The organism is Nocardia sp. NPDC046473 (assembly GCF_040645995.1).
In the GTDB taxonomy this organism is placed as follows: Bacteria; Actinomycetota; Actinomycetes; order Mycobacteriales; family Mycobacteriaceae; genus Nocardia.
This window is the reverse complement of sequence record NZ_JBEYZJ010000002.1, coordinates 861375-917927: the sequence shown is the minus strand read 5'-3', so window position 1 is coordinate 917927 and position 56553 is coordinate 861375. Positions and strand designations below refer to the sequence as shown.

Below are 56553 nucleotides of genomic sequence, written 5' to 3'. Positions count from 1 at the left end.
TTCCAACAGCTATTCCGCCTCCAAGGCCGCGGCCTGGGCGCTGACCAACGGCGTCCGCCTCGAGCTCGCGGATCAAGGCACCCAGGTCACCGGACTGGCCATGGCCAGCGTCGATACCGACATGATGGCCAGTATCGACGTCGACAAGACCGACCCGGCCCTGATCGCGCGCCGCGCACTCGACGGTGTGCAAGCGGGCGCCCTCGAGGTGCTGGCCGATGCGCAGACCGTGGCGTGGAAGGCGCGCCTCGGTGCGGATCCGGCGCTGCTCTATCCACAACTCGTCCGCCGAGAAAGCGCTGTCTAGTCGACGGAACCTAGCTGCGGCGGGTGCACCTGGGAGTTGAGCTCCTCGGGCGACGGCACGCCGAGGCGGTCCATTTCGGCCACGCACACCCGGGCCGCCTCAGCGGCGTCGTACGCGATGTCGGGTTCCACCCGCCGATCCGGAACGACCGTGAACCGTCCGTCGCCAGCGGACCGCACCCACGGTCCGGGTACGCGGTACTCGTCCGCGGTCGGTCGAAACGACATCCAGTACAACGACCTGAACGGGAACATCCGCCGCAACCGCGGCTCCAGCATCGCTGCTTCGATGAACTCGGCCAGGTCGTCCTTCTTGTATGTCTGTGCGCGGTACAACTGCCACTGGAACTCGATCCGGTCGCCACTGTCGTACGCGTCGGCAACGTCGACGAAATCGGCGAACGGCCACGCGGCGGCCAGCTCCCGCGCGGTGGCGCCGCCGAGCCAGGCCGCCGCAGATCCGGTGACTTCTGCCAGGTCGGTCGTAGCGAGCGCGCTGAGATACGCCGCGCGCACCTTGTGCCGCACGCGGAACAGGCGTTTGCCCACAAGCGGTATGACGTACACGGCGCGGTCGTGCAAGCTGGCCGTGGCCACAAAGCCACCGAAGGCGCCCTGAGCGTCGTTCATATTGATATCGCAGTCGGGACACGCGGCCTGAAGTACGGCCCCGAGGCCACCTGCGTCGACGAGGTCCTGGTATAGCGATTCCCCCATGCCATCCAAGTTACCCGTGGCGCCGCCATCGATGTCGGAATATCAACCCCTACAGGAGATTCCGAGCTGCGGTCAGCACAAGGCGCTGGCCGCTCGCACTTCGGTGAGGGTGCGCCGCGCGAGGTCACCGAAGTTGTCGCTGTTGGTCGGGTCGCTCCAGCGCTCGTAGGCGAGCTTCCACGCGAGCGCGCCGAGTTCGGCTGCCACGCGCGCGGTCAGCGCGGGAACGCCGCGGCGCTCGAGCGCTTCGACCATCGCCGCGGTGAGGGCTAGCCCCTTCAAAGCCTCGCGTTCTCGCAGTTCAGGATGGGCGGCCAGCACGGCCCGCCGCCGAGCGCTGAACTCGCGGCGGTCGGGGGTGAAGGCTTCGTGCCCGATCACCGTCAGGGCATGCGCCACCGCGTCGACCGGTCCGGCCTCGGCCGGCGCGGCGGCGATCCCGTCGACCACTAGTCCGGTCATCGTGCCCCCGCCGAAGAGGACCTCCCGCTTGTCCGGGAAGTGCCGAAAGAAGGTGCTTTTCGTGAGCCCGGCGCGTTCGGCGATCCCGATCACCGTCGTGTTCTCGTAGCCCTGCTCCTCGAACAGCTCGAGGGCAGCGACGACGAGCCGCTGCGAGGCGTTGGGTTGCCAGCGAGCCATGACAAACATATTACGGGACTTGGTCCCGTTACTGGGCGTACAGTGATGGGACCAAGTCCCGTCATCCTGTTGGAGGTAGTCATGAGCCGAGCCGTCATCTACGAAACATTCGGCGGTCCCGAGGTTCTGGAGCTGCGGGAGGTTCCGCAACCGCATGCCGGGCCGCGCGCGGTCCGCGTCCGCGTCACCGCCGCCGGCCTGAATCCGATGGACTGGGGTATCGCCGCGCGCCCCGAGGCCGCAGCACAGTTCGGCATCACCGTGCCGTCCGGCTTCGGCTACGACTTCGCCGGTGTCATCGACGAAATCGGCGACGATGCCACGGGTTTCGCGGTGGGCGACCGCGTTTACGGTGGCGCATTGGGTAGAGCCGTCGCCGATTTCGTGGTGGTCGAGACACCCGCGACGGCCGCCGAAATGCTCTGGCACACACCGGCAGGCATCAGCGACGAGGTGGCGGCCACCCTCCCGGTGGCAGGCATGACCGCCGCCGCCGCGTTGGCCGCGATCGAGCTGCGGTCCGGCGACACCGTCCTGATCGGCGGAGCCGCGGGTGGCGTGGGCGTGTTCGCCATGCAACTCGCAAAACTGTTCGGCGCCAAGGTAATCGGGACGGCCTCGGCGAGCACATTCGAGTTCCTGCGCCGGTTCGGCACCGAGCCCGTGGCCTACGGTCCAGGATTGGCGGACCGAGTACGGACACTGGCCCCGGAGGGCGTGACCGCAGCAACCGATCTGTTCGGCACCGAAACAGCCGAGACCGCACTCGATCTCGGTGTCTCGCCCGAGCGCATCTCCACCGTCGCCGCGGGCCCCAACCCGCCCGGCGGCGTGCGCGCGACCGGCGGCTTCGACGCGAACCCAGATGCCATGGCGCATATCACCGACGCGATCCTCGCCGGCACAATCACCGTCCCGATAGCCGCAACCTTCCCGATCGAGAAGATCCGCGATGCCGTGACACAGCAAGCCGAACGCCACGTCCACGGCAAAATCGTGATCACGCTATAACCACGCCGCCACCGTTCGATCGGGGCCAACCCGCTATCGGGGGCGCTCGGCGATTACGTCGATGGTGTCTGCGTCGATCAGCAGCAGGCTCGGGACGAGCTCGGTGCCGGTGTCCGGGGAGGTGAGGACGGCTTGTCTGATCTCGTCGACTCGGCCTGAGCTGGCGCCTGCGATGAGGATGTGGTCTGGGCTGATCAGGCCCACGATCAGTCGGTCGTCATTGACCTGCTCGGCGCATTTCTCGTGAAAATCGTCGAGCAGGATCGCCGATGCTACGCAGGGACCGTCGCGTTCCATGGTGGCCAGGGTCCCGAGTTCTTCATCCGGAGCCACCTTGAAGGTGAGGCCGGATTTCACGTTGCCGAGGGCTTCGATTGCCAGCTCCTCGAACTCCTCCTCGGTCATGGACGCGAACTTGGTCCGGGTCAGATGGGACATGCCGATCTGGCCGTCGGGCGTGGTCATGACCTTGGCAAACCCGAAGTACAGCTTGCCTTCGACCAGCGGCAAGGAGGCAGAGAACGGCAGTGGATCGGCGGTACTGTGCAGGATCGGCAGCCATTCACCAATCCGCTCGGCCTGCACGAACATCTCCTCGCTCCGCTCCCGCGACTTGATATTCTCGACCTCGGCCATCACCTGCTGCGCGTGTTCGAGGGCAGCGGTCCAATCCGGGCCGTCGGGGCGCTCGAAGATATGGGTGTACTCGGCCTCGGGGAACGTTTCGATCAGGAAGTCCCGGTCGGTATGGGAGGGCTGCCAAGTGCTGTGCACCCTGGTCACGTCGGACGACTGGAGCCGACGCTCCCGCTGGGCTTGCTGCCACGCCTGCCGGACGGAGTCCTGGTCCTGCGCGGGCGCAGCCGCGCTGATGAGGTCGTCGTCGTTCGCATTCAGTTGGAAGACAACGACATTGAAGGTCATATCCGGCGCCACGGGCGGTGACTCTACCCAGCGCCGGGCCGGTTCCAGCACCGCAAAAGTAGGGGCTGGGGGGATTGCTCGAACATCGCTACCGTGGTTTGGCTTCCTAGACAAGGAGATTGGTGTGCGTATCAGAAACAGTGTGGCTGTATCGGTATCGGCTGCCGCTTTCGTCCTGACGGCGCTGGTGGCCGCACCCGCCGCGAGCGCAGATCCGGCGCCCGCGCCGAGTTCGGGCAGCTCCAACCTGCAGTGCTTCATTCAAGTCCTCATCCACGGCGAAGTACCGGGGATCTGCTAACTCGCCCCAGCAGACCGCGCACGGGTCAGGCACCGGCTCCGCCCCAAGACGCCAGCGCCTAAGCCGAGCTGACCCCGTGTCGCGGGGCCAGCTCGGCGACTGTGCACCACCGCTGCCACGATTCCCGAGGCACTACATTGTGGCTGAGGAAATCAAGCGTCCGGTGCGACAGCCGGACACTGAAGCCTTTGTCGGACAACGTGCGGCGCGGGGCTGAGGCCGCACACAGGGGGAGTTGGGTATGGGGCGGTCCCAGAAGTTGATCGGCGCCATGACACTGGCGTGGATGCTGGGTTCCGCGGTCGCGGCGGTGGCCTTCGCGGCAGGCGTACTGAACCTGGTTCTCGCGATAATCCAGTGGACCGATTCGGAAGTCGCCATGGCATTGTCTATTCCGATAAGCGTAGTGGTGGGCATCGGTGGATGGATGCTGGTACTGGCCGCCGCATGGCGGGTGCGCCGGAATTACCTGCGGCAGATCGGAATCGCGCTATCTGCGGTGGTGGTCGAATCGGATCTGCGACGTAAACACGGTCGGGTCATGTTCAACTTCGATTTGTGGCAGGTGCAGGTCGAAGCGCAGTTCCCGCACCCGGACTCGGGTACGGAGGCGCGCGCCCGGAAGCGGTACTTCTATCCGCAATTCCGCGAGGTCAAAGCGCGCGCACTGGCCGAGCGACTGAGCGTCGGCAGCTCGGTTCCCCTTGTGGTGCACAAGAACTACGCAGTGTTCGACATTCCCAAACGGCCGATCTGGGCCGATATCTGGTGAACGTTCTCACCTACTTGCGGCGCGCGGCCCATACGGTGCGTTCGGTGCGTACCGCGAGGTCGTTGCGGCGCAGGATGCTGTGCGGGCTGTCGGTGTCGAGGAGTCGGTCGAGTGCGGCGAGGTCTTCGGCCGCAAGCGTGTCGGCGATGCTGCTGCGGAGGCGTTGCAGGCTGCTGCGGGCGTAGGTGCCGACCGCCGAGTTTCCGGAGCCTGCGATATCGACGGTGAAGGTGCGTTCGCCTTCGAGGGCGAAGCCCGCGTCGATCAGCTTCGGTCCCCAGTCGGCACCGCGGTGCGGGACGTGTTCGGCGTGGTAGCGCTCGCTCGCGGTGTGGCAGCGTTCTTCCAGGCCGGGCCGCTCTTCCGGGACGTTCTCGGATAGGAAACGGGGGAATCCGGCCAGTTCGACGACCGCGAACAGTCCGCCCGGTGCGAGGGCGTCGTGCACCTTGCGCAGTGCGCGGTCGGGGTGGGCCAGGTGATGCATCGAGGCCGAAGCCCACACCAGGTCCGGCGTGCCGAGGTCGGGCCAGTCGTCGGAGTCGAGGTCGGCCGCTACGGTGCGCACGCGTTCCGGTACGCCTCGCGCACAAGCCTTTTCGCGCAGCCGAAGCAGGTGACCGGCCGAGGTGTCGACCGCGGTGACAAGTGCCTCCGGGAAACGGTCGAGCAGGGCGAAGGTGCCCGCTCCCGTCCCGCAGCCGAGATCCACGATCTGGCGCGGGGGTGTCGCGATGGGCAGCCACCTGGCGATGGCGGCGATGCGCTCGGCGAGGACTTCCGCGTCCAGGTCGAGAATCTCCGCCTGACCGTCGGTGTCGTGCTGGTGGCCGTGCTGCGCCGTATGCGCGTGGTCATGAGGCATATCAACACGCTATGACGACCATGCGCCTACAGCACGATCTCTTTCCGTATTGGCAAAAAGTTGGTCACGTACGGTGTCGAACGCGCAATGCGATCACGTGTCGGAGCCACTCTCGGCGCGTTGGTGGCCACGACGGGCTTCGCGATCGAAGATCCCGAGTATCTCGCACGGCCCGCCCGCGGTTCCGATGGCGTGCGGCAGCATCGTGGGGAACTCGGCGGCCTGATTGGTCTCGATGCGGAAGCGGCGCTGGCCGAGCATGAGGATCGCGGTGCCGGACAGGACGACGAGCCATTCCCGGCCGGGATGCGCGCGCATGCGTGCGGGGTTGTCGGGCGGCGGTTCGGTCATCCGTTGGCGCACCACGCTCATGCCCGGATCCCCCTTGATCGACCAGCGCATCAACCCGTGCGCCCCGTCGATCATCGGGCTGGTGACGACGTCGTCGGAGGCGGTCTCGACGAGCTGATCCAGGGTGGTGTCCAGGGCTCGGGCGAGCGTGACGAGGCTGTCCAGTGCCAGTCGGCGCTGGCCGTTCTCGATGCGACTGAGCGTGGACTGACTGAGCCGGGCGCGGCCTGCCAGTTCCTCCAACGACCAGCCCTGCGCCACCCGCAAAGCGCGGATGCGTTTGCGCACCAGGCTGTCCAGGTCGTCATCATTTTGCGCCATAGGCAAGAGCCTATGCCTTTCATGCAAATCGCAGTTAGCTTCGTCGACAGCGGGCCCGCTCCCCTGCCCGGCGCCGAGCCCCTTGCCTGCAGTTTCGAAAGGAATCCATGAGTACGAACCAGCCAGCACCGGTTGCCGCCGCCGAGGCGACCCGCACGCCGGACGCGCGTCAGCGGCGGATGATCCTGATCGCCGTCTGTGTCGCGTTGATGGCCGTCATCGCCTCGGTGTCCGGATTGAATGTCGCCCAGCCGGACCTCGCGCTCGAGTTCGGCGCCTCGCAGAGCACGATCCTGTGGATCATCAACATCTACACCCTCGCGCTGGCCGCGCTACTGCTGCCGCTCGGCGCCCTCGGCGACCGGCTCGGTCGCAAGCCGATGCTGCTCGCCGGGCTGAGCGTGTTCGGTGTGGCCAGCGCACTCGCCGGGCTTGCGCCCTCGACCGAGGTCATGCTCGCCGCACGCGTGCTCAGCGGCGTCGGCGCGGCGATGATCATGCCCATCACCCTTGCCGTCATCACCGCGACCTTCCCCGAAGCGGAACGCAGCCGGGCGATCGGCGTCTGGACCGGCGTCGCGGGCGGCGGCGGCATCCTCGGCATGTTCCTCTCCGCCGCCCTGGTCGACGTGGCGAGCTGGCGGTGGTTGTTCGTCCTGCCGGTGGCGCTGGTCGGCGTGGCGCTCGCGATGGCGCTGCGCTCGGTCCCCAACTCCCGCGAAACCTCGGGACACGCCTTCGATATCGGTGGCGCGCTGACCTCGGTAGTCGCCGTGGTCGCCCTCATCTTCGTCCTGCAGGAGGGACCGGAACGCGGCTGGACCGCCCCCGCCACCCTGATCGGCCTCGTCGTCGGGATCGTCGCCACGGTCTGCTTCGTGACCTGGGAGCAGCATCGCCAGGAGACCGCCCTGCTGGACGTCCGGCTCTTCCGCCGGCGCGACCTGGCCGGCGGCTCGCTCACACTGCTTGCGGTTTTCGGCGTGCAGGCGGGCATCTTCGTGGTCCTGTTCCCGTTCTTCCAGGCCGTGCTCGGGTGGTCGGGACTGCTGTCCACGCTCGCGTTCATGCCCATGGCCGTGCTGATGATGATGGCCTCCGGTCTCGCCCCAAAGCTCGCCACGCGCCTCGGTTCTCGTTCGACCATGGCCGTGGGCATCGCCGTGTCCGGCGCCGGTCTGGCACTCATGGCCGTCCTCGTCTCGGTCGACGGCGGCTACCTGTCCATCCTGCCCGGCATGCTCATCATGGGCATCGGCATGGGCCTGTCGATGACACCCGCCACCGAGGCCATCACCAGCTCGCTGCCGCGGGAACGCCAGGGTGTCGCGTCCGCACTCAACGACGTCACCCGCGAATTCGGCACCGCACTCGGCGTAGCCCTACTCGGCGCCCTCCTGTCCGCCGGCTACCGCAACGCCATCGATGACAAGCTCGGCGGTCTCCCCGCCGATGCCGCCGACACCGCACGCGAAGGCGTCGCCAATGCCGTTGCCGCAGCGAACAACACAGGCTCGCAGGCCCCGACGCTGATCCAAGCCGCCCAGCAGTCCTTCGTCGACGGCTGGCAGCAAGCCATGTGGGCAGGGGTCGCCGTCATGTCGGCCCTGCTCCTCTATCTGCTCGCGCGTAGTCCGAAGAGCAGTACCCACCCAACTGCTCCCTGAGTGCGCTGGCCGCCGAAGCCACCGGTCCGCATGACACGGACCGGTGGCAACCGCCGAAACCGTTGAGACCTACAGTTGCTGCAATCAAGTCCGCAGGTAAGGATCGAGGTATGCCGGGTGGGGAACGGGCGCACGCTGATCGGACCCGCGAACACAGTGTGGGTATCGATCCGGTGAATCGACAGTCTCACAGCCTGTTTCGATCGGTGCCGATGGCGATGGCGGCACTGGCGGCACTTGCCGCATGCGGCGCACCCGATTCCGAGCCGCCGCCGACCTCGACCTCCTCGAAACCCGCGTCGGCAGTGCACTACTCGTGCGACGCCAACGCAGCGACCGGCCTGGCATTCACCAGCGACCGCAGACCCGGGCAGCCGTTCAGCGTGCTGGTTCCCGAACTGCCGGGATGGCAGCGCACCGACGGCCCCGGGACCGATACCAGCGGACTGGCCATCCAGCGCAGAGATCAGCTCCCTGGCGACTTCCGCAGTCCCACCGCGACGATCACCGTCAACCGGCTCGAGCCCACCGATACCGTGGCAGCGGCCGTGGACATGATGCGCCGGACAGCGCAGACAACGCCCGGCTGGCACACACGGGACGATCACCCGATCACCGTTTGTGGCCAGAACGGCGGACAAGTCACCGGAACTTTCACACTTGCCCAAGCCGAATGGTGGGAAGACCACCGCCTCGTCGTCTGTGCCTGCGACGGCGCGATCCGTCCAGTCTTGTTGGTGGCCCGGGCAAAGCAGGCCGACCTGGACCGGCTCGGCGCCGACCTCACCACCATCCTCGACGGCGTCCAGATCGTGCCGTGAGACCGTTCCACGCCCGAGGGTGCCGGCTAGTTCCGGAATCGAGGCTCAGCCCCACAGCCTGCCGGTGCCGACCGCACCGTCGGCCGCAGTGAAGTCGATCCGCAGTTCGTCCGGTGTTGCCGTGTAGGGCACCAGCACGTCGACGGCGGGCCCATCCCGGTGCTCGAGAACAGCTTTTATGGCGCTACCGGCGAACGGCGCGGACACAGTGACGTCGAACACAGTAGCCCGAGCACGCAGGGTGCTCCGGTCCGTGCCGGTTTCCATTGCGCTGGTAGCTGTTTGCTCGCCACCGTGCACACGCGGCTGGGCGAGCCTGCGCAGAGTCTTCCGACCGGTCTGGTCGATGACCAGCATGAACGGCGCGAAAGAGTCGGATTCCGCGAGGATTTGAGCCGCCGCGTCGACCCCGTCGCGCAGGAGCATGTCGTAGTCGTCCTGCACCTGTGGCGGGGCTTGGGCACGCCAATCCATTCGGACACACCTTGCTCGAGCGAACTACACGTCGTTAGGCTTTTCCCGGTTGTACGGGGGTTGGGCGTGAGTTTACAAGTCGATCCAGCGGTGCTCAGGCAGGGCGCAGTCGATCTGCGGGTTCAGCGTGGCCTGCTCGATGATGTGCTGACCGGCATCCGCTCCGAGCACTCCCGGCTGCGGGAACTGTGGTCCGGCCGATCCGCGGAATACGTGACGTCGCTCTGGGACGAGTTGGCTCCGCGCATCGGTACCCATATCGATGAGCTGAACCGACTGGCCACGAGCCTGACCACAGCCGCGGATACCTTTCTCGCCCAGGATGAACGGTTCGCCGGCCAGGTCACGGCGACCACCTCGAGTCTGGACCTGCCGTGACCGCTCGTCGCTATGACCTGGACGCCATGCAGGCCTTCATCGATGTGCTCGACAAGGCGATTGCCGCCGTAGGCGATCACAGTACGAAGACGAAGAACATCGCCGACGGCGTACTCGCCCAGTTCAGCGGCACCACCGCCCAAGCCTTCTCCGACAGTCAGCGCGAATGGCTCTCCGGCACAACGACACTCGTCGATGAGCTGCGCGCGATACGCGAAAAGATCGCGCTCGCACACAGTAACTATCTACAGGCCGAGCAGGCCAACAAGGAGATGCGCTCGTGAACACCGGGGCTCTCGATGACAACCGTTGACGCCGACACGTACTTCCGAGTCGGCGAGGGGTTGATCAAGATCAGCACGCTCCTGGAAGGTCTGCTGCGCGCGCTCGACAAAGGCCTCACCATCTCGCAATCGGCCGGGCTGTATCCGTACGGCGGCCCGAGTTGGGGGCGCAGTTTCGACCAGTCGGCGGCCGACATCTTCGAGGCCGGGTCGACCGCCGCCATGGCGTGCAACGCGCTCGGCATCCAGATCTGCACCGCGGGACAGAACCTCATCCGAAGCGAAAACAGCTCGCACCCTGGCACACCCGACCCGGTTCCGGATATCCAGCAGGGAACAACGCTGACGATGAACCTGCACCCCACACAGCTGTCGATCGGCGGCACCGAGGGCAATCCAGATCACTGGTCGCTGGTCGAGACCGAGGTGACCCGCATATGGGCGGACTGCGACGAGAAACGGATCGGCGACGCTGGCTCGCTGATGTCGTGGTACAGCACCACGACCAAGGATTACGCCACCCAGCTGTACACCAGCGTGACCACCCTCTTCCCCGCTGATGCCCAGCGCGACGACCCGATCCTGGCCGAATACGTCGATGACACCGGTGCCGTCTGCCGGGCCATCCAGGCGCACTCCGACGGGGCCTCCTACCTGGGCCTCGCCTGCACACAGGTCGCGGCGACCGCCAAATCGGCCAAGGACGATTGCCGCACGTCGTTGAACCTCCTCTCGGTCATTCTCGCCTCGTATGCGGCCGACAAACTTGCCGCGGAACGGCTGCCCGCCAGCGACGGAGCCGAGGCCGCGATCGACGCGTTGATCACCTCGAACAAGACCGAGTACGCGAAGGCCATCTCCGACCGGCTCGGCGATATCGAGACCAAGGTTGCTGAGGCGGTGAAGTCGAACACCGGGATCTACGACCTGGTGAGCACCGACACCGCCGACCTCGAGTCGATCCTCGGCCGAACTCCGCGCAGCACGAAATACATCGGTGGCCGGGACATCCAGCAGAACAGCGCGGCAGGCGAAGAAGGGGAAAAGCGCGCGGGGATCGACCCGAACGCACCGAAACGCAAGATCACCATCTTGGACCGCGACGATGAAGATCATTCGGCGATTCCCGACCGCATCGACGACGAGAACCGGCAGCTCACCGAGGTCAAGAACACCAATAGCATCGTCGATGCGAAGAAGCAGCTGCTCATCGAGGAGCAATGGGCCAGGGACAACGGCTACACCATGACGCTGATCGTCGATCACCGGACAGTTATCAACGATCCCGATATCCAGGGCATGATCGATACCGGACAGATCGAATTGATTCGGATGGAACTGGACGACGGACCACCCAAATGACCATCAATTATGCGCGAATGCCGTACGGGAGCGAAAACGGCGGCACCGAATGGATGAACGACCTGCCTGCCCGCTACACGGACGGGGAGCGGGGGTTCGATCGGCGGATCATGACTGACCTCGCCGCGGTCGGGGTGCCCTGTTACACGCTGGGCGATCTATCCAACGGTCCACGGACGATCCCGCCCGGCATTCCAGTCTTCGTCGACTGGCTGGCGAATCTCGAGACGCGGATTCCGGGGCCGGAGACCGAGCATCGGTCGGCGATCCGGTCCGGGCTCATCCGCAACCTCATCGACCCGGCCGCCCGCGGTAATCAAGAGGCCATCGAGCTGTTGATCGCGCAGGTCCGCCACGTGCCGCCGATTCCGGAGCGGATGCAGACTTGGGCTTGCGAGGCCTTGCGGCTGATCGCAGGGCCGAAGAACTTCACCGAGATCGCCGGTCTGCTCGCGGAATTGCCGAAGGGGACCGCGATGCTGCCGTTGGTCGAGTACCTCGGCAAGGTGAAGACAGCCGAATCACGGGATACCGCAGTGCGTTATCTCGACGGGCCCGCGCGTGGATACGCGATCAAGGCACTCGTTCAGATGAAGGCCACCGGTGTGCGGCAGCTGATCGAACCGTTTGTTCATGACCGGTCTGCCTCGGTGCGTAAGCAGGCCGAGCGGGCCATGCAGAAGCTTCCTTCATAACCTGATTCACCGGGGTGGCGGTAGGTAGGCGATCTGGATCAGTTGGGGCTCTTGGGATCTGGTGACGAGGGTGCCTCGGCCGGGCGGAAGAGTGGTGGCGCGGAGGTCGCCGCCGAAGAGTTTTCCTTCCTCGGCGGGGGCGCTCATGAGTAGGGCGGCTGCGGATACTTCGCGGAGTCGGGCGAGCAGGGTGCCGTGTAGTGCTCTGGCCAGGTTGGTTGCCTGGCGGGCGATGATCAAATGCAACCCTACGGCGTAGGCGGTCGGCAGAAATTCCAGGAATGGCTCCAGGGGATCGTCGCCTTCGGTGACGATCAGGTCGTGGTCGTCGACGACGACGTAATACTCGGGGCCGGTCCACCAGGTGCGGTCGCGGAGTTGGTTCGGGCCGACCTCGGGGCCAGGGAGGCGAGTGGTGAGGAGGTGGCATAGCTGGTCGACGGCGTCCGGAACCGTTGTCGCCGAAGCGCAATAGGCCGTCAGGTGGTTCGGGTCGACCGCGTGCAGCAGGGTGCGGCGGTAGTCGATCAGGAGGATCTGGGCTTGCTCGGGGGTGGAGTTCTCGGTGATGCCGAGCAGGATGTTGTGCAGCAGTGTGGTTTTGCCGCAGCCCGGGTCGGCGAAGGCCATGAGATGCGGGTGGGCGTCGAAATCCAATAGCAATGGAGATAATTCGTTTTCGCCGAGGCCGATGGCCAGGTGGGTCGCATCCTGCGCGACACCGGCGTGCAGAGCCGACCGCAGCACCTGCGCGCGGGGAATCTCCAAGGGCAGCAGGCGTACCTCGGGAGCCTGTCGCGAACCATAGATCGTGCGCAACTGCCTGGCGGCTGCGGCGATACCGCTCGGCAGCTGCCTCGGGTCGGTGATCGAGTCCAGCCGTGGCAGGGCGATGAGCAGGTGCAGTTTGTCCGGGGAAAGACCGCGGCCCGGCCGATCGGGCGGTACTGTTCCCGCTGCCTGACGGTCCAGTTGGGAGTCCGCGGGGTCGCCGAGCCGCAGCTCGATCAGGGTGCCGACCATGTCGGGCAGCGCGAGCCGGCTCCTGGTCCACGGCGGCAGCGTGACCACGACATGGACGCCGTAACGGGATCCCCGCGTCGCGATGGTGACGATGGTCTGCTCGAGTGCCGGATAGTCCTGCTGGACGACATCGAGTCCATCGACCATCAGGAAGACGTCACCGTACCGGTCCGCCGAGATCGGTTCGGCGGCTTGCTTTTCCAGTGATACCTCGGACAATCTCGCCTTACGAGAACGGAATTCGTGCATCGAGGTGATGCCGAGTTCGCGGAACCGTTGTTCCCGGCGACCGACGAGCGCGGCCACCTCGGCGACGGTGCGGCGCACGCGATCCGAGTCACGCCGACCGGCAACCGATCCCACGTGGGGGAACTCGGCCAGTCCGGCCAGGGCGCCACCGAGATCCAGGCAGTAGAACTGCACCTGCTCGGGTGTATGCGTGGCCGCGGCAGCCACCATCAGTGTCCGCAGCGCGGTCGACTTCCCCGAACGCGGACCACCGACGATCGCCATGTGGCCGGAACTATCCGACAGGTCGGCGCACAGCACCTCGCGGTAATGCTTACGCGGCACATCGACGACCCCGATCGGCAGCCGCAGCAGTCCCGGCCCCGCTGTCGGCGAATTCCGCTGCCGCAAAAGCATTCCCACCGTCGGCGAGTCGCTCAACGGGTCGGTCCACACCAGATGTGCCGCAGATCCGTGCCTGCCGAGAGCGACGGCGAGCGATTCCGACACCGGGCGATCGACCGGACCGGTATCGCCGTCACCCGGAACGGACGGTCGTGGACCGGACGCGTACGCGGCCCGGAAGCGCGTCGCGGCGCCGGTACCGATCCGCAGATACCCATAGCCGGGCACCCGTGGCAGGTGATAGGCGTCGGTGGTGCCGAGCACCAATCGCGACTCGGCGGGCGAAAAGGTGCGCAGCGCAATGCGATACGAGAGATAGCTGTCCAGCGCGCGCAACCGCCATTCATCGGGACGCTGGGTGCCGAGCAGCAGGTGCATGCCCAGCGACCGGCCGAGCCGCCCGATCCGGACCAGCACATCGACGAATGTCGAAGTCCCGGACAGCAATTCCACGAATTCCTCGATCACGATCACCAGCACGGGCAGCGGCGGCAGTGCCGCGCCCCCCGCGCGGGCTTGCTCGTATTCGCCGATGGTGGTGTACGGACCGCTGTCCTCGAGCTGCCTGCGCCGTCGGTCGATCTCCCCGTCGAGCACATCCTGCAGCCGTTCCCGCAGGTAAAGATCCTGTTCCACATTCCGGACATGTCCGGCCAGATGCCGCAGGCTGGTCAGCGGCTGGAACGTCGCACCGTTCTTGAAGTCGACGAGCAGGAAGTTCACCTGATCCGGGCTGTGCCGCAACGCCAGCCCGAGCACGATGGTCCGCAGCAACTCCGATTTGCCGGAGCCGATCGCACCGACCACCAACCCGTGCGGGCCCATGCCGCCCTCGGCACCCTGTTTGAGGTCGAGCAGTACCGGGTCACCGGGTCGCGTCGCACCGATGGGAATGCGCAGCAACTCCCGCGCGGGACGTTCGCGCCACCACTGGCCGAGGTCGAATACCGAGACATCGTCGAGGCCGTGCAGGGTGGCGAAGTCGGCCTCGACCTCGGGCCCGGCCGATCCCGGGCCGAGCCCCTCGGCGGTGTGCCGTACCCGCAGACGGGCGACAAGATCCGCGGCGCCGTCGGTCACATCGTCCACCATCGCGGGGTCCGCGGGTGGCTCCCGAATGTCGGGTACCGCGATCCGGAACGGTTGCTGCTGGTGCAGCGCCCACCCCGGCCCCTCCGGCAGCCGCACCGCAAGCTCCGGATCGATGTGCGAATCGCGCGGCTGATGCATGCGCAGCTCGATCTGGACGGCCAAGAGCCTGGCCATCCAGTCCGGCACCTCGTTCCAGTCCCGCACGGTCACGACCACGTGCACGGCGTATTCCGGCCCGGCATCGGCGATGCGACGCACCGTGTCCGCCGCCTTGGGCAGCAGCTCCGCGAAGTCGTCCCACCGGTCGAGCACCAGGAACAGATCCGGCACCGGCCCCTCGGGCAGTGCGTCGCGGGCCGCCCGCAGGCTGGCCGGTGAGTCGATATTGTGCTTGCGGTACAGCCGCTTTCGGTTGCTGATCTCCTCGAGCATGCGCTGCAGCAGGGCGGCGACCTGCTCGGGCTCGTCGTCGCAGACCACGTCGGCGACGTGCGGCAGTTCGCGCATCGAGCCCAACCGATTGCTGGATTCCAGGACGTGCACGCGCGCTTCGTCCGGGGAATGGGTCAGGACCAGCGACGCCACCAGGGTGCGCAGCAGGGTGCTCTTGCCGGAACCCGCGCGACCGACGATCAGCAGGCCGTTGTCCGGACCGGCGAACTCGAGCTGCACGATATCGCCGACGGTGCCGTCCGGCCGGCGCTGCCTGCCGATCGGCACGGCCAATTTGCCGGTGCCCCACCAGCTTTCCGCCCGCAGTCCGGCGTCTTCCACCTGCTCCAGACGCCCGAGCAGACTGCCGAGCAGCACCCGATCGCCGCCATCGCTCGCGCCCCCGGTTCGGCGTCGCGTGCGTGCGATGTAGACCTCGTCGTTCAAAAAGCCGTAGTGGCTCGGTGTTTGACGATCGGTGCGGCGGCGCACCTCGTCGCTGACATAGGTCCACAGGTCGTGCGTGCTGATCTCCCCGGTACCGTTGCCCGCCAGCCCGGTGGTGGTGATGCCGTTGACGATCGCCGAGGTGAACATCGACAGCGGTACGGAATCGGCTGCGGCCGAACGTATCCCGTCTTCGGCGATCTGCACGCCGGTGCAGGCGGTCATCACGCAGATGCCGTCCCCGGTGACCAGGTGCTCGCCCACACCGTCGTCGATGCCGCCGACCGCCTTGATCACGTCATTGCCGAGAAACGCGCCGCTGTAACAGCAATCGAGCAGGATGATCTTCGCCGCGGCGCTCGACTCGCGGATCAGCTCCTTGATGAACGCGGACGACACCGCGGAACTGCTCGGCAGATGCGGATCGGTGTTGCAGGCGGCCAGGTACAGGTTGCGGCTCGTGCGGAAGCCGTGGCCCGAGTAGTAGAACAGCACGAGATCTTCCGGGCCCGCATTGCGGAACAGCCGCTCGATGCTGCGCTCGATCTCCGTCTTCGACTCGTTGACGAGTATTTCGGCGGGCTGAAACGCACCAATGCTCGGGTCGTGCAACAGATTTCGCAGCTCTCTGGCGTCCGAGACCGGCGCGTAGAGCTGTGAGATCGACGTCGAGTAGAAGGTGTCGTTGGCGACGAACAGCGCGATCCGGCGACCCCGCGGGCTAGTCATCGGCGAATAGACTCCGCAACTGATCGACGACACCGTCGACCTGTCCATCGGTCGGCCCGACGATGGTGACGTCGCGGTCGCCGTTGCGCACGGTGACGGATTCCGCGCGGCCGCGGGCCAGGAGGCGGAGCACGATATCGCGGATTGCCCAGGCGGTAGTGCTGAGCGCGCCCCCGGATACCAGCAGCTGGCCGATCTCCACTGCGGTACCGGATTTGGTGCCGGGGCTGCCGGTCGTCGTCACAGCACCGACCGTTAATCCGGAGATTTCCCGTAGCTCGTCGGCCAGGTCTTCGGCCAGGCGATCCAACTGCTGCGCGTCCCCCGAACCGGCCGTGACGATGAACAACACGTCGGCCATGGCTTGCCTCCCCGTCTCACCCCGCCGCATGTGGCGGCACAACAACATTCTAGCTACGCACCTGCCCGCGAACACGGCAAACGATGTGTGGGCTTGCACCTCGGAGCGAACATCGGCTCAATTGTCGTATCGCGTTATCGTGACGGTGCGCCGAAAAACGACGTCGATGGTGGGGCCGTAGTGAATGAGCAACAACAGGATTCGCATTTCGCCCGCTCGATGTTCACCCGGGTTGACCGGCATGCCAAGGCTTATGCCGATCTGGACCTGTATCCGTTCTTGACGAAGAACTGGGTCGACCGCAGACGGGAGGGCGAACAGGACCTGCTGGATTCGTTCAACCGCCACGTCGAGGCTGTCATCGCCGGGTACGACCCGCCCGGCATTCGTCGGCGCAGTGACAGCCTGCTGTTCGCCCGCGCTTACGCGGACCTCGGCAAGGCGTCCGACTCGGCGGCGCGGGTAGCTCCGGAAATCCTGGTCGCCTTGTTCGCCGCCGAGGTCGAATACCGGGGCCCACTGAAGCTGAGCCGCACGCAAAGCCGACGACTGGCCGAGGTCTACGAACAGATCGGCGACCTGCTGGCGCTCGTGCTGCCCGGTCATGCGGCGCTGTCGTTCCGGCGGGCCTGGAGCCTGTACCGCCAGGATGGCGATACCGATGCGGAGGACCGCTGCGGCTTGAGTCTGGCGCGGGCCAAGCGGTGGGCGCAGCCGGTCCGGTGGCGTCGCTTCGTCGGCTATTTCTCGGACCTGGTGTGCGGCTACGGTTATCGGCCGTATCGGATGCTGCTGTGGATCATTCTCCAGGTCGCGTTGTCCATTGTGATTGTGCGTTCACTGTCCACCGAGTCGACCCTGTCGATCGTCTACGACTGCGCGATGAACTATCTGAATCCGCTCGGCCCGGCGGATACCGCGGGGCTCGAGGGGACCGATCAGCTGGTGTTCGTGGTGGAGGCTTATGCGGGGGTGTTATCGACATCGGTGTTCTTCGCGCTGCTGGTGCGACGCTGGTTTCGGCTGTGAGAACTCACCAGTCGTGGCTGATGATCTTGGAATGCCGCAACGCCTCGAGGGTCGCGGTCGTCACCCGGTCGCGCAATTGCCCGACCCGCGCGGTCCATTGCCGGGTGAAGCCCGGATCCATCTCCAGGTCCGCCCACAGCTGCCGCAGCTGCGGGGCGGTGTGCGCGCCCGGCATCCACAGCGGCACCAGCTGATCCAGCAACGGCACCAGCTGATCCAGCAGCGCGTCGGTCTCCTGATCGTTGCGCCCCGCGCGATCGGCCACCTGATCGATGGTGGTCAGCAGCCAATCGTGGATCGCGAGATCCTCGCAAAAGCGTTGCGCCACAGCAATATCCGGTGCGGCCAAGGTGAGTCGCACCGTCCGCAGCGTTTTATCCGCCAGATGAAAAGCGAAGCGGGGCAGTTGATTCGACTCAGCACCCACCTCGACGGCCCAGCGCAGTCGCGTGGCGCCCGCACGGAACGGCATTTTCTGGTCCAGCCGGGGATCCACCCGGGCGAACGTCGACATCCGCTGGCTGATCGAGGTCAGATCGAGCTTGTCGTCGTGCTGTAACCGCAGATGTCCGTCCACCAGCCGACCGGCCGGCGCGGAACCGAGGTTGCGCACCGCATCCACGGTTCCCGGCCTGCTCAAGTAATACGACCACGGCTGTCGCTCCGGCGAGCGCATCACCCGGGTCTGGGACGAGCCCTGCAGGACTCGACCGCCGATCACCACCGTGCGCGACGCGACGGTGCCGATCACATGAACGTGCTTGCCCGACTTCGGAATCAGGACACAGTCGACCCCCTCGAACCGATTCGGCGAGATCACCAGCGGCATCGGCCGTTCCCTGGACGTCACCGTGAGGCCACGCTGCACCGCCCGCAACAGCTCGATGCTCGCCGCCGTATCCAGGGCGTGTTGCGACGGCAGCAGACAGGTGTGTATCTCGCCGAGCACGACCAGCGGCGGCTCATCCGAATTCGCGCGGGCGTCGGCCATGTCATGCCTCATCGGCGCGCGGACGTTTGGCGACCTCGTCGACGAACATGTGCGACAGGCGGCCGGTGACCTCTCGCGGAATCGTAATCCCTTCGCCGTCAGCGCGTTCGACGGCCTTCTGCAAGACCTCCGGATCGATCACGATGTGGTCGAGGATGGTCTGCACCGCGTGTTCGATCTTCACATATTCGCGCGGCAGAATGGACAGCGCTCGATACGCCTGGAACGGCGCGGCGTGCGGGTTCAATGCGATGACCGACGGCATTTCCCACCAGCTGGCCGGCCAGTGCTCGGGACGAGGTTGCGGCACGACCACCGCCTTGCCCTCATAGCGCAGCATGCCCAAGCGCAGCAATTGCCAGATCGAGGCCAAGAAGGGGCACGACCAGCGGGTGTGTTCCTCGCCGTCCTTGTTGGTCCGGGTATTCCACAGCTCGATGTCGAGGAAGATCGTGTGTTCCCGGCTCGCGAACTCCTCCGGGCGGCGATACTCCACCACCTGCATCGCCTGCTCCGAGTCGTGCTCGGAGGATCGGCGCCCGTTGCACAACCAGCCGGACTCGACATCGGGTGGCCGCCGTCCCGTTGTCTGCTTCAACGGCTCGGCGACGACCCAGGACGCGACCATCTCGGCCAGCGGGATCTGCTGCCCGGTCAGGCGTTTGTCGACATACTGGGGCGTCTCCCAGCACCCGGCCTCACGCGCGAGATAGTCGATGCGCAGTCCGCATTTCTCGGCAATGCCGAGGACCTTGTCCAGCACCTCGGTGGGGTTGGTGTTCGAGCCGAAGTAGTCGTCGATCAGGAAGCAGGTGCTCACCCGCGCCGATGGGCCGTATTCCAGTTCGGCCTCCTTGGTGTGCAGCTCGACCAGCCTGGTCACCCGCTCGAAATGCGCACGGATCTTGTCCTCCCCGTCGAGCAGGCTTTTCATGTAGAAGTGCCCGGTCTCGATGGACAGATGCGCGAATTTCACCCCGGCGACCTGGACCTGCTCGTCCGCCTCGCTGTACATAGTGGCACCGTTCATCGTCAGAAGAGCCTCTCCCACGTCGCGTCATCCATGAGTTCAACTGCCAACTCTTTGAAGGCGGTCACCGTCTCCTCGTTGGCGATCTTCGCGTCGATGTCGGCGTCGAGGATCAACTGTTCCCGCCACTGCAGCACCGGCTCCATCGGTGTCGTACCGAGCTTGACGCTGGAACCCAATTGGTTGGCCAGCGCGAGCTGCTCCAACGCCTCGTTCTGTTTGCGCAGCCAAGCCCATTGCGGCCCACGGTCTTTGTCGCCGGAACCCTCGTTCGTCGACGGCACGGCGGTGCGAATGTAGCGCACCGATTCGAGCAGGTCACCGACGTTGTGACCGCATTTCTGACCGGCCTCCAGCAATCCGTTCGGACCGTGCACCAGTCCGTTCGCGGCGAGAATATGCTGGCGGGTCCACCGGTGGAAGACAAGCCACCGCGCCGACACCGCACGCAGTGATTCGGCGGCCGTGGCGCGCAGCACTATCTCCAAGGCCGCCGATCGGCCCGCGCTGAGATCCACGAAGGTGACATCGAATTCCTGCTGGCAGATCATCAGCAGCTCGACGCATTGCTTCACCACCTGGGCGGACGCGGGGAATTCTCCACCACCGCGATCCCCGGGAAACAGGGTGAGCTGATAGGGATGCCGAAGTGCGTGCAGGTCTTTGCGATTGGTCTCCGACCGGATGTCACATCGGGCCGGAATGGTGATCCGGCCGTTCAGGTATTCGTGCAGTCCCTGCTTGCCGGATACACCGCGATCCATCTTTTCGATCTCGAACAGTGCGCCCGAAGTCGGTGAGCCGAAATCGAAGTCGAGATAGGCAACGCTTTTGCCGTCCACGCTCAGCCGGTAGGCGATATTGCAACTGGTCACCGAACGACCGGTGCCGCCCTTGTCCGAGGTGGAGAAGACAAGTATGCCCTCACTCAATCTACTCACCCCTCATCGCGTCGAGGCCGGCGACTTCGAGCCCGTCCAATTCGCGCAGCGCGTCGACGCAGAGACTGAATGCCGTGGCCGGTCGCTCGTCGATCAATTTGCTCGCGCGCACCAGATTCTTTTCTATATTCTCCAAGGCCCGGCGATTCGGCGTGTTGTCCCGCTCGCTGAGCTCCAGGAATTTTTGATTGAGCAGATGGTCCGCCTCGTCGAGCAGTTCCAGCGCACGGGTCAGTGACGTCGGGGAGCGGAACGGCGGATTCTGGTAGCTCGATTCGGCCACGACCAGACATTCGATGATGCGCTCGGTGAAATACCAGGACGGTTCCTGGGGTCCCTCCGGCACCGGCTGGACCGGCTGGCCGGTCGGGGATGGGTTCACGAAAACCCGGGCCGCGTCGTCCCACAGCCCCTTGCCCGGAGCACGCTGGAAGGCTCGCTGTTCCAGATGATCCATGGTCGATTGGGCCAGTTCCAGCAACTGCCTGCGGGTGGACAGTGTGCGCGACAACTGCGCCGCCTGCAGCGTCCGTTTCAGCAGCATCGGTGCGTAGTCGGACACCGCCCAGTACAGCAGCGGGCCGTCGTCGATGGCCTCGGTACCGTTCAACCGCAGCAGCACCCCCGGGATGTGCAGGGCGCGCGCCGGGTCGTCCTCGGTCAGCCTGCGGGTGATCCGTCCCCGGCGGGCCAGCTCGTCGAAAATACGGGTGGCCCTGGTGAGGTCGTCGTCATCGGCTTCGCGGGCGATGAGGTCCTGGATCAGCAGACCGGACACGCAGAGGCTGAAGTAGTCCGACTCCTCGCCGTCGGAGGTGCGCCAGGGAATGTCCTCGAGCGGCCAATCCCCTTCGCCATAGCGGGCCATCGCCGACCAGTAGCGTTGCGCCAGGTCCCAGCGCAGTTGCAGCGCGTCGGCAAGTCGGCGCTGGTCGGCGTCGAGCAGATCGAGCTCGCGGGTGCGCGGCTGGGTCAAGTCGTTGATGCCGTCCAAGGCGGTGATAGTGAAGTACAGGTAGGGCCGCCCGACCGCGAAACCCTCCGACTTGGCGATCGGCACATCGATGAAGTCGATGACCTCGGCGCCTTCGACCACGCCCCAGCTCCAGCCGCACTCGAACATCAGGGCCGGGCTCGCCAGGTCGGCCTGGGGCGTCTTGTTGAGCGTGACATCTCGGAGCAGCCGCCCACGGACTCGTTCGAGCCGTCGGGCCACGCCGCCGACCACCGCGTCGTTTTCGGCCCCGGTTTGATTGAACATGCTGAGCATCGCCGCGCCCGTGTCGGTCTCCGGATCCACCGACTGCACAACGAAGCTGCGCACCAGTCCGATCATGGCCGCAGTGAGTCGCTTGTTGAGCCGGACCTGCACCGGCTCGATCAGCCGCTCCAGCCGCTGCTGGTCGCCGGGACCGATCGAATCCTGCAGTGCGCGCAGGTATTGCAGCCCGGCCAGACAGACCGTGAGCGACATCGAGTAGGAATCGACCACATCGACATTCCGCTGCCGATCGGTCGCCTCGGCGCCCTCGATGGCTCGCAGGTAGCTGCCGCCCGAAAAGATCGGCTGATCGTCGCGTTCGTAGCGCCGCAGATACTCGTCCATCACCTCGACGATCTTCAGGCCGATGCGGCGTTCGCGGCCAAGAGGTTTCAGCGTCGTCCGGACATCGTCGGCGATCCGGTCGGGATTGTGCAGCGCGAAGCTACTGATCTGAGTGGCCGGGTACAGCAGACACAAGAGTTGCTCGGCGTCGCTGATGGAGTTCGACCCATCCCGCCCGCCCCAGATCCAGGTGTCGTCTTGATAGCAGGCCGCCAGCAGTGAACTCCAGACATTCAAGATCTGGCGCCGTGGCTGGATTCTCATTGATCGCAGCCTTTCTGTTGTCTCAGAGGACTCGCATGAGAACAGAGCGCCCGGCAATAAAGCCGACCGCCCAGTTTCTTTATCCGGTTAGTCTCTACGCGGACAACATCGTTCGCGGTCATCTACTGACCAGAGCAACACCTATTGCCTGCAACAGCAGCGTATCGCGGTAACCGGTGACACGTGCAATAACCCGTGTTCCCCGCTGCCGCGGACGGACAAGCGGGACAGGTCGCGTTCTTTGCTAAGGATTTGCGCCCAAGAATGGTGCGGTTGCTGGAAACGTTGCGTGACAGACTTTCCCGCTAGCGACCCTTCGTCGCCAATTCGATGACGTCCGCGGCGTCGACAAGCAGCGCATCGGGTGCCTGCTGTCCGGTGCGCGCGAGATAGGCGTCCACGAGCCGGTTTCCGACGGCATAACCCGCACCGGTCGGCAGCCCGACGGGCGTGCCGCCGTATCGCGCCGCGATCGCGTCACCATGGACGTAGGCGGCGAAGTTCTGCATGCCGCGCACGCCGAGGCCGCCGATCACCTTGTCGTACACCGCATCATCGGACAACGACGGCACGCCGATGCGGGTGTAGCCGAGGTCGCCGTACAGGTGCCTGGCGAACGCGTCGGCGAGACCCTCGCTGATCACGTGCTCACCGACCGTCACGGTTTCCGGATCCCATCGCACGTTGCTGTAACGCAGGTTGTGGTTCAGCTCGTGCACGGCCGTCGACTCCAGCCGCGCCAGATTCTCCGGACTCGGCCAGAACGCGAGCCAGATGTAGCCGGAGATGCCGCCGTTGCCGCTCACCCCCAGGCCGACGTCGAGGAAGTGCGCGTCGGTGTGGTCGCCGAGCACGATCATCACCGTGATGTCGGGGACCCGGATATCCGGTGTCGCGTTCAGCTGAACCGACAGCGCCGCGTTCATGGCGGCTTCGATCCGATCCCAGGCCTGCGCATCGTGTAGGGCCTCGAGCCCCGCCAGGGCTCCGTCGACTTCGCGGTCGGCGCGGAAACCGCCGCTCATGTGGTGCAGCTGCACCAGGTCCGGGGTGCCGGGGAAGTAGCGGTACATGTCCGCGGTCGGTTCGAGCATCCGGCGCAGCAACTCGGGTCGTTCGGCGAGCGGCGCGGTCAGGATGGCACGCGTCGCGGTGTAGCTGTCCAGCACGGTGATCGTCACGGTCGATGACGATAGTGATCGACGCACCGTCAAGGTCAACGGATTTTTCGGCGAGACCGCGGCCACACCCCGTCGGCAATGTCACTTTTCAGCCATATGAGCGGTTTTCGACACGGTCATGATCAGAATTCGCCGATTCCATTACCCCGGTATTCACCAGGTGTAGCCGACCTCAACCAGGAATGGACGATGCCCCTATTGATGGGGGCAAATGCCGTTGCCACAGCGTGACTCGACCGTGTCCGGCGTCGCCTTATGGACTCGACACCGTAACGCTCACCTCCACTTTCCCGACGTCCTTGGTGACGCACGGCCTCGGGGGGCCTGCCCGTCCAACATGCCGGTAATTGGAATGGGGAAACAGGACATGGATTTTCGCGGGTTCTTCGCCCGACATCGTATTGCCTCGGCTGTCGCCGCGCCCGCGGTGCTCGGCGTCGCGGCGATCGTCGCGACGACGTTCGCGCTGACGTCGTCGCCGCAAACCAGGGATACCCAGCTCACCTCGTCGGTCACCGAGTGTCACGACATGGTCAGCATCTCGGTGGCAGGCCGTAACGACACACCGAAGCAGGGCACGACGAAGCTGCTGGTCGACGCCAACGGCAACGAGCTGCCCGCCGCGCTGGCGGGTGACTACAACAGCGAATGGGTCGATCCGGTGGTCAACCCGGCCGCCGGCGCCGTCGATCCCGGCTCTTACGCCGCCGTCTACATCGCGTACCCGGCGAACTTGTCGACCTATGAGGACGCCGTCAACACCGGTGCCGCGAATACCGAGCAGGTGATGCGGGAGATCTCGCAGGCGTGCCCGAACACCAAGTTCTCCATCGTCGGCTACAGCGAGGGCGCCGACGTCGTGCGCCGCGTCGCGATGAAGGTCGGCCATCAGGAGGCAGGCAAGGACGGCGCATACGGGATCGTCGATCCGGCCAAGGTCGTCGGTGTGGTCATCATCGCCGACGCCGGTCGCTCGGCGGGCGACGGGCCGTTCCCCGGCGCGAAGGACCCGAGCCATCCCGACGGCTTCGACCAGAACTACCAGAACGGTAAGAACCCGACGCCCGGGCAGGGCGCCCTGCCCGGTACCAGCGGTGATTTCGGCGCGCTGAACGGCAAGATCGCGTCGTTCTGCTCCGACGGTGACCTCACTTGCTCTGCGCCGCAGAATATTTCACTGCTGCAGCTGGTGGTGAACGTCGGGCGCCAGCTCAATGGTGATGCGCTCCAACAGGACGGGCTCACCCCCGCGACCGGACAGGACGTCGCCGTGGTGCTCGGCCGCATCGCGCTGGCCGCGTTCGCCGACATCTCGTCGCAGCCGAACTGGCTCAAGAGCGACGAGACCTTCCTCCAGGTGCTGCTCAAGGTGTCCGATCCGGCCTACAAGCCGGGCCAGGCGCCGAAGGAACCGGTGGCGAAGGCGGACGCGATCGCGGCCGACAACATGTCGCCGCTGGCCTACCTGCCGCAGAAGATCCTGAACGAGATCATCGGTCTCATCGTGACCAACCAGAACACCATCCCGGTGATCATGAGCGATCCGTACAAGCAAACCCTCGGCCCCGACCACACCGGTCACCACTTCGACTACTGGCACGACGCCGACCCGGCCAACGGGAAGCCGATGACCTCCGCCGAGTACGCGGCCGCGTGGATCACCCACCTGGCGCAGCAGGCACAGGCGGGCAAGAAGGTCGACACGAACGCCCAGCCGACCGAGGCCGACCTGGCTGCCGCCTACAAGGCCGCAGCTCCCACCCCGACGTCGTCGGCGGCGACGCCGACCAAGAGCGCGACGCCCACCACCACCAGTGCCGCTCCCACCACGAGCAGCACCGCGACAACCCCGTCGCCGACAACTACTGTGGCGCCGACCACCACCTCGACCATCCCGGTGACACCGCAGGCAATCAACGCACCGGCACCGACCTCGGTCGCACCGACCGAGACCACGGCGCCGACCACCACTGCGACAACCACTTCCGCGGCACCGACAACCACCAGCGTCACCCCGACGCCGACCACCAGCGCCGTCGGTTAACTGAATCCAAAAGACCCTGCCCCACGCACTTCGCGTCGGGCAGGGTCTTTTTCTGTCAGCGGGCTCGCGGCGCAGTTACCCGAATCAACCTGTGGCACAGGACAATTCCGACTGCGGAACGACCAGAGATCAGACGACCGCGTAAGGGTAGGCGGCGGCGCGATGCTGGAAGGAGAGGATGCGGAGGTTCTGCACGCGCCCGTCGCGGATTTCGATGGCGCGACGGACGGTTTCGCTGCCGTCCCAGGCGTCGGGGCCCGCCATCACGATGGGCAGGTATTCGAGCAGGGCCTCGGAGTTTTCCCAGGTGGCGGAGTTCCACAGGAAGGAGGGGCTGTGGTCGACGCCGTAGTAGTGCAGGTCCGCACCGATGGTGAACATCGGGTCGGCGAACGAGGTGGGGCGGGCCCATTCGAAACCCATGCCCTCGTCGCAGGAGACATCGATGAACAGGGTGCCGCGGGCGAACAGCGGTAGGTCCTCGTTCAGCACGAACATCAGCGGTTCTTCGGTGTCCTGCAGGATGCAGTTGACGACCACGTCGTACTGGGCGAGCACCTCGGCCAGCGGGCCGGGTTCGGGCGCCTTCAGGGCGAGGGTCCGGCTCGGGTTCGCGGGATCGCGCTCGAAATGCTGCATCCGCACCGACGCGAACGGCGAGGCGACGGCGGAGACGCTGCGCTGGGTGAGCACCGTGACATCGCTGATGCCGAGCGCGTTGAGCGCGCGCACCGCGCCGCGGGCGGTGGCGCCGAAGCTGATCACGGCCGCCCGTAGTCGGCGCCCGTAGTCGCCGCTGGATCCGCGCAGCTGCAGCGCGTGCAGCACCGAGCAGTAGCCGGCCAGCTCGTTGTTCTTGTGGAAGACGTGGACGCTGAAGTTGCCCTCCTTCGTCCAGTGATTCATCGCCTCCCAGGCGATCAGGGTCAGCCCGCGGTCGACGGCCAGCTGGGTCATCCGCTGGTCCTGCACGCAGTGCGGCCACCCCCAGACGATCTGTCCGGCGCGCAGGTGCTCCAGGTCGTCGGGTAGCGGCTTGGGCAGCAGCAGCACGTCGCACTCGGCGAACAGTTCCTCGCGGCTGCGTTGTCCGGCGACCAGCGGGGCGAGGTGCTCATCGGTATAACCGAATCGGTCGCCGTAGCCGCGCTCGAGGAAGACTCGCTCGCGAAGCCCCGGATCGATCCGGTCCAGGTGCGCCGGATGGATCGCCAACCGGTGCTCGTCCTCCTTGCGGGAGGTCGCGACTACACCGATCGTCAGTTGCTTCACCAAATGAGCCTACGCGCATCCAGCTGCCATGACCTGCCACATCTGGGCCGGTCAGCGCCACGATCACCGGTGCGTAGCGCGGATCGACATCGAAATCGGCTCGGCCACATCACCGAAGCCACCCGCCGCGCCGCGCCGCCGGAGCCGCTCGATAATCGGGTGCCTGCCGTGGACCACCGAATTAGGCTCGGTCCCATGCGTTTTCTCGTCCCCTACCACCTCGACGAGTACCTACCCGAGCTGGATGCGCCGGTGACCCCGGACGAAGTGATCGCCCCCGAACTACCGGACACAGCCGACCCATGGGCCCGCATGGCGGTGTTGTACGACACCGTCGCGGAGCAGGTGGCCGCGTCCATCCGCCGCGCCGAACACCCGGCGGTGGTCGCGTCCGGTGACTGCACCACCTCGCTCGGCGTCGTCGCCGGACTGCAGCGGGCCGGATTCGACCCGGCGATCGTCTGGTTCGACGCGCACGGCGACGTCCAGACGCTGGAGACATCCACCTCCGGCTACCTCGGCGGCATGCCGCTGCGGATGCTCACCGGGTACGGCAGGCACCTGATCGCTGATCGAATCGGCTTGCGCGACATCCCCGAGGAACGCGCCATCCTGGTCGACGGCCGCGATCTCGATCCGCCAGAAGCGGAGTTCCTGCGCACAGCGCGGATCCGGCACCGCAGGGTGGACGACCTCGGTGCGCTGCCGGACGGCCCGCTCTACCTGCATCTCGACTGCGATGTGATCGATCCGGGCGACCTGCCCGGCCTGCTCTTCCCAGCGCCGGGCGGCCCCAGCATGGAAACAGTCTCCGGCGCGATCCGCGGCATCGTGGACACCGGCCGAGTCGCCGCATTCGGACTGGCCTGCACCTGGCACAACGATCGAGGCGCCGCCGCCCAGCTGCGCCCACTGGTCGATTCCGTCTGAGGCCGAAAAGCGCTGATGCCCCGAGTAGTAGGGGCAAGTGGCCTGGTCCATGCCCTGAGAAGTGGATCTGTCGGATGATCGGATGCCCGGTCTAAGCTCCCGTTTGATCGAAAGCGAGTGGAGCATGCCAGTTACTACCTCCCCCATTGTTCTGTGCCGACGGGCGGTTGCGCGATGACGCGGCGCGGCTGGGCGCTGTTCCTGGCGATGGGCGTGATCTGGGGCGTGCCCTACGCGATGATCCGGATCGCGGTGCAGGACTTCGATCCGGTGGTCGTCGCGTTCGCCAGAACGCTGATCGGCGCGCTGGTGCTGTTGCCGATCGCGTTGTACACCAAGGCCTTAGGGCCGGTGTTCCGGCGGTGGCGACCGTTGCTGTTGTACACGTTCGTGGAGATCGTCGGGCCGTGGTTGTTCATCGGATTCGCGGAGACCACGCTGAACAGCTCGACCGTCGGGCTGTTGATCGCGGCCGTTCCGTTGATCGCGGTGGTCATCGTGACCAAGCTCGGCCAGGACCGCTTCGACCGCCGCCGGGTCACCGGGCTGATGGTCGGGTTCGCCGGCGTCGCCGCGTTGGTCGGCCTCGATATCGACCTGTCCAATCCCGCGGCCCTCGGCGCGATCGCGTTGACCACCATCGGGTACGCGGTCGGGCCGATCGTGATCAACCGGGCGCTGGCCGACCTGCCGCCGCTCGGCGTGGTGACCGCGTCGCTGATCATCGCCGCAGTGGTCTACGCGCCGTTCGCGGCCTGGCGCCGACCGGCCAGCTATCCCGCCGACGCCACGCTGTCCGTCGTCGGCCTCGCGCTGATCTGCACCGCCGCCGCGTTCCTGTTGTTCTTCGCGCTCATCTCCGAGGTCGGCCCGGCCCGCGCGACGGTGATCACCTACATCAATCCCGCGGTGGCCATCGTGCTCGGCGTCGCGGCGCTCGGCGAACCACTCACCGCCGGCATGGCGATCGGCTTCCCGCTGGTGATCTTCGGTTCGATCCTCGGCACCGCCCGCAGCCGCGAGGTACCGGAGGAGGCGCTGTGCACCACACCCGCAGCGCCCGAGGCGGCCACCATTACCCGCGAGGTAATCGACCGCGTCGACGGCCACGGCCACAATGATGCGCGGACCGTCTCGACCGGAGGCGAGCCGGACATCGAAAGGATCGACCTTGTCATCGACGACGTCCACCACCCACAGCGTGGTGGCTGAATTGTTGCGCCGCATCGGTTCCGGCGATGCCGATGCGATCGCCGAACTGTATGCCGACGAGGTGGACTGGCAGCTGGACTGGCCCGAGGCCGAGCACGGCCGGGCCGCGACGCCGTGGATCCGGCACCGCTCGACGGGCGCCGAATCGGCCGCCCACTTCCGCTCGATCGCCGAACACCATGTGCCGGAAGAGGTGGCGACCGAGGTCGAGCGCGTCCTCGTCGACGGCGCTGACGCGGTGGTGCTCGGTGAGATCCGGCAGACCGCGCGCAGCACCGGGCGCGCCTATCGCGCCCGGTTCGCACTGCACCTGACCGTCGAGTCGGGCCTGGTCACCCGGCACCACGTCTACGAGGACAGCCTGGCCGTCGCGCAGGCCTTCGAGGCCGGCGCCTGAACCACGCCGGCGAGGTGGATGATGTTCGGGTGGTTGGAAATACGAACGCCCCCGCCGACGTGGACATCACTCGCAACGCCTACAACGACATCGCCGATGTCTATGCGGAATTCACCAAGGGCCACCTGGCGAAGCAGCCGCACGACCGCGCCATGCTCGCCGTATTCGCGGAACTGGTGCAGGCCAACGGTTCCGGCGCCGTGGCCGACATCGGTTGTGGCGAAGGACGACTCACCGCACACCTGCACTCCCTCGGCCTACCGGCCTTCGGCATCGATCTGTCCCCGGCGATGATCGCCCTTGCCCGGCAGCAGTATCCGGAGCTGTCCTTCGCCGAGGGCTCGATGGAGCAGCTGGCGCTCGGCGATGCCGGCGTGCGCGGGCTGGTCGCGTGGTATTCGTTCATCCATCTGCCGCCCGAACGCATGCCGCAGGTGTTGGCCGAGTTCTATCGGGTACTCGAGGTGGAAGGGCACGCGCTGCTTGCCTTCTTCGCGACCGACGCACCCGACGCGGTAGAAGCGTTCGACCACAAGGTCACTCGCGCCTACCGCTGGTCACCGGAGCGACTTGCCGCACTGTTGCGGGACGCCGGATTCACGGTGCACACCCGAATGGTCCGAGAGCCGGATCCGGGCGAACGATTCCAGCAGGCCTACTTACTGGTATCAAAGCTTCGCTAAAGACAGCGCAGCGTCCGCCCGGACCAGGTAACTTGGTTGTGTCGCGCAGGATTCATGGCTGCGCACGGGCCCGCCCGACAACGTGGTCGATTCGATTACAAACCACCACCTGTCGTCAGGGGGCGACCACACCATGGATCTCATCGCACCGATCGATGCCGTCTTCCTACTCGCCGAATCCCGCGAACACCCGATGCACGTCGGCTCGCTGCAATTGTTCGAAGCGCCCGACGACGCCGGTCCCGACTTCGCCGGGCAGACCTACGAAAAGTTGCTGGCCTGCACCGACATCGACTCGACGTTCCGTAAGCGCCCGGCCACCCTGTTCGGCGCCCCGCAAATGGCGTGGACCAGGGCGGACGACGTCGAGCTCGAATACCACGTGCGCCGCCTCGCGCTGCCGCGTCCCGGCCGGATGGATCAACTGGTCGAGCTCGCGTCCCGACTGCACAGCAACCTGCTCGACCGGCACCGCCCGCTCTGGGAGGTCTACCTCATCGAGGGGCTCGCCGACGGCCGCTTCGCCGTCTACTCGAAGATGCATCACGCCCTGATCGACGGCGTCTCCGCCCAACGCGTGATGCAGCGAACACTGACCAGCGAACCGACCGCGGGCGAGGCCAAGGTGCCGTGGAATCTGCCGAGGACACCGCGCAAACCCGCGGCCGAGTCCGGCTCCGGACTGCGCGGTGCGGCCCGAAACCTGTTGTCGGCGGCCGCATCCGGGCCGACCCTGCTGCGCACCGCCCGCTCCGTGCTGCTCCAGCAGCAGCTGACCATGCCGTTCGAGGCGCCGCGCACCATGTTCAACGTGCCCATCGGCGGGGCCCGCCGCACCGTAGTCCGCTCCTGGCCGCTGGAGCGGATCAAGCAGGTCAAGAAGGCGACCGGCTCGACCATCAACGACGTGGTGCTCACCATGTCCGCCGGTGCGCTGCGCTCCTACCTCGAAGAGCGAAATGCCTTGCCGGACAAGCCATTGATCGCCATGGTGCCGATGTCGCTGCGCTCGGCCGACGATGTCGAGACCAATGGCGTGAAGGTCGGCGCCGTACTGTGCAACCTCGGCACCGACGTCGCCGATCCGCTGGACCGACTGCGCGTGGTCAGCGAGTCGATGCGCAAGAGCAAGGACGTGTACGGCTCGCTGTCGAGCATCCAGACGATGGCGTTGTCCGCGCTCATGGTCAGCCCGATCGCGCTCAGCCTGCTGCCCGGCCTGGTCCCGCTGACCAATCCGGCGTTCAACATCGTCATCTCGAACGTGCCGGGCCCGCGCGAGCCCATGTACTGGAACGGCGCCCGCCTCGACGCCACCTACCCGATGTCGATCCCGTTCGACGGCCAGGCCGTGAACATCACGCTGACCAGCAACGCGGGCAATCTCGACTTCGGCCTGGTCGGCTGCCGACGCAGCGTCCCCGAACTCCCCCGGCTGCTCGACCACCTGGAAAATGCGCTGAGTGAGCTGGAGGAAGCCGCCGTCTGAAAGAGGCCTGCCCAGCAAAACTAGAACGTGTTACTGTCGAAGGATGGTGCACGACCAGTCGAGGACGCCGCGGCCGTGTCATGGCGATATCAACGGCCCGCGGCTGATTCGACGAGTCGGAGTCCGAGCATGCTCCGGACAGCACCGCGGACAACTATGTAACTCGTTCTAGGACAAGCTGCTGTGCGTCGTTCGCGGCGGCGCAGCAGCGAGGGAGACCAGCACGCCATGCGTACCGAAATCTGCGAACGGCTCGGGATCGAATTCCCCATCTTCGCGTTCACCCACTGCCGCGACGTGGCGGCCGCGGTCAGCAATGCCGGTGGACTCGGCGTGCTCGGTGCGGTCGGCTTCACCGCCGAGGAGTTAGAGGTCGAGCTGAGCTGGCTCGACGAACATGTGCACGGCGGGTACGGCGTCGACCTGGTGATCCCCAGCAAGTACGAGGGCAAGGGCATCGACGGCCTCAGCCCCGACGAGCTGGAAGCCAAACTGGCGGAACTGGTTCCGCACGGCCACCGCGATTTCGCGGAGAAGATCCTGGCCGACCACGGCGTGCCCGCGCTGCCCGACGGCGAGCGGCACAACCAGCTGCTCGGCTGGACCGCGACGACCGCGGCCCCGCAGGTCGAGGTGATCCTGCGGCACCCGAAGGCCAAGCTGGTCGCCAACGCCCTCGGCACGCCGCCCGACGACGTGATCAAGCAGGTGCAGGACTCCGGCAGGCTGATCGGCGCGCTGTGTGGCTCGGTGAAGCACGCGCTCAACCACAAGAACGCCGGCCTGGATTTCGTGGTCTGCCAGGGCACCGAGGGCGGCGGGCACTGCGGCGAGATCTCCTCGCTGGTGTTGTGGCCGCAGGTGATCGACGCCGTCGGCGACCTGCCGGTGCTCGCGGCGGGCGGCGTCGGCAACGGCCGCCAGGTGGCCGCCGCGATGGCCATGGGTGCGGCGGGCGCGTGGACCGGCTCGCTGTGGCTGACCGTCGAAGAGGCCAATGTGCCGCCCGCGCAGATGCAGACCTACATTGATGCGTCCAGCCACGACACCGTGCGCTCGCGCTCGTGGACCGGCAAGCCGTGCCGGATGTTGCGCAACGACTGGACAGATGCCTGGGAGCAGGCCGACACTCCCGACCCGCTGCCCATGCCGCTGCAGATGATGGTGGCCCTGGACGGCGTCAAGCGTGGGCACCGCTACCCCGAGGCCGCCAAGGACGTGAACTTCAACCCGGTCGGCCAGGTGGTCGGCATGATGACCAAGGTCGAGCGTTCCGCCGACGTGGTGAATCGGCTGATCCAGGAATACGTCGAGGCCTGCGATCGCCTCAACAAGCTCAACGGCGGCCTGTAGTTATTCGGACTCCCCCGCCTCTCCGCGCCTTTTGCCGGTCGTGGGTACCGCGACCGGCAGCTCGCGGGCTGGCGGCTGGGTGCTGAGTCGAGTTTTGGGCGTACCCGATGGTTACCCATGTACTCACGAAATCTGTTGTCCATCTGGGCATTCAGATGCTGATCATCCCGGCCAGGGGGCGATGCCTCGCTTCAGCACCGGGTCGGTGACGCCGCCCCAGCAGGTGAGCTGGTCGGTGTCCCACCCGGCCAGCTCGGCGCCGTTCGCGTAGACGGACTGGAAGAACTCGAGTGCGGCGCCGACCGGGTCGGCGGTCTCGCGGGCGGCTTCGTACGGGTAGTAGGCCGAGTGGCCCGCGCCGGCGGCGACCCAGTGGGCGCCCGCCGGGGTGAGCGAGCGTTCGGCCAGTCCGGCGGGTTCGGGTGCGGTGTAGGAGTAGAAGGTCGGCTCGGGCACCTTGTCGTCGCCGAACCAGAATCCGGAACTGATCACCTCGCGGGAGTACGCCTCGCGGGTCACCGAATCCACCGTGTCGGGCAGCTCGATATGCCGCGGCGAGAAGCGCTGCACCGCGATATCGAAGGTGTGCCAGAACAATTGGACGGGGCTGATCTTGCCGGAGTAGGTCGCGCCGAACTCCTCCAGCACCCGCCCGACCTGGCTCTGCACCCGAAAAGCGTGCTGCACCTTCGCCGGATCGTAGTCACGATGTTCGTCGTCGTCCTCGAACGGCCGCCGCGCGTCCGGCAGATCGAACGGATGCGGGTGCGCGAGAACGACATCCATGTCGAGGTCGCGCAGGCCACTCATCACGTCACCGTAGAAGGTGGCCACCGACTGGTCGACGAGGTCGATCTCGACCTGCACTCCCTGGTCCGTCGCGATCCGCAGCACGTGATCGAAGAAGTCGAACGCGCAGGTGAACACCGGCCCGTTGCGTGCGGAGCCGAGCGGCACGGTGGTCCAGCCGCGCGCGGTGAGCCGGTAGGTCATATGCCACCAGTGGTTGCGCCGGACGCCCTTGGCCAGCGCCACCTTGCCCACGATCTGGGCGAAGCGGTGCAGTGTCTCCTTGGTTGGCCGCCAGGATTCCAGCGGAATCGCGGGCAACGGCTCGAATGAGACGGTCATGGACAAAACGGTACGCCGACACCTATCCCGCCACCCGCAACCGGCTGGTCGCGTACTTCGTCGAGGCGAGCGTTCGCCGGGAAACGATCATGCCATTACTGTCTGAGACAGTGTACACTGTGCTGGGCGCGCTCAATGCCGAAGCGCGCAGGGATTGCGCCTGGAGGACCCCTATGACCTCGACCAACGCCCCCGTTTCCGTCGTGCAGGCGCTGCCGGACAGTCCGCCGCGCGCCACCGTCACGGTGGAGATACCCAACCGGGCGAGCCTGATCTCACGCATCATCAACCCGCTGCTCTTCGCGACGGTGCGCGGCAGTCTCGAAACCCTTTCCCGCGCAGGGCAATACGGGCCCATCCAAGACAAGAGGGTCTTCACGGTCAGTAGTTACACGGACGCGCCCGCCGCCGTGCTGATCGCGGTTGCCGGCACGCGGCGCAGGTCGGTGTTGTTCGACGGCTTCGACGGCGAATGGTTGTGGCATCGCGACACTCCCGATCCCGGCATGCGCACCGACAGCGCGATCCTCTATTTCCACGGCGGCGGCTTCATATCCTGTGGGCTGCGCACGCATCGCCGGATCGTGTCGCGCATCGCGCGGGCCAGCCGCATGCCCGTGCTGAGCGTCGCGTATCGCCAACTGCCGCAGGCACATATCACCGATACCATCGCCGATGGCGTCGCCGCCTACCGCTACCTGCTCGCCCGCGGTTTCACCGGCGAACGGATCATCGTGGCGGGCGATTCGGCCGGCGGCGGGCTGGCTTTCAGCGTCGCACTCGCCGTCCGCGACGCCGGGCTGCCGATGCCCGGCGGCATCACCGCGATCGCGCCGTGGGCGGATCTCGATCCGACCGAGAAATACGCGCACCCGAATGCTGTGCTGGATCCGGTGATTCCGATTCGTGGACTGGATGTGATCGTGCGCTGGGGATACCGGATCAACGGGGCGCTCGACCCGGCCTGGTCGCCGGTCAACCACGACTTCACCGGCCTGCCACCGGTTCTCGTCCTGGTCGGCTCGACCGAAGTCCTGCTCGTCGATGCCGAATTACTTGCCGCGCGGTGCGCTGAGGCGGGAGTGCTGTGCCGCCTGCAGATTTGGGATCGGCAGGCGCACGTCTTCGTCGCGGGCGCCGACATCCTGCCCGAGGGCCGTGCCGCGTTCCGCGAGATCGGCGCCTTCCATCAGCAGGTGGTGAACGGCACCGCCGTCACCCATCGCGGTGGACTGCGGCGGCTGTTCCGCAGGAACGCGGCGGCATGACCGACTTCTATCCCGGCCCCGCCGTCGTCACCGGGGCGGGCGGTGGCATCGGTCGCGCCACACGAACCGCAATGCGGATCGTCACCGGGCCCGAACTCGAACGCGTTGCCCGAATAGTGATCGATCACCCCGCAGCGAAAACACTGGGAGTTACTGGATGACAACCTTTCTCATCATCGTCGGCGTGCTGATCATACTGGGGGGACTCGCCGGACTGATCGGGCTGATCGTGTCGCGGCGCTGGACCAAGGCGCTGCTCGCCGGCGGCGGTAATCCGCTGAAGCCGATTCACGCGGGGACACTGCGGAAATTCGTCGATGACAAAGCGGCATTCGTGGTCACGGCCGAGCGGACCTTCGACGCCTCGCCGGATCAGGTGTGGGCCGCGCTCGACACCAACGGGCTCTTCTCCTGGCTGCCGCTGATCAACGGCATGCGCTACCCCAATGGTGCGCGCAGCGTTGGTGCCACCCGAGTCTTCGACGGCCTGTTCGTCGCGGGTGAAGAACAGGTGATCGCCAGGGAGGAAGGGCATCGGCTCGCGCTGACAGCGACCAAATCCTCGGTGCCGTTCGTGATGAAGTCCATCGCAGAGGAATACGTAGTCAGCGCAACAGATTCCGGCGAAACCACCCTCACCTGGACCCTCGCCGCGCACCCGCGTTTCGGTAGGTTGTTTCCGTTGCAGATGTTCGCCCCACTCGCGCGGCCGGTGGCGCGCTGGAGCCTAGGCGGGCTCAGCACTCGCCTCTGATTCACCACAAGGTCGGTAAGCCGTCCATCCACAACTGGCCGCAACAGCCAACTTGCATGACCTAGGCGGCGGCCCCGTCTTCGCCGAAGCCGGGCAGCCAACGCGAGACCAGCTCGACGAACGGACCTTCGGCGTCGAGCTGGGCGCACACCCCGACGACTCCGGCGAAGACCCGGCCGAGCATGGCCAGCTCCGGGATCTCGGTGGGGGCCTGCACCGCCCGAGTGTTGGTCAGCGACAAGTTCTTCAGGTCGAGTGCGCGAGCGGTGTGCCCCTGCAACAGTTCTCGGCTGATGTGCACGCTGTCGCCTTGGAGTTGCGCCACGATCGGCGCGACCAACCGCTCGATCGGACCGAGCTCGAGCGCGTGACCCGGACGCACGAAACCATTGTCCCGCAGCACAATCGCCAACTGGTCATAGTCCTCCCGCACCGCGCAGCGGGCCAGCTCACCGATCACCGCCGGAATCCCCTCCGGCAGTGCGATCGACGCGCCGAAGTCGATCACGCCGAGGCGACCGTCCGCGAGCAGCTGGAAGTTCCCGGGATGCGGGTCGCAGTGCAGGTAACCGACCCGCACCGGCGAGGACAGCGAGAATTCGATGAGCAGTCGGCCCGCTCGGTCCCGCTGTGCCTTGGTGCCATCGACGATGATCTCGGCCAGCGGGGTGGCCTGCATCCATTCGGAGACAAGCACTTTCGGTGCGCTCGCGATCACCTTGGGTATCTGGAAGGCCGGGTCGCCCGCGAGCACCTTGGCGAAGCGCCGCTGGTGATCCGCCTCGATCCGGTAGTCGAGCTCGTCGGCGGTGCGATCGATGAACTCGGCGATCAAAGACTTGGCGTCCGCGCCGGGCAGCATGAGACCGAAAGCGCCGGAGAACATCTGGAGCATCTTCAGGTCCGACATGAGCGCCGTGTCGGCGCCAGGGTACTGCACCTTCACCGCGACCGTGCGTCCGTCACGCCATACGGCGCGGTGTACCTGCCCGATGCTGGCGGCGGCGATCGGCTTGTCGTCGAACTCGGTGAAGCGCTCGCGCCAGCGGGTGCCGAGCTGTTCGGCGAGCATCCGGTGCACGGAGCTGGTCGGCATCGGCGGCGCCTGCGACTGCAGCCGGGTGAGCGCGTCCCGATAGCGGTCCGCGAAGCGCGGCGGGATGCTGGCCTCGGCCACGCTCAGCGCCTGGCCGAGCTTCATCGCGCCGCCCTTGAGCTCGCCGAGCACCGCGAACATCTGATCCGCGGCCTTGTCGATGAGCTCGTCGTCGAGTTCGCCGCGCGGTACGCCGGTCATCATCGCGCGACCGGTCGCGGTGACCCGGCGGGCCATAATGCCCATCGGCAGCCCGGCCAATTTCGCCGACCGCGCCAAACCCTTACGCCTACTGCCTGCCATGGTTACCTCGCTTCGGTGCGTATCACCCACCCTATTCTGTCTGAGACAGCGAGGCAATGGGGCGATACGTCAGCGCAGGCAGAATTCAGCGCACGAAAAGGCAACACTTTCCGGGCGTAATCGAGCGATGCGCACCGTCAGGCGGTGGCCGCGTGCCCCTCGTCGGTTTGCTCGTCGGATGCGCCGACCAGCTCGTCGAACCGAATGACCACCTTCTCGTGGTACATCCCGAACAGGTCTTCGAACAGCGCGACCTGCGCCTCGGACGGCCCGGAACCGGAGTCCCACACCGCCGCGAGCGCCCGCCAGACCAGCACGTGCAGGTCCGGCGCGCCCGCGAAGAACGCCTCGACCGCCTCCGGCACCTCGAGCACCATCTCGCCGACCGAGTTCAGAATCGCCCGCTGCATGGTGAGCCCGAGCGCGGTGAGCAGCCTGCGCACCAGGCCGACCTCGATGCTCAGAATCTCGCGCAGGTCCGGATCATCCTGTCGGGCAATGGCTTCGAGCTTGTCGATCTCGGCCTTGAGTTCGGCCTGATCGATCGCATGATCGCTGCCCGTGTAGGCGAGCAGCGTCTCCATCACGATGCCGCGCTCGACGTCGACGATGTCGCGGAACATCTCTATCGCGATGTCCGGCATCGGAATCGAGAAGCGGAACAGCTGCCGGTACACATCGACGCCGCCCGCCTCGCGGACGTCCCGAATGGTGAAACCCTTGCCACGGCGCGCCTCGACGAACCCGTTTGTCTCCAGCCGCCCCAGCGTCAGCTGCGCGGTCGCCCGGTTCATATCGAACTCTTCGGCTACCTGGCGCACGGACGGCATGAGGTCCCCCGGCTGATACTCCCCCGCGGCAACCCGGCGTGCCAACTCATCGGCAACGTCGGCGACTACCGTCTGGGATCCCATCGAAGTCACCTTTCGACTACGTTAGATTACGTCCCAGACAGTCTAAGCCCTACTGTGCCAGACTGCACGTGTGCAACACTGGTCCGCGCACAGTGTGAGGTGAGTCATGGCTATCCGGCGCAGCGGCGACAGTTCTGACGAGGGTTCAACGGGCAGGCGCTCGCGCCTGTTCGCGTCGAGGTCCGACGGCAAACCCCCAGTTCGCGCGGCTGTTCGCAATGCCAAGCTGGCCGCGTTGCCGATCGCCTTCGCCGGACGGCAGGCCGCGGGCGTCGGTAGGCGGGCACTCGGCAGATCGTCCGAAGAAGTCAATCGCGACATCCAGCTGCGCACCGCTCAGCATATGTTCGAGGTACTCGGCGAGCTGAAGGGCTGCGCCGCGAAACTCGGTCAGCTGCTTGCCATTTACGAACTCGCGCTGCCGCCGGAGATCGCCGAGCCGTACCGGATCGCGCTGAGCCAGCTGCAGGACGCGGCGCCGATCATGCTGCCGCGAACCGTGCACGAGGCCATCGCGGCCAGCATGGGCGAAGACTGGCGGCGGCACTTCCAGGAATTCGACGATCGACGGGCCGCCGCGGCCTCACTCGGCCAGGTACACCGCGCGGTGTGGCACGACGGCAGGCCGGTCGCGGTCAAAGTGATGTATCCCGGTGGCCGCCAGGCCGTCGCGGCCGACCTGGAGCAACTGCGCAGGATCTCGCATCTGGCCACGGTCTTCCTGCCCGGCGCCGACGTCAAAGCGGTCACCGAGGCGATCTGCGACAGCGTCAGCCAGGAACTGAACTACGCGGCCGAGGCCGAATATCAGCGCACCTTCGCGGCGGCCTACGCCGACGATCCGGACTTCTATGTGCCGCAGGTGATCGCGCAGCGCGGCGACGTGTTGATCACCGAGTGGGTCGAGGGCACCCCGCTGACCCGCATCGTGGCCTCCGGCGCGCAGGCCGAGCGCGATCGCGTCGGCATGCTGATGGTCCGCTTCATCACCTCGGGCTGGGGACGGCACGGGCTGCTCTACGCCGACCCTCATCCCGGCAACTTCCGGGTGCTGCCGGACGGACGGCTCGGCGTGGTCGATTTCGGGGCCTGTTGCGCCTGGCCGCCGGACGGTTTCGAAGAACTGGCGCTCGACTACTGCAAGGCCTTCTTCAACGGCGGCGGGCCGGAGAAGCTGGAGGTGGCGACCCGGCGGCACGGCTTCGTCACGACCGGGCGCGCTTTCGACATCGAAGAGCTCTACGCCATCGTCGAACCGTGCAGTGAACCGTTCAAGCACGCGACCTATCGGATGACGACGCCCTGGCTGCGCAAGCAGGTGCTGCGCACCACCAATCCGCGGCTGTCGAATGTGGTGCGCGAGATGACCATGCCCGCCTACTTCACCCCGTTCGCCAGGGCCGCGCTCACCCTGATCGGTGTGCTCAGCCAGCTGGAGACCGAGGGCCCGTACCGCGAGGAGATCCTGCGCTGGATGCCCGGCCTCGCCGAGGCGCTCGGGACCGTCGACGAGCCCGACCCGGATCGTCCGGTGGACTTGGCCGCGGTGCGCAAGCGGCGAAACGACACGGACAACCGGCAGATGTCGGTCGGCTGACCAGGTAGCTCGAGGACAACGCCCTCGCTCGCACGCTGCGGGCGGGGCTGCTCGTCATACGCCGATCTGGCCAATCTGTCCCAGACAGTGTTATCGTCGGTGCAGCACTACCAACGGAGGTAAACCGTGTCGATAGCACCTGCGCAGGCGGCGCACTCGCGTTCGGTCGAGCAACCCGATTTCGAAGTCGTCGTGATCGGCGCGGGCTTCGGCGGCATCGGGATGGGCGTCGAACTCCGCAAGGCGGGCATCCACAACTTTCTGATCGTCGACAAGAACAACGATATCGGCGGCACCTGGCAGGCCAATACCTATCCCGGTGTGGCGGTGGACATTCCGTCGGTCTACTACAGCTTCTCCTACGAGCCGCCGAAGGTGTGGTCGCGGATGTTCGCGCCGGGCGCAGAGGTGAAGGCCTACGCCGACCAGGTGGTCGACCGGTACGGGCTGCGGCCGCGAATCCTGTTGAACACCAAGGTGGTCGGCGGCGAATGGGACGAGCGGCACCATCTCTGGCGCGGCAAGCTCGACACCGGCCAGGAGGTGACCTCCCGGTTCGTCGTCGGCGCCGTCGGCGGCTTGGAGGTGCCGAAGATGCCCGACATCGAGGGCATCGACAACTTCGGCGGCAAGATCGTGCACACGGCGCAGTGGGACCACGATTACGAATACGCGGGCAAGCGGATCGCCGTCATCGGAACGGGTGCCACTGCGCTGCAACTGATTCCGGAGATGGCCGACATCGCATCGAATCTCACGGTGTTCCAGCGGCGGCCGATCTGGGTCGCCCCGAAACCGGACTTCCCGATTCCGGCGTTCGCGAAGAACATCATGGTCAATGTGGGTCCGCTGCGCCGGGTACTGCGTGCGGCGGTGACGCTCGGCATCGACTTCGGCATCTCCGGTGTCGGGGTGTTCCACAGCCAGATTCCGGGTGTGGTCAAGCTCGCCCAGCGCGGCGGCGGGGCGCTGTATCGCGCGCAGCTGCCGGGCAATGCCGAACTGGCCCAACGGTTGACGCCCGACTACGCGCCGGGCTGCAAGCGGCCGTCGGTGTCGAACCGGTACCTGCGCACGTTCACCAGGGACCACGTCGAGCTGGTCACCGACGCGATCAAGAAGGTCACCAAGACCGGGGTGGTCACCGTGGACGGAGTGCTGCGCAAGGTCGATGTGCTGGTGTGCGCCACCGGATTCCGGGTGATGGACAAGGGCTTCACGCCGCCGTATCCGCTGGCCGGCCGGGACGGCCTCGATCTCGGCGAGTTCTGGGATCGCAACCACTACCAGGCGTATCAGGGCGTGACGGTGCCGAAATTCCCGAATCTGTTTCTGATCACCGGTCCGTACGGGTTCGCGGCGGGCTCCTATCTCGCGATGATCGAGTGCACCACCAGGCACGCGGCCAGGGCGATCAAGGAGGCGCGCAGGCGCGGCGCCACCGCGGTGGAGATCAAGCAGGAGCCGCACGACGCTTACTTCCGGCAGTGCGTGCGGCGCGGGTCGCAGACGATGTGGCTGTCCGACGCGTGCGCCGGCTCCAACACGTACTACGTCAACTATCAGGGCGACCCGGCGGCCATCCGGCCGAGTACCCACCTCGAAATGTGGTGGGGGAACAAGCATTTCCCGTTCGACCACTACGCGTTCACCAAGATGGCGGGTGACGCTACCGCCACCTACACCGGCGACATCGAGGACGTCCGGCCGGACTCGTTCACCAACGAGGACCTCGCCGAGTTCTTCCGCAGCCGCAGACTGAGCGTCCGTACCTAGCGCCGAGGAGAAACATGCGCAGCAGATTCATCGGCCGTCGCAAGCGGCGCAAGGCAACTCGGGCGCTCGCGGCCGGCAAACCATCGCAGCACCCCGTCGTGATCACCGCGCGCACCCCGGACAGCTTGCGCGCGCGGGCATTCGGGCTCGGGCTGGCCGGAACCGGCGCGGCACATTTCACGGCGCCGCGCGCCTTCGACCCACTGACCGCGCGGGCCTTTCCCCGCGCCACCCGCCGCTGGACCTACCGCAATGGATTCACCGAGATGGTGCTGGGACTGGCCATCACGTTCCGGCGCAGCAGGCCGATCGGGTCGGTCGGCTTCATCGCCTACCTCGCGTTCCTCGCCGCGCGCTTTTCGGGTGCCCGGCCGGTCGAACAGTCCGGTGCGAGCACGTGGTAGCCGCACCCGCCTGACGCCTCCCGGCCTGACCATTCGCACACCCGCCCGCGCACCGCGTACAAAACGAACACCAACTGCGCGCCGCGATATCCGGGCAATATGATCGCGAGTGGTTCGACCGGGAGGGAGTGATGATGTGACAACCGAGTCGGTACTGGAAGCACCGGCGCGGCCGGAACGGTTCGCGGACCTGTTCGCCCATCGGCGCTGGATCCGGCGCAGTCAGCCGTTCCCGCACGTGTACGCCAGGGACGTGTTCGTGCCGGAGTTCTATCAGCGGCTGACCGATGATCTGGCTCGCATCCAGCGCGAACGTCCCGAATTGGCCGGTCAGGTCGCGACGAACTACAGCGCCGACGGGATCCGCCTCGCCGATCTGCGCGACACCTCGCTCGCGGTGTTCACCTCCCGCGAGTGGCACGACCTGGTCGCCGGGGTCGGCGGCGTCACCGCGACCGGTGACGTCGAGGGTTCGGTGCACCATCATTCGCCGGGTGCCCCGTATGGGTGGCCGCACAACGATCTCAATCCCGCGTGGTTCCCCGGCGAAGCTCCCGGTCCCGACGAGGTACGACTGCCGGGCGGCGGGGTGGATACCAAGTTCGGTGTGCGTGAATCGGGTGTGGTCGCCCGCGAGTCGGTGCGCGCGGTCGCGGTGCTGTTCTATTTCGGCAACCCCGGCTGGCAGCCGGGCGACGGCGGCGAGACCGCGCTCTACGACCACATCGCCGAGGGCGACAAGCTGCCGGAGCTGACCCTCGTGCCGCCGCTGGACAATTCGCTCATCCTGTTCGAGGTCACGCCGCGCACCTGGCACACCTTCGCGGGCGGCAACACCAGGGACCGCAACAGCGTGGTGATGTGGGTGCACCGGACCAAGGACGAAGCGATCGAACGTTGGGGAGGGGACCGCCTTGTCTACTGGTGACCGCCGGGTCTGCCTGATCACGGGCGCGGGCGGCACGCTCGGCAACGTGTTCTGCCGCTCCTATTACACCGACTACGACATCGTCGCGGTGTGCCGCACCCGCACGCCCGCGGTGCCGTCGCAGCTGGAGTGGTTCGTCGATCCGCTGGAGCCGGAAAAGGCGGTGCCGGAGAACGATTCGGCCGTCTACGTGGTCCGGGCCGATCTCACCGCGCCGGGTGAGGTGGAGCGGGTGGTCGATCTCGCGCTCGCCCGGTTCGGCAAGGTCGATCTGCTGGTCAACAATGCCGCGCACGTACAGCTGCAGCCGCGCGGCATCGTCGACGGCGATGCCGCGCTGGAGCAGTTCGATCCGCATTTCACGCTGAATGTCGGTGTACCGCTGCGGTTTTCGGCGCGACTGGCACAGCGGTTCTGGCTGCATGCCGGTCCGGAGAATCGTGCGGCGAACCGGAACATCGTCAATGTCTCCAGTATCTCCGGCTCGGAGGTTTACCCGGGACAGACGCTGTACTCGGCGTCGAAGGCCGCGCTCAATCAGCTGACCAGGAACATCGCCGACGAGTTCGCCGAGTTCGGGGTGCGCGCCAATGGCATCGCGCCCAACAGTTTTCCGGCGCTGGTACCCACCGAGCAGGTCGCGCAGGCGATCGTCGAACTCGACCGTGGTAGCTACACCGGCGGTGTGTTCGGCGTCGGCGTGGAGCCCGAGGCGGATAGTGGCCGCCACACACAACTCGCCGAGGCCGAACAGTAACTACGTCCCGGCCGACCCGGTGACCCGCTCGGACATCTCCCACAGCTGTTGCGCGAGAACGGGATCCATCGCCTGCCTGTTGCTCGGCGGCTCCAGCTTGAACCGGTGGAAGTACTGCCCGTTGATCTCGTCCGACGTGGTCACCAAGTGCACCAACGGTTCCGAGCCTTTGTCCGGTCGAATGAAGAACGGCTTGGACAGTGGGGATCGGATGAGCCGGCCGAGGCCGAGCGGTGCGTGGTCGTACACGTGGGTGGCGACCGCGCCGGGGTGGAAGGCCGCGGTGACCAACCCGGTGCCCTCGGTGCGGCGGGCCAGCTCCCTGGTGAACAGGATGTTCGCCAGCTTCGACGCGGCATAGGCGCCCATCTGGTTGAACGAGCCCGACGTGGCATTGACGGTGTCGAGGTTCAGCCTGGCCATCCGGTAGGTCATGCTGGCGGTGTTGATCACCCTGGCCTGCGACTGCACCAGCCGGTCGAGCAGCAGGGTGGTCAGCAGGAACGGCGACAGGTGGTTGACCTGGAAGGTCAGCTCGTTGCCGTCGTCAGTGGCGGTGCGCTTGGGCCAGGAGCCGCCCGCGTTGTTGGCGAGCACATCGATGCGCGGGTAGCGGTCGAGCAGTTGGTCGGCGAGCTTGCGCACCTCGTCGAAGCGGGCGAAGTCGGCGATGAACGGCTCGGCACCCGCCTTCGCCGCCACCGCCGCCGTCCGTTCCGGCGAGCGGCCGACCACCGCGACGGTGGCACCCCGCGCGGTCAACGTGGCGGCGGCCTCGGCGCCGATGCCGGAGCTCGCGCCGGTCACCACCACGGTTTTCCCGGTCAGATCCTGTTCCTGCACAGCCATCCCTGCCTCCTGATCAAAGCGCTAGCGAGTCGCGGATGCGCGAGGCCGCACATCGGTCTAACTGACCTGATGGTCTTCGGCGCGGGCAGATTCGGCAAGAGCAGCCGCGAAATGCGTGGCGATCTCGTCGGTCGTGGTCAGCCACACGCCGGGATGATTCGCCACGTATTCGAGCGCCTGGTCCAGATATTTGGCCCGGAACGCCTGGCCGATCACGAACGGGTGCAGCGCGAGCGCCATCACCCGGCCACTCCCGGCCGATTCCGAGTAGAGCTGGTCGAGCTGATCCTTGACGATCTGCACGAAGTCGGGCCCGCTGGTCCCCTTGCCGAGGAACAGCGTGTTGTCGTTCAGCTCGACCGTGTACGGAACGCTCAGCAGCCCCGGCACATTCAGCGGATACGGCTGGTCGTCGTTGGTCCAGTCGAGCACGTAGTGCAGGCCGAGCTCGGCCAACAACGCTGGGGTGTGGAAGGTTTCGGTGAGCGCGGGTCCCATCCAGCCGCGCGGCCTGCGGCCGGTGGCCCGCTCGATGGTCTCGACCACCTCGGTGAGATAGCCGCGCTCCTCCTCGATCGACATGTCGGCCTGGAAGATCGAGTTGTTCTTGCCGTGCGCCAGCCAGGCCCAGTCCCTGGCCAGGCCCGCCGTGATGATCTGTGGATTGTGCTCGACCACATCGGAATTGAGCAGCACGCTGGCGCGGATCCGGTGCCGGTCCAGTATCTGCGTCAGTCGCCAGATGCCGACCCGAGGGCCGTAATCGCGCCAGCCGTAGTTCAACGGGTCGGGAGCCAGGCCCGCGGTTCCGGGAAAGATGCTCGTCGAGGGCCGATCCACCTGATAGTGCTCAACATTGAGGCCGACATAGAAGGCGACCCGCGCGCCGCCGGGCCACTGAATCGGCGCGCGATCGGTGATCGGGCTGTAGTCGTAGAGCTCGTTGTCCATGCCGCCAATTCTCGAACCTGACACCAGTGTCACGTTCAACCTCCATGCGGCGTGAGATACCGCACAGACCGCCGGACTGGCTGACATTTGGCCTGGGCGCGCGCGGCGTGTTGGTGTGTATCGTCCACGCCGGTCTCCTGCATACTCACCGAAAGGGTGAGCGAGGGTGGCCGACGCAGCTCCAACTCGATCCGAAAGTGCCGATACATGCGAGTCGATGGGCGGGATATCCCGGTTACGGGCAACCTGCTACAGCCGCTGATCCGGCGGACGAGTGACATCATCCGGGTCGTGCTGGCTGCGGTGTGGGTGGCGATCGTCGTGGCGGCGTCGGTGATCACCCGGCCCGAGTGGCTCGCGCTGGAACGTTCGGTGTCCAATATCGTCGGATTCCTGAATCCCGACCAATCGAACCTGGTCTATCTCGTCTACGGCATGGCGATCCTGGCGTTGCCGTTCGCCATCTTGCTCGAGCTGATCATCGGCAGGCAGTGGAAGCTGCTGGCCGGTTACGCGGCGGCGGGCCTGACCGCGGGGCTACTGCTCTCGATCACCGGTACCGGCCTGTCCGCGCCGAAATGGCATCTGCAGGTGCCGGATCGACTCGATACCTTCCTGTCGCAGTTCCTGGACGATCCGCGCTGGATCGCGATGCTGGCGGCCGTGCTGACGGTATCGAGTCCATGGCTGCCCAACCGTCCTCGCCGGTATCTGTGGTTCCTGCTGCTGGCGTTCGCGCCGATCCACCTGGTGGTCAGCACGGTGGTGCCCGCGCGGGCGATGTTCGGGCTGGCCGTCGGCTGGCTGGTCGGCGCGGTCATCGTGCTCGTCGTCGGCACGCCCGCACTCGAGGTGCCGCTCGACGCCGCGGTGCGCGTGCTGGCGCAACGGGGGCACACCGTCACCAGATTCACCGTGGTGCATCCGGCCGGGCGCGGCCCACTGGTGCTGGCCGCCGCCATCGACGGACCGGAGCGCGGACTCGTCGTCGAGATGTACGGCAAGAACCAGCGCAGCTTCGGCGCGCTGCGCCAGCTGTGGCGTTGGCTCACCTTCCGCGCCAGCGAAACCGCGGCCTTGCACGGGTCCATGCATCGCGCGGTCGAGCATCGCGCGCTGATGGCACTCGCGGTGGGCGAACTCGGCCTGGCGAGCAGCACGCCGGTCGCCGTCGCGGCGCTGGATCGCGGCTGGATGCTGCACGCGCACACCATGCCGAAGGGCACCCGGATCAGCGAGGCACCCGTCGAGCAGCTGGCCGGGGTGTGGAAGTCGCTCGACGACCTGCACCAGGGCCAGATCTCGCACGGCGACCTGCGCCCGACCGAGATCCGAATCAACAACGGCACCACGCTGTTCGGCGGATTCGCCAGCTCCGAATACGGCGCCTCGCTCAAGCAGCAGCAATCCGACATCGCGCAGCTGCTGGTGTCGACCACCGCGATCTTCGGCAAGGAACCCGCGGTCAGCGCCGCCATCGAATCCCTCGGCGAGCAGCCGGTGCTGGCCGCCGCGAGCCGATTGACCAAGTCCGCCATGCCCGCCGGGCTGCGCAAGACGGTCCCGGACTGGAAGGACGCGCTGGGCGCCGCGCGCGACGAGGTGCGCAAGCAGACCGGCCAGGACCGGATCCAGGCCGAGCAGATCACCCGGTTCACCCGCAACCAGATCATCCAGCTGGTGCTGCTGATCGGGCTCGTCTACGTCGCCTACCCGTTCATCAGCGCGGTGCCTACCTTCTTCACCCAGTTGAAGTCGGCCAACTGGTGGTGGGCACTGCTCGGGCTCGCGGTCTCCTGCCTGACCTATGTCGGTGCGGCGGCGGCACTGTGGGCCTGTGCGTCCGGCGCGGTGAGTTTCAAGAACCTGGTGATCATGCAGATCGCCAACACCTTCGCCGCGACGACCACCCCGGCCAGGGTCGGCGGGCTCGCACTCAGCGTGCGATTCCTGCAGAAGGGCGGCGTCGGCACGGTGCGCGCCACCGCGGCGGTGGCGCTGCAGCAGGCGGTGCAGGTGATCACCCACCTCTGTCTGCTCGCCGTGTTCAGCGTCGCGGCGGGCACCTCCGCGGACCTTTCGCACTTCGTCCCCGACGCCACGGTGCTGTATCTGATCGCCGGTGTCGGCGTCGGCATCATCGGCACCTTCATGTTCGTGCCGAAACTGCGGCACTGGCTGAACAATTCGGTGCGCCCGCAGTTGCAGGAGGTGCTCGGTGAGCTGGCCGATCTGGCGCGCGATCCCAAGCGTTTCTCGGTGATCATCCTCGGCTGCGCGGCGATCACCCTCGGCATGGCCGGCGCGCTGTGGGCCAGCGTGGAGGCCTTCGGCGGCGGCACCACCTTCATCACCGTCACCATCGTCACCATGATCGGCGGCACGCTGGCCTCGGCGGCGCCGACCCCCGGCGGCGTCGGCGCCGTCGAGGCCGCGCTGATCGGTGGCCTCGGCGCGTTCAACGTGCCGCTGGACATCGCGGTCCCCTCGGTCCTGCTCTATCGCGTACTCACCTGCTGGCTTCCGGTGCTGTGCGGCTGGTTCACGATGCGCTGGATGGCGTCGAAGGACATGATCTAACCGCCGATCGCTTTGGTAGCGAGCAGCACTCCTGTCGCGGGCGTGACCGTGTGGAATGCCACCGCGCCGAATCCCGCCGCATTCAGCGCCTCCCGGTAGCGACGAATGTCGACCGCCGCCAACGGATCCGCGTGCCGACCGGGCCCCGTTGTGTCGTGCGTTCGGCGGGCGGCAACACGTGCCATGCGGCGAACCACGATGGGCAATACCAGGCCCGTCGGATAGGTATCGGCCAGCAGCAGCGTGCCGCCGGGGCGGAGTATCCGGAACATCTGCGCGATGGCCGCCGACCGTTGTGCCTCCGGGATATGGTGCATGGCGAAGGTAGAGGTCACCAGATCGAAGCAAGCATCGGGCAACGGGAGTGTCTGCGCGGCACCGAGTTCGAATCGGCAATTTGTCACATCATTGGAATGTTCGGTCGCGTAGTCGATCATTTCCGCCGCCGGATCGATGCCGATGACGCTGCCATCCGGACCGATGCGCGCGGCCAGCTTCCGTGCGAGATCACCTGGGCCGCAACCGATGTCGGCCACCTGGTGGCCGGGCGCCGCGCCGCTGAGGGCGACCAGCCGAGTGTTGAGCCTGCCACCGCGACCGAGCAGGAATAGGGCCTTGAATGTGCGGTAACTCCGTGGCTTGGTAAGCAGAACACCGGTTTCGGTGTCACGGTGGCCTTGTCGAATGGAAGACTGGGGTGCGTTTTTGGTCATGTGTTCATGGTCGGGAGGGGCCGCCGCTTCGACCAGAGGCAAAACCACGGAAACCGTTCCATTCGGGACGGATTCGCGACATTTGTACGGGAGGCACATTGTCGTCGGAAGTAAAAAGGCTGACGGGCAGCACGGATCGCCGGGTCCGGCGGACGAAAAGCCTGCTGCATCGGGCGTTGATCGAACTCATGCTCGAGCGCGGCTACGACCGAATCTCGGTGCGGGACATACTGCATCGGGCCGACGTCGGACGGTCCACGTTCTATGCGCACTTCCGCGACAAGGACGATCTGCTGCTACTGAGCAGCACCGACTATCTGCGTGCCGCGGTCACCGCGCCGGGCACCGATATCGGTGTCGATGCCACGAGACCACTTGCGCCGGTGCACACACTGTTTCAGTTGGCCGCCGCGAATCCCGAGGTGTACCAGGCCTTGCTCGGCCGCAAGAGCGGCGCCCTGCTGCTGCGGACCACGCGGGAAATGGTCGCCGAGATCCTCGCCGAGCGCCTTGCCGAGCGGCTCGACATGGATGACGCCGAATTCGAATCGACGGTGACATTCCTGTCCTGGGGCGTGGTGGGCATGCTCGGTGCGATCGCCGACGCGGACGCGCCGGTGGCGCCCACCGAGGCGTATCAACGCCTGGAACGCCTGATCGGACCCGGCCTGTCCGGGCGGGTCCGATCAGGCTGACTCAGTTCCCGTATTGCGCGGTCTCCGGGCGCTCGATCAACAGGGTGTGCGCGGGCTGCTCGGCGACGGGACGGTGCCGGACGCCCCTGGGCACCACGAAGAGTTCGCCAGGGTGCAGCGTGACCGGGTCCTGCCCGGCCAGCTCGATCCGGAACGAGCCGTCCCAGCACAGGAACAGCTCGTCCTCGTCGTGGTGGTGCCACGGGAACTCGCCCGCCAACTGGGCGACCCGGACGACGGTGTCGTTGACGACGGCCAGTTCGCGCTGCTGAAAGGGACCGGGCAGCCCGGCGACCACGTCCGCGATCGACACCGGACCGGTGATTCTTGCTGCTGTCATGGCAGTAATCGTCGAACGGCCGCCGTCGCGATGCCATGGCCAATCGGGCAGAATTGGTTTGGCTATGGATCCAATCGATGTCGCCGAACGCCTCGGCCGCTGGTCGGCGGGCCGTGGCGCGCTGTATGCGCTGCTGGCCGCGCGGCTGCGTGACCTGATCGACGACGGCGAGCTGCCCGCGGGCACACCGCTGCCGCCGGACCGGGTGCTGGCCGGCACGCTGGCGGTGGGCCGCAGCACCGTGGTCGCCGCCTATGACCTGCTGCAATCCGAAGGCCGGATCGTCCGTCGGCAAGGCAGTGGGACCCGGGTGGCCGGACATCCGCTCGCCAGACCCGCCGAAACCACCAGTGCGCCAGTCTTTCTCGACCTGCTGGAGCCGCGCGCCGACGTGATCCCTATGGCCTGCGCGGCGCCGGACTCGCCACCGGCGGAACTGACCGAGTGCTACGCCAGGATCCTGCCCGAGCTCGCCGCGACGACCAGCGATATCGGCTACTACCCGACCGGGCATCCGCGACTGCGGCACGCCGTCGCCGAGTACTACCGGAACCGGGGCGTACCAACCTCTTTCGAGCAGATTCTGGTCACCACCGGTGGGCAGCAAGCGCTTTCGCTGCTGGCTCGGTGCTTCCTCCAGCCGGGCGACCGGGTGCTGATGGAAGCGCCGAGCTCGCCGCCCGCGCTCGAAGCCTTCCGCGCGGAAGCGGCCGTGGTCCAAGGTATTTCCCCTGGGCTCGACGGATTCGCCGCGGCCGCGCGCAAGCATCTTCCCGCGCTCGCCTACGTGATTCCCACCTTCCAGAACCCGACCGGCTCGGTGCTGGCACCGCTGGCGCGCAGACGGTTGGCGGAAACCGCTGCCGCGCTGGGCGTTCCACTGGTCGAGGACGAGGTGCTCGCCGAGCTCGGCTTTCCCGGGTTCAGCACGCCGCAACCGCTGGCGGCCTATTCGGACGCGGTGCTGACGGTCGGCTCGCTGAGCAAAACGGTGTGGGGCGGCCTCCGCATCGGCTGGGTCCGGGCCGCGGCGCCGACCATCGCCCGGCTCGCCCGAATCCGCGCGGTACACGACCTCGGCGGCGACGTGCCCACCCAATTGGCCGCGGCCGAACTGATGCCACGCCTGGCCACGGTCTGCGCCCGACTCGCACCCGAACGAAAGGCCAGGCACGACCACCTGCGCGCCGAATTCACTCGGCTACTGCCGGATTGGCACGCCCCAGCGGTTACCGGCGGCCAAACCCTATGGGTGCGTCTGCCTTACGGCGACGGCACCTCCTTCACCCAGGCCGCACTCCGGCACGGCGTCGCAATCCTGCCCGGCAGCGGCCTCGACCCGACCGGGGACAGCGAGCACCACGTTCGCATCCACTACCTGCACCCACCGGACAGGCTCACCGAAGCAGCCCGCCGACTCGCCGAAGCCTGGCGCACCTACCGTCCCCCCGCCCGCCCGATTCCCGCACCTCCCGCTCTCGCGATATAGCGCCTGACGCCGAGAAGGGTTCAGGCGACGACGGTTTGGCTCAGGCGGGTGGTGATGAGAGCTTCGGCTTCGGCGACGATGCGGGTGATGAGTGCTTCGCAGGTGGGGATGTCGTGGATGAGGCCCTGGACCTGGCCTGCGCTCCAGATACCCGCGTCGAGGTCGCCCTCCTCGAAGACGCGGCGGCCGCGGGCGCCGGCGACCAGGTCGCGGACGTCGTCGAAAGTGCCGCCCGCCCTTTCGATCTCGACAACCTTGCGGCTGATCTCGTTGTCGGCGACGCGGGCGGTGTTGTGCATGGTGCGGAAGATGAGTTGGGTGTCGCGTTCGGTGTGCGCGACGATCTGTTCCTTGACCTTCTGGTGCACCGCGGACTCCTGGGTGCACAGGAAGCGGGTGCCCATGTTGATGCCGTCCGCGCCGAGGGCGAGGGCGGCGACCAGGCCGCTGGCATCGGCGAAACCGCCGGACGCGACCATCGGAATGTCGAGCACCCGTGCGGCGGCGGGGATCAGGATCAGGCCGGGCACGTCGTCCTCGCCGGGATGGCCCGCGCATTCGAAGCCGTCGATGCTGACGCCGTCGACGCCGATCCGCTGCGCCTTGAGCGCGTGCCGCACGCTGGTGCACTTGTGCAGCACCTTGATGCCGGCGTCCTTGTAGTACGGCAGGAACGGTTCCGGATTGCTGCCCGCCGTTTCGACGATCTCGACGCCGCTGTCGATGATCGCCTGCACGTACTCCGGGTACGGCGGCGGGTTGATCGACGGCAGGATGGTGACGTTCACGCCGAACGGCTTATCGGTCAACTCCCTGGTGCGGGCGATCTCGCGGCGCAGGTCGTCCGGCGTCGGCTGGGTGAGCGCGGTGATGAAACCGAGCCCGCCCGCGTTCGCGACCGCCGCGACGAGTTCGGCACGGCCGACCCACATCATGCCGCCCTGCACGATCGGGTGTTGCACGCCGAAGGTCTCGGTGAACCTGGTCCGCAGCATTGCGCTTCTCCTCTGCCTCGCGCGGGCGTGCCAGTTCGCCCGAAGACCTGAATGGTGACACGAGGATCCACTCGGGTTCAACCCATAAGTAAGCCGACATTCGCATCCATATGTCGATCTCAAGCCATTGCCACCCCCGCTTGACTGCTCGATTCATCCGCAAAATAGCAGTTGAGGCTGCGTTTACCGGACCAGGTGCCGCTACGGTCGGATTAACGACGGTTCATATCCCAATCCCTTGCCGACTCGCTAAGTTAGTTGATATTCTGCGCTCAGGTCATCCCGAGAGGAGTTCGTGGCTTAACGCTTCCCTTGCCTGAAGGCAGGAGATTTCACGCTCAGACCGCAACCGAACCGACCGACACCGAACGGAGGACAGCGCTTCTACCCTCGTGAACTAGGGGTATCCGCGCTAAACATCTGATGACCACCGATGTACATAGGGAACGGCAGCCGGCGGGGTGGATGAGCACTTCACTCGACGAGCCGCTGAGGTCGCGGCGCAATCACTGGAACAACCAGATCGCCGTGCACGCGCAGATGCGCCCGGACGCGGTCGCGCTGCGGTTCCGCGGCGCCGACACCACCTGGCGGCAGCTGCACGAGCGCTCGCTGAAGTTCGCCGACGCGCTGGCCCGCCGCGGTGCCGGCTTCGGCGACCGGGTGCTGATCCTCGCGCTGAACTACCCCGAATACGTGGAGGCGGTGTTCGGCATCAACGCACTCGGTGCCATCGCGGTCCCGGTCAACTTCCGTCTCACCCCGCCGGAGGTCGCCTACATCGTCAGCGACAGCGGCGCGAAGGCAATCGTCACCGACACCATGCTGCTGCCGCTCGCCACCGCCGTGCAGTCGCAATCCGCCACGCTGGAAACGTGTTTCGTGATCGGCGGGCCGAGCGCGGACGGCGTCTTCGGCTTCGAGGACGTGCTCGCTGAGGGCGGCGACCCGCACACCCCACTCGACATCCCCGAGGACACGCCCTCGCTGATCATGTACACCTCGGGCACCACCGGCAGCCCGAAGGGCGCCATCCTGTCCTACGCGAACATGAATTCCCAAGCGCTGACGGTCATTCGGGCCCTGGCCACCGAGCAGAGCTCGATCGGCTTCTGCACCTCGCCGCTGTTCCATATCGCCGGACTCGGCAGTCTCGCACCGTGTTTCCTGCTCGGCGCAAAGACCGTGCTGCATCCGCTCGGCGCGTTCGACGCCACCGAATTCCTCGACGCGGTCGAGCGAGAGCAGGCGACCAGCGCGTTCTGCGTGCCCGCACAGTGGCAGGCCATCTGCGCCGAGCCCAGGGTCAAGGAACGCAAGCTCGCGCTGACCGCGCTCAGCTGGGGCGCCGCGCCCGCCTCCGACACGGTGCTGCGGGCGATGGCCGACTGCTTCCCGAACGCGTTCAACGTCGCGGTGTTCGGGCAGACCGAGATGTCGCCGATCACCTGTGTGCTCGACGGCAAGGACGCGCTGCGCAAGCTCGGCTCGGTCGGCAAGCCCATCCCGACCATCCAGGCCAGGGTCGTCGACGACGAGATGAACGATGTCGCGCCCGGTGAGATCGGCGAAATCGTCTATCGGGGACCGACGCTCATGCAGGGCTACTGGAACAAGCCCGAGGCGACGGCGGAGGCGTTCGCCGGCGGCTGGTTCCACTCCGGCGACCTGGTCAGCCAGGACGAGGAGGGCTTCGTCTGGGTGGTGGACCGCAAGAAGGACATGATCATCTCCGGCGGCGAGAACATCTACTGCGCCGAGGTGGAGAACGTGCTCTTCGCGCATCCGAAGATCCGCGAGGCCGCGGTGATCGGCCGGGCACACGAGAAGTGGGGCGAGGTGCCGGTCGCCGTTGTCGCGCTGCACGCTCCCGAGGACGAGCTGACCCTGGACGAGCTGACGGTGTTCCTCAACGACAACCTGGCTCGCTACAAGCATCCCAAGGATCTGGTGCTCGTCGCGGAGCTGCCGCGCAACGCCAGCGGAAAAGTCGTGAAAGTCCAACTGCGCAAGGATTATTCGAGCTGACTTCGGCGACCGACGGTAGGGTCGGGCGATGGCGATCCCTCGTATCCGCGCGGCCGTGCTCGCGTTGCACTGGCAGGTGAATGTGATCAAGCCCGAGGGATTCTTCGGGCCGATGCTCGCGGCGCCGGTCGCGGCCAGCGGGGTCGTCGCGCGTGCGGTGGACTTCCACGAAGCCGCCGCCGCGCATGGTGTCCCGCTGATCTTCACCCGGTTCACCATTCCCGTCGGCGAGGGTGAGCTGGTGCGCAATACCGGCTTCATGCGGTCGGTGGGTGCGGCGCAGACCGAATTCCGGCCGGATTCGCCTGGTAGTCAGCTCATTCCGGAGATGGCCGGGCAGGCGAGCGAGGTATTCGACAACCAGAAGCTGTCCGGGCTGGCGGGCAGCAAACTGGCGGAATGGTTCGCCGGCCGGGGCATCGATACGTTGTTCGTCACAGGTGTCGCGACCAATCTGACCGTGGAGCAGACCGCGCGACACGCGACCGATCTCGGCTTCACCGTGCATCCCGTGGCCGACTGCACCGCCGCGGCCAGCGCGGAAGTGCACGAGGCGGCACTGGCCGATCTCGAACTCGTCACCGCTGGTTCGCTGTCCGCGACGCAGGCGCTGGAGTTGATCACTCGCCGTTGATCTCGGCCCGGACGAGTGACGCCGTGGTGGAATGGGTATTGGCAACATGACCGCTATGGCCGAATCTCGGTGTATCTGCGCCGATTCGGTCGCTTCGCCCAGAGATCAGGAGCCAACTCGGTGAAACTCACCAACATCGGGATCGTCGCCGCCACCGCCCTCGCGGTCATAGCCGGTGCGACCGGTTGCAGCAAGGCCGCCACGGAGGATCACTCGGTGCACGCCATCGCCACCTCCCCCGCCACTTCAGCCACCGCGGCGCCCATCCGCACCGCCGAGGCGAGTAAACAAGCGCCGGCCCCCGCCGTGGCGGACGTCGACTGCGGCCCCGTCACCGACGCGGGCGGGGGCACCCGCACCGTCATCGCTGTGGGCACGCCGGCGGGTCGCGTCGGCTGCACCGAAGCGATCAATGTCGCAACGACATACGCCACCACAGTCAGCAACACCGACACCCAGACCATCGACGGCTGGCAGTGCAGCGCCCAACCTGACCCTGCCACGCCGTCCAGCTGCACCAAGGACGGTTTGATCATCGGCCTGCGCGCGAGCTGATGTGCTGATCAGACGCCGGACCCGAGCAAGCAACAGGGTCCGGCGGGGACCTGCCAGGGTGGCTGCACCGACTCGCTGCGGTTCACTTGACCGCGCGGGCCACCACGGCGTCGTAGTCGTGGCTGGCGATGACCTCGACGTCGGCCGGGAGCGCGTGCAACCGTTGGATGGTGCGGAACGCGGCGTCGCGGTCGGCGTCGAAGAGATTGCCCGGCATCGGGGCCTTCTCCCGGATCAGCTTGACCTGCAGGGTATTCCAGATCGCGTCGCCGGCCAGCAGTACCCGGGTGCCGTCGTCCACCGCGAGCAGCACACCGATGCTGCCCGGGGTGTGCCCCGCCAGATCGACGAGGACGACGGCGCCGTCACCGAAGACGTCGTGGCTGCTCGGAAAGGTCAGCACGGGCGGGCCGTCGAGTTCCACCGGTGCGATGGTCTGGCCACGCAATGTTTCCCGAACCACGCCGATCGGCGCCGTGTCGCCCCGCATGGCCCAGTCGTATTCCACCGCGGGGACCCGGAGTTCGGTCGAGTCCGGCAGCTCCAGCAGGCCGGCGACGTGGTCCCAGTGCAGGTGGGTGGCCAGGGTGAAGTCGATATCGGCGACCGCGAGGTCGCGGGCCGCGAGCGCGTTGCTCAATCCGAGCACCGGCTTGTCCGGCGCCACCAGTCTGCCCACGGGGAAGGGGTGGCCCGGCAGCACGCGCGCGTGCACGTCGGCACAGATAGCGGGATCGACCAGAAATCTGGCCTGCGGATGCTCGAT

General features: G+C 66.6%; 54 protein-coding genes (2 of these 54 running past the window's edge). 31 read left to right on the top strand and 23 right to left on the bottom strand.

What is annotated here, in order from left to right:
• Positions 1–307: the 3' end of an SDR family oxidoreductase gene (locus ABZ942_RS09645; protein WP_357380387.1), read on the top strand. 413 nt of this gene lie to the left of the window's left edge; only the last 307 of its 720 coding nucleotides appear in the window; the start codon falls outside the window, past its left edge; its stop codon occupies positions 305–307.
• Here ABZ942_RS09645 and ABZ942_RS09640 read toward each other — a convergent pair.
• Together ABZ942_RS09640 and ABZ942_RS09635 are read right to left on the bottom strand one after the other, a co-directional pair.
• Complete coding sequence (locus ABZ942_RS09640; protein ID WP_357380266.1) at positions 304–1023, bottom strand: DUF6193 family natural product biosynthesis protein; 720 nt, start codon at positions 1021–1023, stop codon at positions 304–306. The genes ABZ942_RS09645 and ABZ942_RS09640 overlap by 4 nt on opposite strands.
• 72 nt (positions 1024–1095) lie before the next feature.
• Complete coding sequence (locus ABZ942_RS09635; protein ID WP_357380265.1) at positions 1096–1665, bottom strand: helix-turn-helix domain-containing protein; 570 nt, start codon at positions 1663–1665, stop codon at positions 1096–1098.
• 81 nt (positions 1666–1746) lie between these two features.
• On the opposite strand from ABZ942_RS09635, the gene ABZ942_RS09630 reads away from it, so the two are divergent.
• Entirely contained in the window at positions 1747–2676 is a 930-nt protein-coding gene (locus ABZ942_RS09630; RefSeq protein ID WP_357380264.1) for an NADP-dependent oxidoreductase, read from the top strand.
• Positions 2677–2709: 33 nt separating this feature from the next.
• Here the strand turns inward: ABZ942_RS09630 and ABZ942_RS09625 are convergent, their stop codons facing one another.
• A complete protein-coding gene (locus tag ABZ942_RS09625; protein ID WP_357380263.1) occupies positions 2710–3846 on the bottom strand; it encodes a hypothetical protein in 1137 nt (378 codons plus the stop codon).
• Between the two features lie 296 nt (positions 3847–4142).
• On the opposite strand from ABZ942_RS09625, the gene ABZ942_RS09620 reads away from it, so the two are divergent.
• Positions 4143–4673, top strand: a complete 531-nt coding sequence (locus ABZ942_RS09620; RefSeq protein ID WP_357380262.1) for a hypothetical protein — start codon at positions 4143–4145, stop codon at positions 4671–4673.
• A gap of 10 nt (positions 4674–4683) precedes the next feature.
• Here ABZ942_RS09620 and ABZ942_RS09615 read toward each other — a convergent pair whose 3' ends face one another.
• The gene (locus ABZ942_RS09615) at positions 4684–5538 is read right to left on the bottom strand and encodes a class I SAM-dependent methyltransferase (RefSeq protein WP_357380261.1); all 855 of its coding nucleotides are present in this window, start codon (positions 5536–5538) and stop codon (positions 4684–4686) included.
• 93 nt (positions 5539–5631) lie between these two features.
• The gene (locus ABZ942_RS09610) at positions 5632–6210 is read right to left on the bottom strand and encodes an XRE family transcriptional regulator (protein WP_357380260.1); all 579 of its coding nucleotides are present in this window, start codon (positions 6208–6210) and stop codon (positions 5632–5634) included.
• A 107-nt stretch (positions 6211–6317) separates the two neighbouring features.
• On the opposite strand from ABZ942_RS09610, the gene ABZ942_RS09605 reads away from it, so the two are divergent.
• Both ABZ942_RS09605 and ABZ942_RS09600 read left to right on the top strand, forming a co-directional pair.
• The gene (locus ABZ942_RS09605) at positions 6318–7877 is read left to right on the top strand and encodes an MFS transporter (RefSeq protein ID WP_357380259.1); all 1560 of its coding nucleotides are present in this window, start codon (positions 6318–6320) and stop codon (positions 7875–7877) included.
• Between the two features lie 110 nt (positions 7878–7987).
• Entirely contained in the window at positions 7988–8698 is a 711-nt protein-coding gene (locus ABZ942_RS09600; protein WP_357380258.1) for an LpqN/LpqT family lipoprotein, read from the top strand.
• A gap of 45 nt (positions 8699–8743) precedes the next feature.
• Here the strand turns inward: ABZ942_RS09600 and ABZ942_RS09595 are convergent, their stop codons facing one another.
• On the bottom strand, positions 8744–9172 hold the full coding sequence (locus tag ABZ942_RS09595) for a hypothetical protein (protein WP_357380257.1): 429 nt from the start codon (positions 9170–9172) through the stop codon (positions 8744–8746).
• A 66-nt stretch (positions 9173–9238) separates the two neighbouring features.
• Between ABZ942_RS09595 and ABZ942_RS09590 the strand changes: the two genes are divergently transcribed.
• Genes ABZ942_RS09590 through ABZ942_RS09575 form a run of 4 tightly spaced genes read left to right on the top strand, consistent with a single transcriptional unit; the run spans position 9239 to position 11891 of the window.
• Complete coding sequence (locus ABZ942_RS09590) at positions 9239–9550, top strand: WXG100 family type VII secretion target (RefSeq protein ID WP_357380256.1); 312 nt, start codon at positions 9239–9241, stop codon at positions 9548–9550.
• A complete protein-coding gene (locus ABZ942_RS09585; protein WP_357380255.1) occupies positions 9547–9834 on the top strand; it encodes a WXG100 family type VII secretion target in 288 nt (95 codons plus the stop codon). The genes ABZ942_RS09590 and ABZ942_RS09585 overlap by 4 nt, the downstream gene beginning before the upstream one ends.
• Before the next feature lie 15 nt (positions 9835–9849).
• Positions 9850–11196 (top strand): putative toxin, encoded by a 1347-nt coding sequence (locus ABZ942_RS09580; RefSeq protein WP_357380254.1) that lies wholly within the window; start codon positions 9850–9852, stop codon positions 11194–11196.
• A complete protein-coding gene (locus ABZ942_RS09575; RefSeq protein WP_357380253.1) occupies positions 11193–11891 on the top strand; it encodes a HEAT repeat domain-containing protein in 699 nt (232 codons plus the stop codon). The genes ABZ942_RS09580 and ABZ942_RS09575 overlap by 4 nt, the downstream gene beginning before the upstream one ends.
• Before the next feature lie 6 nt (positions 11892–11897).
• Here the strand turns inward: ABZ942_RS09575 and eccCb are convergent, their stop codons facing one another.
• Positions 11898–16247, bottom strand: a complete 4350-nt coding sequence (gene eccCb, locus ABZ942_RS09570) for a type VII secretion protein EccCb (RefSeq protein ID WP_357380252.1) — start codon at positions 16245–16247, stop codon at positions 11898–11900.
• Positions 16240–16608: a hypothetical protein gene (locus tag ABZ942_RS09565; RefSeq protein WP_357380251.1), complete on the bottom strand. Its 369-nt coding sequence runs from the start codon at positions 16606–16608 to the stop codon at positions 16240–16242. The genes eccCb and ABZ942_RS09565 overlap by 8 nt, the downstream gene beginning before the upstream one ends.
• A 180-nt stretch (positions 16609–16788) precedes the next feature.
• On the opposite strand from ABZ942_RS09565, the gene ABZ942_RS09560 reads away from it, so the two are divergent.
• A complete protein-coding gene (locus ABZ942_RS09560) occupies positions 16789–17637 on the top strand; it encodes a hypothetical protein (protein WP_357380250.1) in 849 nt (282 codons plus the stop codon).
• A gap of 4 nt (positions 17638–17641) precedes the next feature.
• On the opposite strand, the gene ABZ942_RS09555 is transcribed toward ABZ942_RS09560, so the two are convergent.
• The 5 genes from ABZ942_RS09555 to ABZ942_RS09535 form a co-directional block, all read right to left on the bottom strand.
• On the bottom strand, positions 17642–18628 hold the full coding sequence (locus tag ABZ942_RS09555; protein ID WP_357380249.1) for an SCO2521 family protein: 987 nt from the start codon (positions 18626–18628) through the stop codon (positions 17642–17644).
• A 1-nt stretch (position 18629) separates the two neighbouring features.
• Positions 18630–19679 (bottom strand): SCO2522 family protein, encoded by a 1050-nt coding sequence (locus ABZ942_RS09550; protein ID WP_357380248.1) that lies wholly within the window; start codon positions 19677–19679, stop codon positions 18630–18632.
• Positions 19661–20599 carry an SCO2523 family variant P-loop protein gene (locus tag ABZ942_RS09545; protein ID WP_357380247.1) on the bottom strand — a complete coding sequence of 313 codons (939 nt, stop codon included), beginning with the start codon at positions 20597–20599 and terminating at the stop codon, positions 19661–19663. Before ABZ942_RS09545 ends, ABZ942_RS09550 begins: the two co-directional genes overlap by 19 nt.
• On the bottom strand, positions 20592–22469 hold the full coding sequence (locus ABZ942_RS09540; protein ID WP_357380246.1) for an SCO2524 family protein: 1878 nt from the start codon (positions 22467–22469) through the stop codon (positions 20592–20594). The genes ABZ942_RS09545 and ABZ942_RS09540 overlap by 8 nt, the downstream gene beginning before the upstream one ends.
• A 305-nt stretch (positions 22470–22774) precedes the next feature.
• Positions 22775–23650: a DUF2268 domain-containing putative Zn-dependent protease gene (locus tag ABZ942_RS09535; protein WP_357380245.1), complete on the bottom strand. Its 876-nt coding sequence runs from the start codon at positions 23648–23650 to the stop codon at positions 22775–22777.
• Between the two features lie 367 nt (positions 23651–24017).
• Between ABZ942_RS09535 and ABZ942_RS09530 the strand changes: the two genes are divergently transcribed.
• Positions 24018–25694 (top strand): cutinase family protein, encoded by a 1677-nt coding sequence (locus ABZ942_RS09530; RefSeq protein WP_357380244.1) that lies wholly within the window; start codon positions 24018–24020, stop codon positions 25692–25694.
• Between the two features lie 129 nt (positions 25695–25823).
• Here ABZ942_RS09530 and ABZ942_RS09525 read toward each other — a convergent pair whose 3' ends face one another.
• Positions 25824–26966 (bottom strand): N(5)-(carboxyethyl)ornithine synthase, encoded by a 1143-nt coding sequence (locus ABZ942_RS09525; protein ID WP_357380243.1) that lies wholly within the window; start codon positions 26964–26966, stop codon positions 25824–25826.
• A 195-nt stretch (positions 26967–27161) separates the two neighbouring features.
• On the opposite strand from ABZ942_RS09525, the gene ABZ942_RS09520 reads away from it, so the two are divergent.
• The 6 genes from ABZ942_RS09520 to ABZ942_RS09495 all read left to right on the top strand — a co-directional run bounded on the left by ABZ942_RS09520 (position 27162) and on the right by ABZ942_RS09495 (position 33030).
• Positions 27162–27896: an arginase family protein gene (locus ABZ942_RS09520; protein ID WP_357380242.1), complete on the top strand. Its 735-nt coding sequence runs from the start codon at positions 27162–27164 to the stop codon at positions 27894–27896.
• Between the two features lie 174 nt (positions 27897–28070).
• The gene (locus ABZ942_RS09515) at positions 28071–29108 is read left to right on the top strand and encodes a DMT family transporter (protein WP_357380241.1); all 1038 of its coding nucleotides are present in this window, start codon (positions 28071–28073) and stop codon (positions 29106–29108) included.
• Positions 29068–29505, top strand: a complete 438-nt coding sequence (locus ABZ942_RS09510) for a nuclear transport factor 2 family protein (protein ID WP_357380240.1) — start codon at positions 29068–29070, stop codon at positions 29503–29505. The genes ABZ942_RS09515 and ABZ942_RS09510 overlap by 41 nt, the downstream gene beginning before the upstream one ends.
• A gap of 29 nt (positions 29506–29534) precedes the next feature.
• Positions 29535–30188: a class I SAM-dependent methyltransferase gene (locus ABZ942_RS09505; protein ID WP_357380239.1), complete on the top strand. Its 654-nt coding sequence runs from the start codon at positions 29535–29537 to the stop codon at positions 30186–30188.
• A 133-nt stretch (positions 30189–30321) separates the two neighbouring features.
• Positions 30322–31677, top strand: coding sequence for a wax ester/triacylglycerol synthase family O-acyltransferase (locus ABZ942_RS09500; protein WP_357380238.1), 1356 nt, complete (start codon positions 30322–30324; stop codon positions 31675–31677).
• A gap of 228 nt (positions 31678–31905) precedes the next feature.
• Complete coding sequence (locus ABZ942_RS09495; RefSeq protein ID WP_357380237.1) at positions 31906–33030, top strand: nitronate monooxygenase family protein; 1125 nt, start codon at positions 31906–31908, stop codon at positions 33028–33030.
• Positions 33031–33192: 162 nt separating this feature from the next.
• Here ABZ942_RS09495 and ABZ942_RS09490 read toward each other — a convergent pair whose 3' ends face one another.
• Positions 33193–34161, bottom strand: coding sequence for a DUF5996 family protein (locus ABZ942_RS09490; RefSeq protein ID WP_357380236.1), 969 nt, complete (start codon positions 34159–34161; stop codon positions 33193–33195).
• Positions 34162–34334: 173 nt separating this feature from the next.
• Between ABZ942_RS09490 and ABZ942_RS09485 the strand changes: the two genes are divergently transcribed.
• From ABZ942_RS09485 to ABZ942_RS09475, 3 genes are read left to right on the top strand one after another with little or no spacing between them, the layout of a single operon-like run.
• Positions 34335–35429: an alpha/beta hydrolase gene (locus ABZ942_RS09485; protein WP_357380235.1), complete on the top strand. Its 1095-nt coding sequence runs from the start codon at positions 34335–34337 to the stop codon at positions 35427–35429.
• Positions 35426–35590, top strand: a complete 165-nt coding sequence (locus ABZ942_RS09480; RefSeq protein WP_357380234.1) for a hypothetical protein — start codon at positions 35426–35428, stop codon at positions 35588–35590. The genes ABZ942_RS09485 and ABZ942_RS09480 overlap by 4 nt, the downstream gene beginning before the upstream one ends.
• Positions 35587–36183: an SRPBCC family protein gene (locus ABZ942_RS09475; protein WP_357380233.1), complete on the top strand. Its 597-nt coding sequence runs from the start codon at positions 35587–35589 to the stop codon at positions 36181–36183. The genes ABZ942_RS09480 and ABZ942_RS09475 overlap by 4 nt, the downstream gene beginning before the upstream one ends.
• A 61-nt stretch (positions 36184–36244) precedes the next feature.
• On the opposite strand, the gene ABZ942_RS09470 is transcribed toward ABZ942_RS09475, so the two are convergent.
• Together ABZ942_RS09470 and ABZ942_RS09465 are read right to left on the bottom strand one after the other, a co-directional pair.
• Complete coding sequence (locus ABZ942_RS09470; RefSeq protein ID WP_357380232.1) at positions 36245–37582, bottom strand: AarF/ABC1/UbiB kinase family protein; 1338 nt, start codon at positions 37580–37582, stop codon at positions 36245–36247.
• Positions 37583–37719: 137 nt separating this feature from the next.
• Positions 37720–38496: a winged helix-turn-helix domain-containing protein gene (locus ABZ942_RS09465; protein WP_357380231.1), complete on the bottom strand. Its 777-nt coding sequence runs from the start codon at positions 38494–38496 to the stop codon at positions 37720–37722.
• 106 nt (positions 38497–38602) lie between these two features.
• Between ABZ942_RS09465 and ABZ942_RS09460 the strand changes: the two genes are divergently transcribed.
• The 5 genes from ABZ942_RS09460 to ABZ942_RS09440 all read left to right on the top strand — a co-directional run bounded on the left by ABZ942_RS09460 (position 38603) and on the right by ABZ942_RS09440 (position 43958).
• The gene (locus tag ABZ942_RS09460) at positions 38603–40093 is read left to right on the top strand and encodes an AarF/ABC1/UbiB kinase family protein (protein ID WP_357380230.1); all 1491 of its coding nucleotides are present in this window, start codon (positions 38603–38605) and stop codon (positions 40091–40093) included.
• A 132-nt stretch (positions 40094–40225) separates the two neighbouring features.
• Positions 40226–41869: an NAD(P)/FAD-dependent oxidoreductase gene (locus ABZ942_RS09455; RefSeq protein WP_357380386.1), complete on the top strand. Its 1644-nt coding sequence runs from the start codon at positions 40226–40228 to the stop codon at positions 41867–41869.
• 14 nt (positions 41870–41883) lie between these two features.
• Complete coding sequence (locus ABZ942_RS09450) at positions 41884–42273, top strand: hypothetical protein (protein ID WP_357380229.1); 390 nt, start codon at positions 41884–41886, stop codon at positions 42271–42273.
• Between the two features lie 136 nt (positions 42274–42409).
• Complete coding sequence (locus ABZ942_RS09445; RefSeq protein ID WP_357380228.1) at positions 42410–43201, top strand: 2OG-Fe(II) oxygenase family protein; 792 nt, start codon at positions 42410–42412, stop codon at positions 43199–43201.
• A complete protein-coding gene (locus tag ABZ942_RS09440) occupies positions 43188–43958 on the top strand; it encodes an SDR family NAD(P)-dependent oxidoreductase (RefSeq protein WP_357380227.1) in 771 nt (256 codons plus the stop codon). Before ABZ942_RS09445 ends, ABZ942_RS09440 begins: the two co-directional genes overlap by 14 nt.
• Here ABZ942_RS09440 and ABZ942_RS09435 read toward each other — a convergent pair whose 3' ends face one another.
• Both ABZ942_RS09435 and ABZ942_RS09430 read right to left on the bottom strand, forming a co-directional pair.
• Positions 43959–44807 (bottom strand): SDR family NAD(P)-dependent oxidoreductase, encoded by an 849-nt coding sequence (locus tag ABZ942_RS09435; RefSeq protein WP_357380226.1) that lies wholly within the window; start codon positions 44805–44807, stop codon positions 43959–43961.
• Positions 44808–44864: 57 nt separating this feature from the next.
• The gene (locus ABZ942_RS09430; RefSeq protein ID WP_357380225.1) at positions 44865–45758 is read right to left on the bottom strand and encodes a polysaccharide deacetylase family protein; all 894 of its coding nucleotides are present in this window, start codon (positions 45756–45758) and stop codon (positions 44865–44867) included.
• Between the two features lie 207 nt (positions 45759–45965).
• Here ABZ942_RS09430 and ABZ942_RS09425 point away from each other — a divergent pair, with 207 nt between their 5' ends.
• A complete protein-coding gene (locus ABZ942_RS09425) occupies positions 45966–48338 on the top strand; it encodes a lysylphosphatidylglycerol synthase transmembrane domain-containing protein (RefSeq protein ID WP_357380224.1) in 2373 nt (790 codons plus the stop codon).
• Here ABZ942_RS09425 and ABZ942_RS09420 read toward each other — a convergent pair.
• Positions 48335–49051: a class I SAM-dependent methyltransferase gene (locus ABZ942_RS09420; protein ID WP_357380223.1), complete on the bottom strand. Its 717-nt coding sequence runs from the start codon at positions 49049–49051 to the stop codon at positions 48335–48337. The two genes, ABZ942_RS09425 and ABZ942_RS09420, sit on opposite strands and share 4 nt — an antisense overlap.
• A 98-nt stretch (positions 49052–49149) precedes the next feature.
• On the opposite strand from ABZ942_RS09420, the gene ABZ942_RS09415 reads away from it, so the two are divergent.
• On the top strand, positions 49150–49746 hold the full coding sequence (locus tag ABZ942_RS09415) for a TetR family transcriptional regulator (RefSeq protein WP_357380222.1): 597 nt from the start codon (positions 49150–49152) through the stop codon (positions 49744–49746).
• A gap of 1 nt (position 49747) precedes the next feature.
• Here ABZ942_RS09415 and ABZ942_RS09410 read toward each other — a convergent pair whose 3' ends face one another.
• On the bottom strand, positions 49748–50086 hold the full coding sequence (locus tag ABZ942_RS09410) for a cupin domain-containing protein (protein ID WP_357380221.1): 339 nt from the start codon (positions 50084–50086) through the stop codon (positions 49748–49750).
• 64 nt (positions 50087–50150) lie between these two features.
• On the opposite strand from ABZ942_RS09410, the gene ABZ942_RS09405 reads away from it, so the two are divergent.
• On the top strand, positions 50151–51575 hold the full coding sequence (locus ABZ942_RS09405; RefSeq protein WP_357380220.1) for a PLP-dependent aminotransferase family protein: 1425 nt from the start codon (positions 50151–50153) through the stop codon (positions 51573–51575).
• 20 nt (positions 51576–51595) lie between these two features.
• Here ABZ942_RS09405 and ABZ942_RS09400 read toward each other — a convergent pair whose 3' ends face one another.
• Positions 51596–52570 (bottom strand): nitronate monooxygenase family protein, encoded by a 975-nt coding sequence (locus ABZ942_RS09400; RefSeq protein ID WP_357380219.1) that lies wholly within the window; start codon positions 52568–52570, stop codon positions 51596–51598.
• A 465-nt stretch (positions 52571–53035) separates the two neighbouring features.
• Here ABZ942_RS09400 and fadD5 point away from each other — a divergent pair, with 465 nt between their 5' ends.
• The 3 genes from fadD5 to ABZ942_RS09385 all read left to right on the top strand — a co-directional run bounded on the left by fadD5 (position 53036) and on the right by ABZ942_RS09385 (position 55787).
• Entirely contained in the window at positions 53036–54598 is a 1563-nt protein-coding gene (fadD5, locus tag ABZ942_RS09395; protein WP_357380218.1) for a fatty-acid--CoA ligase FadD5, read from the top strand.
• A gap of 28 nt (positions 54599–54626) precedes the next feature.
• The gene (locus ABZ942_RS09390) at positions 54627–55232 is read left to right on the top strand and encodes a cysteine hydrolase (protein ID WP_357380217.1); all 606 of its coding nucleotides are present in this window, start codon (positions 54627–54629) and stop codon (positions 55230–55232) included.
• A 120-nt stretch (positions 55233–55352) separates the two neighbouring features.
• Positions 55353–55787 (top strand): hypothetical protein, encoded by a 435-nt coding sequence (locus ABZ942_RS09385; RefSeq protein WP_357380216.1) that lies wholly within the window; start codon positions 55353–55355, stop codon positions 55785–55787.
• 82 nt (positions 55788–55869) lie between these two features.
• Here the strand turns inward: ABZ942_RS09385 and ABZ942_RS09380 are convergent, their stop codons facing one another.
• Positions 55870–56553, bottom strand: the 3' portion of a protein-coding gene (locus ABZ942_RS09380; RefSeq protein ID WP_357380215.1) for an MBL fold metallo-hydrolase. It continues 282 nt past the right edge of the window; the window shows 684 of its 966 coding nt (coding positions 283–966); the start codon falls outside the window, past its right edge; the stop codon is at positions 55870–55872.

Coding starts and splice junctions, on each gene's coding strand:
- ABZ942_RS09640 (WP_357380266.1), bottom strand. CDS start 1,023: ATGGGGGAATCGCTATACCAGGACCTCGTCGACGCAGGTGGCCTCGGG.
- ABZ942_RS09635 (WP_357380265.1), bottom strand. CDS start 1,665: ATGGCTCGCTGGCAACCCAACGCCTCGCAGCGGCTCGTCGTCGCTGCC.
- ABZ942_RS09630 (WP_357380264.1), top strand. CDS start 1,747: ATGAGCCGAGCCGTCATCTACGAAACATTCGGCGGTCCCGAGGTTCTG.
- ABZ942_RS09620 (WP_357380262.1), top strand. CDS start 4,143: ATGGGGCGGTCCCAGAAGTTGATCGGCGCCATGACACTGGCGTGGATG.
- ABZ942_RS09615 (WP_357380261.1), bottom strand. CDS start 5,538: ATGCCTCATGACCACGCGCATACGGCGCAGCACGGCCACCAGCACGAC.
- ABZ942_RS09610 (WP_357380260.1), bottom strand. CDS start 6,210: ATGGCGCAAAATGATGACGACCTGGACAGCCTGGTGCGCAAACGCATC.
- ABZ942_RS09605 (WP_357380259.1), top strand. CDS start 6,318: ATGAGTACGAACCAGCCAGCACCGGTTGCCGCCGCCGAGGCGACCCGC.
- ABZ942_RS09600 (WP_357380258.1), top strand. CDS start 7,988: ATGCCGGGTGGGGAACGGGCGCACGCTGATCGGACCCGCGAACACAGT.
- ABZ942_RS09595 (WP_357380257.1), bottom strand. CDS start 9,172: ATGGATTGGCGTGCCCAAGCCCCGCCACAGGTGCAGGACGACTACGAC.
- ABZ942_RS09580 (WP_357380254.1), top strand. CDS start 9,850: ATGACAACCGTTGACGCCGACACGTACTTCCGAGTCGGCGAGGGGTTG.
- ABZ942_RS09575 (WP_357380253.1), top strand. CDS start 11,193: ATGACCATCAATTATGCGCGAATGCCGTACGGGAGCGAAAACGGCGGC.
- eccCb (WP_357380252.1), bottom strand. CDS start 16,247: ATGACTAGCCCGCGGGGTCGCCGGATCGCGCTGTTCGTCGCCAACGAC.
- ABZ942_RS09565 (WP_357380251.1), bottom strand. CDS start 16,608: ATGGCCGACGTGTTGTTCATCGTCACGGCCGGTTCGGGGGACGCGCAG.
- ABZ942_RS09555 (WP_357380249.1), bottom strand. CDS start 18,628: ATGGCCGACGCCCGCGCGAATTCGGATGAGCCGCCGCTGGTCGTGCTC.
- ABZ942_RS09540 (WP_357380246.1), bottom strand. CDS start 22,469: ATGAGAATCCAGCCACGGCGCCAGATCTTGAATGTCTGGAGTTCACTG.
- ABZ942_RS09530 (WP_357380244.1), top strand. CDS start 24,018: ATGGATTTTCGCGGGTTCTTCGCCCGACATCGTATTGCCTCGGCTGTC.
- ABZ942_RS09520 (WP_357380242.1), top strand. CDS start 27,162: ATGCGTTTTCTCGTCCCCTACCACCTCGACGAGTACCTACCCGAGCTG.
- ABZ942_RS09515 (WP_357380241.1), top strand. CDS start 28,071: ATGACGCGGCGCGGCTGGGCGCTGTTCCTGGCGATGGGCGTGATCTGG.
- ABZ942_RS09500 (WP_357380238.1), top strand. CDS start 30,322: ATGGATCTCATCGCACCGATCGATGCCGTCTTCCTACTCGCCGAATCC.
- ABZ942_RS09495 (WP_357380237.1), top strand. CDS start 31,906: ATGCGTACCGAAATCTGCGAACGGCTCGGGATCGAATTCCCCATCTTC.
- ABZ942_RS09490 (WP_357380236.1), bottom strand. CDS start 34,161: ATGACCGTCTCATTCGAGCCGTTGCCCGCGATTCCGCTGGAATCCTGG.
- ABZ942_RS09485 (WP_357380235.1), top strand. CDS start 34,335: ATGACCTCGACCAACGCCCCCGTTTCCGTCGTGCAGGCGCTGCCGGAC.
- ABZ942_RS09480 (WP_357380234.1), top strand. CDS start 35,426: ATGACCGACTTCTATCCCGGCCCCGCCGTCGTCACCGGGGCGGGCGGT.
- ABZ942_RS09475 (WP_357380233.1), top strand. CDS start 35,587: ATGACAACCTTTCTCATCATCGTCGGCGTGCTGATCATACTGGGGGGA.
- ABZ942_RS09470 (WP_357380232.1), bottom strand. CDS start 37,582: ATGGCAGGCAGTAGGCGTAAGGGTTTGGCGCGGTCGGCGAAATTGGCC.
- ABZ942_RS09465 (WP_357380231.1), bottom strand. CDS start 38,496: ATGGGATCCCAGACGGTAGTCGCCGACGTTGCCGATGAGTTGGCACGC.
- ABZ942_RS09460 (WP_357380230.1), top strand. CDS start 38,603: ATGGCTATCCGGCGCAGCGGCGACAGTTCTGACGAGGGTTCAACGGGC.
- ABZ942_RS09450 (WP_357380229.1), top strand. CDS start 41,884: ATGCGCAGCAGATTCATCGGCCGTCGCAAGCGGCGCAAGGCAACTCGG.
- ABZ942_RS09435 (WP_357380226.1), bottom strand. CDS start 44,807: ATGGCTGTGCAGGAACAGGATCTGACCGGGAAAACCGTGGTGGTGACC.
- ABZ942_RS09430 (WP_357380225.1), bottom strand. CDS start 45,758: ATGGACAACGAGCTCTACGACTACAGCCCGATCACCGATCGCGCGCCG.
- ABZ942_RS09425 (WP_357380224.1), top strand. CDS start 45,966: ATGCGAGTCGATGGGCGGGATATCCCGGTTACGGGCAACCTGCTACAG.
- ABZ942_RS09420 (WP_357380223.1), bottom strand. CDS start 49,051: ATGACCAAAAACGCACCCCAGTCTTCCATTCGACAAGGCCACCGTGAC.
- ABZ942_RS09410 (WP_357380221.1), bottom strand. CDS start 50,086: ATGACAGCAGCAAGAATCACCGGTCCGGTGTCGATCGCGGACGTGGTC.
- ABZ942_RS09405 (WP_357380220.1), top strand. CDS start 50,151: ATGGATCCAATCGATGTCGCCGAACGCCTCGGCCGCTGGTCGGCGGGC.
- ABZ942_RS09400 (WP_357380219.1), bottom strand. CDS start 52,570: ATGCTGCGGACCAGGTTCACCGAGACCTTCGGCGTGCAACACCCGATC.
- fadD5 (WP_357380218.1), top strand. CDS start 53,036: ATGAGCACTTCACTCGACGAGCCGCTGAGGTCGCGGCGCAATCACTGG.
- ABZ942_RS09390 (WP_357380217.1), top strand. CDS start 54,627: ATGGCGATCCCTCGTATCCGCGCGGCCGTGCTCGCGTTGCACTGGCAG.